A 54,590-nucleotide genomic window follows, 5' to 3' on the forward strand; every position below is an offset into this window, starting at 1 on the left:
ATCGAAGACAGCGGCGTGCGCATTGTGGCCAGCCAGGGCCAGTTGCTGGACACACAAGTCAGTGACATCTACGTCAATATTCCCCACGCATCCGCCGGGCAAAACCCACACCTGCTGCTTGATGGCGCTTTCGCCGGCGGGTTGGGCGATGGCCTGAAAATTCTCCAGGAAGCGCCGATCGGCACCGCTGCCACCTTCGCCGGATGGGAAGGCGAGGGCGATCTGAAGGGCAAGGTGAAGCTGGATATTCCGCTGGCCAAAGGCGAGCAGCCCACTATCCTCGTCGACTTCAAGACCGCCAAGGCGCGCTTGAAACTCGCCGAACCGGCCCTTGAGCTGACTCAATTGAAGGGCGATTTCCGCTTCGACAGCACCAAGGGGTTGAGCGGGCAGAACATCACCGCTCGCGCCTTTGACAAACCGGTCACTGCGCAGATTTTCGCCGACGGCAGCCCGGGCAACATCAAGACCCGTGTCAACGCCTCGGGCCAGGTCGAGGTGAAGAAGCTCACCGATTGGTTGAGCGTTACCCAGCCGTTGCCGGTGTCCGGCCTGATCCCTTATCAGTTGCAACTGAACCTGGATGGCCCCGACAGCCAGTTGCTGGTCAATTCGAACCTCAAAGGCGTGGCGGTGGATTTGCCGGCGCCGTTCGGCATGGCGGCCGACGTCGGACGCGACACGATGTTCCGCATGACCCTGCAAGGCCAGGAGCGACGTTACTGGGTCAAGTACGGCGAGCTGGCGAGTTTCACGTTCGCGGCCCCCCCCGGCAACTTTGCCGACGGTCGCGGCGAATTGTTCCTCGGTGGCGGCGAAGCCGTGTTGCCCGGAGCCAAAGGCCTGCGGGTGCGCGGCGTGTTGTCGGAACTGGATGTCGGCCCTTGGAAAGACCTGGTGGACAAGTATGCCGGTCAGGACCCGGGCGGCAGCGCCAAGCAACTGCTCAGCAGCGCGGACTTCAAGGTCGGCAAACTCAGCGGTATCGGTACCACCCTCGACCAGGCTTCGGTGCAGTTGAACCGTAAACCGGCGGCGTGGGCCTTGCAGCTCGACAGTAAACAGGTCAAGGGCACCGCTGCTATCCCTGACGCGAAAGGCGCGCCGATTGCAATCAATCTGCAATACGTGCGTTTGCCGGCACCGGACCCGACGGTCCTGGCCGATGAAAACTCGCCGGATCCACTGGCCAGCGTTGATCCGACAAAAATCCCGGCGCTGGATATCACCATCAATCAGCTGTTCCAGGGGCAGGATCTGGTGGGGGGCTGGTCGCTGAAAGTGCGTCCGACCGCCAAGGGCATCGCACTTAATGCGCTGGACCTGGGCCTCAAGGGCATTCTGTTGCAGGGCAGCGGTGGCTGGGAAGGTGCGCCCGGTGCATCCAGCAGCTGGTACAAGGGCCGGGTCAGTGGCAAGAACCTTGCGGATGTGCTGAAAGGCTGGGGCTTTGCGCCCAGTGTCACAAGTGAAGAATTTCATATGGATGTCGACGGTCGCTGGCCCGGTTCGCCGGCCTGGCTGGCTACCAAGCGTTTTTCCGGGACGCTTGATGCGTCGCTGAACAAAGGCCAGTTCGTTGAAGTCGAGGGCGGCGCTCAGGCGTTGCGGGTGTTTGGCCTGCTCAACTTCAACTCCATCGGCCGGCGCTTGCGGCTGGACTTCTCCGATCTGTTTGGCAAAGGCTTGAGTTACGACCGGGTCAAAGGCCTGCTGGTCGGGACCAACGGCGTTTACGTGACGCGTGAGCCGATTCTGTTGACCGGCCCGTCGAGCAATATCGAGCTCAATGGCACGCTGGATCTGGTGGGTGATCAGGTCGATGCGAAACTGCTGGTGACCTTGCCGGTGACCAACAACCTGCCGATTGCCGCGCTGATCGTCGGCGCACCGGCCATCGGCGGCGCGTTGTTCCTGATCGACAAGCTGATCGGTGACCGCGTGGCGCGCTTCGCCAGTGTGAAATACACCGTCAAAGGCCCGTGGAAAGAGCCGAAAATCACCTTCGACAAACCTTTTTGAAAAGCCATCCTTCGGACCGATGGAGTAGCATGGCCGTTAGCCCCCTGCAGGCGCAGCCTTCGGCAGCGCCTGCGGGTATGTGTTGATTCCGGATAAGGGTAAGGCCATGTCGTTAGCGGTGATTCAAATGGTCAGCCAGAGCGATGTGCTGGCCAATCTGGCCCAGGCTCGTCGGCTGCTCGAACAAGCGGCAGCCGGTGGCGCGAAGCTGGCTGTGCTGCCGGAAAATTTCGCCGCCATGGGCCGCCGTGACATCGCTGACATCGGTCGCGCCGAGGCGTCGGGCGAAGGTCCGATCCTGCCCTGGTTGAAACAGACCGCTCGCGACCTCAAGTTATGGATAGTGGCCGGCACCTTGCCGTTGCCGCCGGTGGATCAACCGACGGCGAAAGTGCATGCCTGCTCGCTACTGGTCAATGATCAGGGCGAGACGGTGGCGCGCTACGACAAATTGCACCTGTTTGACGTGGACGTGGCGGACAACCGCGGGCGTTATCGGGAATCCGATGACTATGCTTATGGCAGTGGCGTGGTGGTCGCCGACACGCCCGTCGGTCGGGTCGGCCTGACGGTGTGTTACGACCTGCGCTTCCCGGAGCTGTACAGCGAATTGCGCGCTGCCGGGGCGGAATTGATTACCGCGCCGTCAGCCTTTACCGCCGTGACCGGCGCGGCGCATTGGGATGTGCTGATTCGAGCGCGGGCCATCGAGACCCAGTGTTATGTGCTCGCGGCGGCCCAGGGTGGAACGCATCCGGGACCGCGAGAGACCTTCGGGCATGCTGCGATCATCGACCCGTGGGGGCGAGTGCTCGCGCAACAGGACCAAGGCGAGGCCGTGCTGCTGGCCGAACGCGATAGCAGCGAACAGGCGTCCATCCGGGCGCGGATGCCGGTGTCCAGTCACCGGCGCTTTTTCTCGCAGGGCGCGCAGCGACCTGCCTCAGAACGATGAATTTAAGGCGTAAAGCATATGAGCGAGTTGTTGTCCTCAGTCAGTGAACACCTCCTGGCGCCCGGCGGCGTAACGATCGAGAGCCTGCAAGGTGTGCTCGGCGATCTGGCCGGCCCGGGTATCGATGCCGCCGACCTGTATTTCCAGGGGCAGATTTCCGAGTCGTGGGCGCTGGAAGACGGGATCGTCAAGGAAGGCAGCTTCAACCTTGATCAAGGTGTCGGCGTGCGCGCGCAATCGGGTGAGAAAACCGGTTTTGCCTACAGCAATGCAATCACCCTCGAAGCCCTGGGCGCGGCGGCGCGTGCCGCTCGTTCGATCTCCCGCGCCGGGCAGAATGGCACGGTGCAGGCGTTCACCACTCAGGATGTCGCCCAGCTGTACGGACCGGATAACCCGTTGGAAGTACTGACCCGCGCCGAGAAAGTCGAGCTGCTCAAGCGTATCGACGTCGCCACGCGCGCCCTCGATCCGCGTATCCAGCAAGTGACCGTGAGCATGGCCGGTGTCTGGGAGCGCATTCTTGTCGCTTCGACCGACGGTAGCCTGGCGGCGGATGTGCGGCCGTTGGTGCGTTTCAACGTCAGCGTGATCGTTGAGCAGAACGGTCGCCGCGAGCGTGGCGGTCATGGTGGCGGCGGTCGTACCGATTACCGGTACTTCCTCGCCGAAGACCGTGCCATGAGCTACGCCCGTGAGGCGCTGCGTCAGGCGCTGGTCAACCTTGAAGCCATTCCGGCGCCGGCCGGTACGTTGCCGGTGGTGTTGGGGTCGGGCTGGTCCGGGGTGCTGCTGCACGAAGCGGTCGGCCACGGTCTGGAAGGTGATTTCAACCGCAAGGGCAGTTCCGCCTACAGCGGGCGTATGGGTGAGATGGTTGCGTCAAAACTCTGCACCATCGTCGATGACGGCACGCTGGCCGGTCGCCGTGGCTCGCTGAGTGTCGACGACGAAGGCACGCCGACCGAGTGCACCACGCTGATCGAAAACGGCGTGCTCAAAGGCTACATGCAGGACAAGCTCAATGCGCGCCTGATGGGCGTGGCCCGCACAGGCAACGGCCGTCGCGAATCCTACGCGCACCTGCCGATGCCGCGCATGACCAACACTTACATGCTGGCGGGCGAAAGCGATCCGGCGGAAATCATTGCCTCGGTGAAACGCGGCATCTACTGCGCCAACCTCGGCGGCGGTCAGGTGGACATCACCAGCGGCAAATTCGTGTTCTCCACCAGCGAGGCGTACCTGATCGAAGACGGCAAGATTACCGCCCCGGTCAAAGGCGCGACGTTGATCGGCAACGGCCCGGAGGCGATGAGCAAGGTGTCGATGGTCGGTAATGATCTGTCGCTGGACAGCGGTGTGGGCACGTGCGGCAAGGACGGGCAGTCGGTGCCGGTGGGTGTCGGCCAGCCAACGCTGAAAATCGATGCGATCACTGTGGGTGGCACAGGATCGTAAGGGATGGAGCGTCGGGTGAGTCGCGTAACGACTCACCCGAGACGGGACTTAACGCAGGCCGCGTTGAGTCTCGTCGAGCTCACGGATGTACTTGAAGATTTTACGGCTCGACGCTGGTGGCTTGTTGGTCGCCAGTTCGTGCTGGGCCTGACGGATCAGGGAGCGCAACTGCTGACGATCAGCCTCAGGGTAGTCGAGCACGAACTTCTCCAGGACTGCATCGTCGCCCGCGATCAAGCGATCGCGCCAGCGTTCCAGTCCGTGGAAACGTTCGTTGTACTGCCGGGTGGAGGCATCGAGTTGATCGAGCAAAGTCAGAATGGCGTCAGTGTCCTGATCGCGCATCAGTTTGCCGATGAACATAAGGTGCCGTTTACGCGCGATATTCGCGGTGTGCTTGGGCGCATCGGCCAGGGCCCGGCGCATAGCGTCGGTCAAGGGCAGTTTTGCCAGCAAGTCAGGCTTGAGCGTTGTAAGGCGCTCGCCGAGGTCAACCAGAGCATGCAGCTCGCGTTTAACCTGGGATTTGCTTTTTTCTCCCGTATCGAGGGAGTCGTCGTAAGAATCAACCATGGTGGCCGTCCGCAAAGAAACGCCGCCATGATAACCAGTCGGGGGCCGCTTGTCCGGCCCGGTCGCTCGAAGGCCTTTACCGAAAGCAGAATTTGAGTGGAGAACAGCATGAGTGCAGTTGAAAGCGTCGGCCCACAAGCGTTGCCGGCACTGCAGGAACAAGTCGAGCAGATCATTGCTGAAGCCAAGCGCCAGGGCGCCAGTGCCTGTGAAGTGGCGGTGTCCCTGGAGCAGGGCCTGTCGACCTCTGTACGCCAGCGCGAAGTCGAAACCGTCGAATTCAACCGGGATCAGGGCTTTGGCATCACCTTGTATGTTGGCCAGCGCAAGGGCTCGGCCAGCACCTCGGCCAGTGGCCCGGACGCGATTCGCGAAACCGTCGCTGCGGCGCTGGCCATCGCCAAACACACCTCCGAAGACGAAGCCGCCGGCCTGGCGGACGCTGCACTGATGGCCAAGGATCTGCAGGATTTCGACCTGTTCCACCAATGGGACATCACACCGGAGCAAGCCATCGAGATGGCCTTGAGCTGTGAGGCGGCAGCATTCGCCACCGACAGCCGGATAAAGAACGCCGACGGCACCACCCTCAGCACTCACCAGGGCTGCCGTGTTTACGGCAACAGCCACGGTTTTATTGGCGGTTACGCCTCGACTCGCCATAGCTTGAGCTGCGTGATGATCGCCGAGGCCGATGGCCAGATGCAGCGCGATTACTGGTATGACGTGAACCGCCAGGGCAACTTGCTGATGGATCCTGCGAGCATCGGCCAGCGTGCCGCGCAACGTGCAGCGAGCCGTCTGGGCGCGCGTCCGGTGCCTACCTGTGAAGTGCCGGTGCTGTTCTCCGCTGAGCTGGCGGGTGGTTTGTTCGGCAGTTTCCTCTCGGCGATTTCCGGCGGCAGTCTGTATCGTAAATCGTCGTTCCTTGAAGGGACGCTGGGTCAGAAGCTGTTCCCGGAATGGCTGACCATCGATGAACGTCCACATTTGATGCGCGCCATGGGCAGTTCGGCGTTTGACGGCGATGGCTTGGCAACCTACGCCAAACCGTTCGTCGAAAAAGGCGAGTTGGTGTCCTACATTCTCGGCACCTATTCCGGTCGCAAACTCGGCATGCCGAGCACCGCCAACGCCGGCGGCGTGCACAACCTGTTCGTCACTCACGGCGATGAAGATCAAGCGGCCTTGCTGCGCCGCATGGGCCGTGGCTTGCTGGTCACCGAGCTCATGGGCCAGGGCCTGAACATGGTCACGGGCGATTATTCCCGTGGCGCGGCGGGTTACTGGGTCGAAAACGGCGAAATCCAGTTTGCGGTCCAGGAAGTCACCATCGCCGGCAACATGCGCGACATGTTCAAGCAAATAGTCGCCGTCGGTAATGACCTGGAATTGCGCAGCAACATTCGCACGGGGTCGGTATTGATCGAGCGGATGACCGTCGCCGGTAGCTAACGCTTACCGCCAGGCAAAAAGGCGCGCCACCCATTGGGTGGCGCGCCTTTTTTTATTGGGTTCACGCAGATGGTCACATCGCGGGCAAGCCCACCATGAACTCGGTGTGCGGTCGACCTTGTTTTGGTTCTCATTATCATCTAATAATAAATCTCATTACCGAATGAGCCCGGATCATGAGTTCTGCCTTGCACGAACAGCCCTACCTCGAAAACTGGCGCTGGATGAGTCGCCAGATCCGTTGCGCGATGGATCCCGACGAGCCTCGCCTGATCGAACATTACCTGGCCGAAGGCCGGTATCTGGCGTGCTGCACGGCGACCTCTCCCTGGACCATCGCCGAAACGTCTTTCCGTGTGCTGCTCGATACCGCCGCCGATGTTGCGCTGCCCTGGCACTGGCGGACCTATTGCCTGGATCAGGCATGGCGCCCGCTGCGCGAACTCGAACGCCTCTCCCTCTGCAAGTGCCGCCTCAAGCGCTGGCAAAGCTACACCTGGCAACTGGCGACCTGCGAGTTGCAGCCCTCGATTCCTCTCATAGAACTGGTACAAGGATTTTCTGATGAACAAGACTCGTATTGAGCGCGACAGCATGGGCGAGCTTCAGGTCCCGGTGGATGCGCTTTACGGCGCACAGACCCAGCGTGCGGTGGAGAACTTCCCGATCAGCGGTAAACCGATGCCGGTGCAGTTCATCCGCGCACTGATCCTGGCCAAGGCCGCCGCTGCCCAAGCCAACGTCGAACTCAAGCAGATCAGCGAATCCCAGGGCAAAGCCATCGTCGACGCGGCACTGGGTTTGTTGCAGGGCGACTTCATGCAGCACTTCCCGGTGGATATTTTCCAGACCGGTTCCGGCACCAGTTCCAACATGAACGCCAACGAAGTGATCGCGACCTTGGCCAGCCGTCTGCTCGGCGAGCCGGTGAACCCCAACGATCACGTCAATTGCGGCCAGAGCAGCAACGACATCATCCCGACCACCATCCACGTCAGCGCTACGCTGGCGTTGCATGAACAACTGCTGCCGGCGCTGGTGCGCCTGGTGCAGGTGATCGAGCACAAGGCTGAAGAGGTTCACCACTACGTCAAAACCGGTCGCACTCACTTGATGGATGCAATGCCGGTGCGCATGAGCCAGGTGCTCAACGGTTGGGCGCAACAGCTGAAGGCCAACATCGGTCATCTGCAGGATCTGCTGCCGAGTCTGCAATCCCTGGCTCAGGGCGGCACGGCGGTGGGCACCGGCATTAATGCGCATCCCGAGTTCGCCGGTCTTTTCAGCCAGCAGTTGACCCAACTGACTCAGGTGCGATTCACGCCGGGCCCCGATTTGTTCGCACTGATCGGCTCCCAGGACACTGCCGTTGCGCTCTCCGGGCAACTGAAAACCACCGCTGTTTCGCTGATGAAAATCGCCAACGACCTGCGCTGGATGAACTCCGGCCCGCTGGCCGGTCTTGGTGAAATCGAGCTCGAAGCCTTGCAGCCGGGCTCGTCGATCATGCCCGGAAAGGTCAATCCGGTGATCCCGGAAGCCACCGCCATGGTCGCTGCCCAAGTGATCGGCAATGACACGGTCATCACCATCGCTGGCCAGTCGGGCAACTTCGAGCTGAACGTGATGCTGCCGATCATTGCCCAGAACCTGCTGAGCAGCATCGAGTTGCTGGCCAACGCCAGCCACCTGCTGGGTGAGAAGGCTATCGCCAGCTTCAAGGTCAACGAAGCCCGGCTCAAGGAAGCGCTGTCGCGCAACCCCATTCTGGTCACTGCACTGAACCCGATCATTGGTTACCAGAACGCCGCTGAAATTGCCAAGAAGGCTTATCAGCAAGGCCGGCCGGTGATCGATGTCGCTCTGGAACACACCGACCTGACACGTAGCCAACTGGAAGAGTTGCTCAATCCGGAAAAGCTCACCGCAGGCGGCGTGTAATCACCGCAACCGCTTTGGAGGCTCACCATGGAGCACTGGAAACGCACGATCGAAAGGGCAAACCGCTGTTTCATGCTGGGCGAACTGGTGGATGCCCGCGAAGCTTACCTGCAGGCATTGGCCCTGGCTCAGGTGTTGTTCGAGCGCTGGGCGGACGCCGACGAAGCGGTGGCGGCCTGCGTGATTTCCCACCACAACCTGGCGGACCTGCATTTGCGTCTGAACCAGCCGGAGGAGAGCGCCGAATACCTGTGCGCCATCCACCAGCGGCTATTGAAGACCATGCAGGACCCGCGGCTGGCGCCCGCATTGCGCGAAGCAGCGCTGCGTCAGAGCAGTAAAACCTACGTCGAACTGCTGAATTTCATCAGCGAGCACGGCGAATACCCGCGTACTCATCGTTTGCTGCACACCGATGCTGCGTCGCCCGCTGCGCCTCTACCTCATGGAGTCCATTGAAATGGCTTTTAGCTTGCCTGCCTTGCCGTACGCCTACGATGCCCTGGAACCGCACATCGATGCGCAAACCATGGAAATCCACTACACCAAGCATCACCAGACCTACATCAACAACCTGAACGCCGCCTTAGAAGGCACCGAGTTTGCGGAGTGGCCGGTGGAAAAACTGGTGGCTGCCGTTCAACAGCTGCCGGAAAAACTCCGCGCAGCGGTGATCAATCAGGGTGGTGGTCACGCCAACCATTCGCTGTTCTGGGAAGTCATGGTGCCCAACGGCGGCGGTCAGCCGGACGGTGAACTGGCCAAGGCGATCGACGACCAACTGGGCGGCCTCGACCGTTTCAAGGAAGCGTTCACCAAAGCCGCGCTGACCCGTTTCGGCAGCGGCTGGGCCTGGCTGAGTGTGACCCCGCAAAAGACCCTGGTCGTGGAAAGCAGCGGTAACCAGGACAGTCCGTTGATGAACGGCAATACACCCATCCTCGGCCTGGATGTCTGGGAGCACGCCTATTACCTGCAATATCAAAACCGTCGCCCGGAATACATCAACGCGTTTTATAACGTGATCAATTGGCCTGAAGTCGCTGCGCGCTATCAGGCTGCACTGGTTTAAGTCTTCTATAAAAACAATCCTGGGCTGACTATGGGCACTGAAACACTGGCGATCGGAAGTGGGCGGATGTTTCGTTACGCATTGGGGTCGCTGTTACTGCTGGCGGGTATGAGCTTGTTGGTCGCCCAGGGCCTGGCGTGGCTGAATCTTGAACCGAAACTGCTACGGGCCTTACAGGGCGGTGCGATCTGCGCATTGGGTACGGCCCTGGGCGCGGTACCGGTGCTGGTGATTCGGCGCATGCCCCAGGCGGTCAGCGATACACTGCTCGGCTTCGGTGCCGGGGTGATGCTCGCGGCGACAGCTTTTTCGCTGATCGTTCCGGGCATTGCTGCGGCTGAAAGCCTGGGGCTGACGCCTTGGGCGGCGAGCGGCCTGATCAGCTTCGGCATCATGCTGGGTGCGTTCGGGTTGTTTCTGGTGGATCGAAAGGTGTCTGGCGCATCGCCGGAAATGCTCGTTGGCACGCTGGAACGACCGGTCATTCCGCCACGGATCTGGTTGTTCGTGTTTGCCATCATTGCCCACAACATTCCTGAAGGCATGGCGGTCGGTGTCTCGGCGGGTGGCGGCATGCCCGACGCCGACAGCCTGGCCATGGGCATCGCGTTGCAGGATGTACCGGAAGGGTTGGTGATTGCGTTGGTGTTGGCCGGGGCAGGGATGTCGCGGGTCAAAGCGTTCCTGATCGGTGCGGCGTCAGGATTGGTCGAACCGGTCTTTGCGCTGTTGTGCGCCTGGCTGGTGACCCTGGCCGAGTTGCTCTTGCCGTTGGGCCTGGCACTGGCGGCCGGGGCGATGTTGTTGGTGGTGACGCATGAAGTCATTCCCGAGTCGCGCCGCCATGGTCATGACAAGCTGGCCAGCCTTGGGTTGCTGATCGGGTTTTGTTTGATGATGGTGATGGATACCGCGCTCGCCTGAAAAAAGATCGCAGCCTTCGGCAGCTCCTGCATGAGATTGCATTCACATGTAGGAGCTGCCGAAGGCTGCGATCTTTTTATTCGCCTTCGTCGAAGAAGTTGTTGATCAACGCGACCAGTGCATCCAGTGCTTCCTGTTCTTGCTCGCCTTCCGTGCTCAGATGGATCTTGGTGCCCTTGCCAGCGGCGAGCATCATCATGGCCATGATGCTTTTGCCATCGACCGTGGATTCCGGCGTGCGTCCGACCCGGATCGTGCAATCCTTGAACTGACCGGCCACGCCGACGAATTTGGCAGAAGCACGGGCATGCAGGCCCAGCTTGTTGATGATTTCGATTTCCAGAGCAGGCATCGCGATGTGAATCCTTTAGCTGAGGTCGCGGTGGCGGACCTGGACGTTCTTCAGGGATTTTTGCAGGACCTGGCCCAGACGTTCGGTCAGGTACACGGAGCGGTGATGCCCGCCGGTACAGCCAATGGCAATGGTGACATAAGCACGGTTGCTGGCGGCAAAGCGGGGCAGCCATTTGAGCAGGTAAGTGGAAATGTCCTGGAACATCTCCTCGACGTCCGGCTGGGCCGCCAGGTACTCGGCAACCGGCTGGTCAAGCCCGGACTGATCGCGTAGCTCCGGCTTCCAATAAGGGTTCGGCAGGCAGCGCACGTCGAACACCAGATCGGCGTCCACCGGCATGCCGCGCTTGAATCCGAACGATTCCACCAGGAACGCAGTGCCGGGTTCCGGTTGGTTCAGCAGGCGCAATTTGATGGTATCGCGCAGCTGATAAAGGTTCAGGTTGGTGGTATTGACCTTGAGATCGGCGAGGTCGGCAATCGGCCCGAGCAGGTTGGTTTCATCGTTGATCGCCTCGGCCAGCGAGCGATTGGCGCTGCTCAGCGGGTGACGGCGGCGGGTTTCCGAAAAACGCTTGAGCAAGGTTTCTTCGTCGGCATCCAGGTACAGGACGTCGCACTGGATATGCCGGCTGCGAACTTCTGCGAGCAGTTCCGGAAAACGGGTCAGGTGGCTCGGCAAGTTGCGCGCATCGATGGAGACGGCAACCAGCGGCTGCGCCAGCTCTGTGTGAATCAACGCACGCTCGGCCAGTTCCGGCAGCAACCCGGCGGGCAGGTTGTCGATGCAGTAATAGCCGTTGTCCTCGAGAACATCGAGCGCGGTGCTTTTACCTGAGCCGGAACGGCCACTGACGATGATCAAGCGCATGATTAGTGCCTGTTTTGCTCGTCCAGGACAACCTTATACAAGGCTTCATTGCTCGGTGCGCTGCGCAGGCGATCACGGACTTCCTTGCGATCAAGCATGCTGGCGATCTGCCGGAGCAATTCAAGGTGCGCATCGGTAGCCGCTTCCGGGACCAGCAGAACGAACAGCAGGTCAACCGGGGCGCCGTCGATGGCGTCGAAATCGATGGGGGCATCCAGGTGCATCAAGGCACTGATGGGCGAGGTGCAGCCTTTCAGGCGGCAGTGGGGGATAGCGATGCCGTTACCAAAACCGGTCGAGCCAAGTTTTTCACGGGCAATCAAAGCCTCGAAGACATCTTGCATCTCCAGATCCAGCACTTCTTTATGGATAAGGTTGGCAATTTGCTCGAGGGCTTTCTTTTTGCTGCCGCCCGGCACGTTCACGAGGGAACGGCCGGGGGTCAGGATGCTTTCAAGTAGGATCATGGGTTGGGAGTGTTAACGACCGGTCGCGCCCTGGAGGAGGCTTTGGGTCTTTTCCTTATGCTTTTTGAGTTGTTTATCCAGCTTGTCGGTCAGCGCGTCGATCGCCGCGTACATGTCGGTATGTTCCGCGTTTGCGACCACTTCATTGCCGGGAATATGCAGCGTGGCTTCGATTTTCTGCTTCAGCTTCTCGACCGTCATCGTGACTTGCACGTTGGTGATCTTGTCGAAATGCCGCTCTAATCGTTCGAGTTTTTCGCCGATGTAGGTGCGAAGAGGTTCGGTCACTTCCAGTTGGTGTCCACTGATGTTGACTTGCATACAGCTTCTCCTTCGTTGCCAGTGCATAAAGCGGTAGATCAGATGATCTACCACTGGAACGCTGTGGCGTGGCTCTACATCAACCGCTTGCGTTCGCTCGAAGGCGCGATCCCGAGGGATTCGCGGTACTTGGCGACGGTGCGGCGAGCCACCTGAATGCCTTGTGCCTCCAGTAAACCAGCGATCTTGCTGTCACTCAACGGCTTTTTCTGATTTTCCGCAGCAACCAGTTTTTTGATGATCGCGCGGATCGCCGTGGACGAGCATTCGCCGCCTTCGGAGGTGCTGACGTGGCTGGAGAAAAAGTATTTCAGCTCATATATGCCCCGAGGGGTATGCATGAATTTTTGCGTGGTCACCCGTGAAATCGTCGATTCGTGCATGCCCACCGCTTCGGCGATGTCATGCAGGACCAGCGGTTTCATCGCTTCGTCGCCGTATTCCAGAAAGCCGCGTTGATGCTCGACGATCTGGGTGGCAACTTTCATCAGGGTTTCGTTACGGCTTTGCAGGCTCTTGATGAACCAGCGGGCCTCTTGCAACTGATTGCGCATGAAGGTGTTGTCGGCGCTGGTGTCGGCGCGACGCACGAAACCGGCGTATTGAGCGTTGACCCGCAGTCGCGGTACCGATTCCTGATTCAGTTCTACCAGCCAGCGCTCGTTGTCCTTGCGCACGATCACATCGGGGACCACGTATTCGGCTTCACTGGACTCGATCTGCGAGCCAGGGCGTGGGTTGAGGCTCTGTACCAGTTCGATGACCTGGCGCAGTTCGTCTTCCTTCAGCTTCATGCGGCGCATCAGCTGGCTGTAGTCGCGGCTGCCGAGCAAGTCGATATAGTCGGTGACCAGGCGCTTGGCCTCGGCCAGCCAAGGCGTCTTGGCGGGCAGCTGGCGCAATTGCAGCAGCAGGCATTCACCAAGGTTGCGGGCGCCGATGCCGGCCGGCTCGAATTGCTGGATGCGATGCAGGACGGCTTCGATTTCGTCCAGTTCGATGTCGAGTTCCGGATCGAAAGCTTCGAGGATTTCCTCGAGGGTTTCGTCCAGGTAGCCCTGGTTGTTGATGCAATCGATCAGGGTCACGGCGATCAGACGATCGGTGTCGGACATCGGCGCCAGGTTCAATTGCCACAAGAGATGGCTTTGCAGGCTTTCACCGGCCGATGTGCGGGTGGTGAAATCCCACTCGTCGTCATCGTTGCTCGGCAGGCTGCTGGCGCTGGTCTGGTAGACGTCTTCCCATGCGGTGTCGACGGGCAGTTCGTTGGGAATGCGCTCGTTCCAGTCGCCCTCATCGAGGTTGTCCACCGTCGGGGCGGTTTCCTGGTAGGAGGGCTCTGAAACATCGGCGTTGGGTTGCTGTTCGGCTTTGTCGGCCAAGGGGTCGGCGTTATCGAAGTCGTCGCCTTCTTCCTGGCGTTCGAGCATCGGATTGGACTCCAGGGCTTCCTGGATTTCCTGTTGCAGGTCCAGGGTCGACAATTGGAGCAGGCGGATGGCCTGTTGCAGCTGCGGTGTCATCGTCAGCTGCTGGCCCATTCTCAAGACTAGCGATGGTTTCATGGCAGGGGCTTAACACCTTATTCGCCGGCGCACATGCGCCATCCACTACAGGGCGCCGGAGCGCCAAACATAAGCAAATTATATGCCTGAAACTGCAACGTTTGCCTAGAGCGCTGTAACAATAAAAAATTGTTGATTTTTTATCGAGACAAGCGCTCGGCGACTAGCCAGAGACGCCTTGGTGCTTACAGGCGGAACTCATGGCCCAGATAGACTTCTTTCACGAGGTCGTTGGCCAGGATGGTGGCAGAATCACCTTCGGCGATCAGCTGGCCATCGTTGACGATGTAGGCGGTTTCGCAGATATCCAGGGTCTCACGGACGTTGTGGTCGGTGATCAGCACGCCAATGCCCTTGGCCTTGAGGTGGTAGATGATCTGCTTGATGTCGCCCACCGAAATCGGGTCCACACCGGCGAAGGGTTCGTCGAGGAGGATGAATTTCGGGTTGGTTGCCAGTGCACGGGCGATTTCCACGCGGCGGCGTTCACCACCGGACAGGCTCATGCCGAGGTTGTCCCGGATGTGGCTGATGTGGAATTCCTGCAGCAGGCTTTCCAGCTCTTTGCGGCGATCGGCCTTGTCGAGTTCCTTGCGGGTCTCGAGGATTGCCATGATGTTGTCGGCAACCGAGAGTTTGCGGAAGATCGACGCTTCTTGTGGAAGATAGCCGATACCGGCCTTCGCACGACCGTGCATCGGCTGGTGGCTGACGTCCAGATCGTCGATCAGCACGCGGCCCTGATCGGCCTGGACCAGGCCGACGATCATGTAGAAGCAGGTGGTCTTGCCGGCGCCGTTAGGACCAAGCAGGCCGACGATCTGACCGCTGTCGATGGACAGGCTGACGTCGCGCACGACCTGGCGGCTCTTGTAGCTCTTGGCCAGATGCTGAGCTTTCAGAGTTGCCATTACGGGGCCTTTTGCTCTTCGGTTTTCTTTTTCGGCTGGATCACCATGTCGATCCGCGGGCGCGATTCGGTCACGTTGGTGCCTGTGGCACGGCCGGCGCTGGCGAGCTTTTTATTGGTGTCGTAGACGATTTTCTCGCCTTGGGTAACGTTGCCGTCCTTGTCGATGACTTTCGCCTTATCGATCAGCACGACGCGGTCTTGGGAGGCGTGGTACTGGATAGTCACGCCGTAACCCTGAACTGGTTTGGTGTCGCCAGCGGTCTGCAACTGCTCGAAGTAGGCCAGGTTGCCCACCGAAGTCACGACGTCAATGTCGCCGGCTGCGGTGCGGGTGATGGTGACCTTGTTGCCGGTAACCTTCATCGAGCCCTGGGTAATGATCACATCGCCGGTGTAGGTGGCAACGCCATTCTTGTCGTCCAGTTGGGCGTCGTCGGCCTGAATGCGGATAGGCTGCTGTTGATCGTTCGGCAGAGCCCAGGCGCTCACGCTTCCCAGTGCTGCGCCCAGACCGAGCAAAATAGGGAGAGTTTTAACGAGCCTCATACTGTCCTCTTACGTTCGATAGCAGGTGTATCCTGCTTTCTTTCAAATACGCTTTCATTCCCTTGCCAGTCGAGACACCACCAGCGCCGTCGATTCTAACGGGTTGATCGGTCTGCGCATATTGCTGCTGCGGGAACACTGTCATGCGGGTGGTGGTAATCAGGGTCTTGCGGTTTTTCTCGTCGAAACGGGTGATGCGCACCGAGTCGATCAGCTCGACCTGGGTGCCATCCGGATTGACTTCACCGTGTTCGCTCTGGACGTGCCAGGGGAATTGGGTGCCGCGGAACAGGTTCAGGTCCGGATTGGTCAACAGCGTCACTTCGGTCGCCTTCAGGTGTTCAACCTTGTCCGACGTCATTTCGTACTGCAGTTTGCCGTCCGGCAGGTACTGCACGCTGTGGGCGTTGAGTGCGTAATAGTCGATCGCGCTTTCATCGACCTTTGCCACCGGCTGGTCGAGGAAGCGTTCCGGGCTGATGTTCCAGTAGCCGACCGCCGCAAAAATTGCTGCGATGCAACCGAACACCAGGATGTTGCGAAATTTCTTGCTCAGCATAGTTGGCTCACAGGTACGCGGCGTTGGCCGCATCGAGGCGGCCCTGGGCGCGCAGGATCAATTCGCAGAATTCGCGGGCGGCACCCTCGCCACCACGGGCCTGGGTGATGCCATGGGCGTGTTCACGCACGAAGCCGGCGGCATTGGCCACCGCCATGCCCAGGCCTACGCGGCGAATCACCGGCAGGTCTGGCAGGTCGTCACCGAGGTAGGCGACTTGCTCATAGCTTAGGTTGAGTTGGGCGAGAAGTTCGTCCAGCACCACCAGTTTATCTTCGCGCCCCTGATACAGGTGGGGAATGCCGAGGTTCTTTGCCCGTCGCTCGACCACCGGTGTCTTGCGGCCGCTGATGATAGCGGTCTGTACGCCGGCTGCCATCAACATCTTGATACCCTGGCCGTCGAGCGTGTTGAAGGTCTTGAATTCGCTGCCGTCTTCAAGGAAGTACAAACGCCCGTCGGTCAGGACGCCATCGACGTCGAAGACGGCCAGTTTGATCTGTTTGCCGCGTTGCAGCAGGTCCGTGCTCATTACATTACTCCCGCACGCAGCAAGTCGTGCATGTTCAAGGCGCCGACCGGACGGTCTTCGCTGTCGACCACGACCAGTGCGTTGATTTTATGGTCTTCCATGATTTTCAGGGCCTCGGCGGCGAGCATCTCGGCGCGGGCAGTCTTGCCGTGGGCGGTCATGACCTGGTCGATCGTCGCGCTGTGAATATCGATGCTGCGATCCAGGGTGCGACGCAAATCGCCGTCGGTGAAGATCCCGGCGAGTGTGCCGTCGGCTTCCAGGATGACGGTCATGCCCAGGCCCTTGCGGGTCATTTCCATCAGCGCGTCCTTGAGCAGTGTGCCGCGCTGGACTTGCGGCAGTTCCTGCCCGGCATGCATGACGTTTTCCACTTTCAACAGCAGGCGTCGGCCCAGGGCGCCACCAGGGTGGGAAAAGGCAAAGTCTTCAGCGGTAAAGCCGCGGGCTTCGAGCAGCGCAACGGCCAGGGCGTCGCCCATGACCAGGGCGGCAGTGGTCGACGATGTCGGCGCCAGGTTCAGCGGACAGGCTTCGTGTTCGACATGCACGTTGAGATTGACTTCGGCGGCCTTGGCCAGCGGAGAGTCGGGGTTGCCGGTCACGCTGATCAACTTGATGCCCAGGCGTTTGATCAACGGCAGCAGGGTGACGATTTCATTGGTGGAACCGGAGTTCGACAGGGCCAGGATGATGTCGTCACGGGTGATCATGCCCATGTCGCCGTGGCTGGCTTCGGCCGGGTGCACGAAGAAAGCCGTGGTGCCGGTGCTGGCCAGGGTAGCGGCAATCTTGTTGCCGATATGTCCGGATTTGCCCATGCCGACCACGACTACGCGGCCTTTGCTGGCCAGAATCATCTCGCAAGCGCGTACGAAATCTGCGTCGATATGGGGCAGCAAGCCTTGTACGGCTTCCAGTTCGAGGCGGATGGTGCGTTGTGCTGATTGAATCAGGTCGCTGGATTGGCTCATGTCAGAAATCGTATAGCCTGATGAAAAGGCGGCGATTATAGCGGTAATGATCGAAACCCTCACGCAAGTTCGTCGCGCTTTGACATTCCCTGTTACCGAATCCCTCTAAATAAAGCTTTTTACCGCTCAGGTTGCTGAACAAGGCCAGGCTTGGCCCTTGGGCGCTTGGCCTTTGCAGTGATATAGTTCGCCGCCAGTTCGGCCTGCCCGGGAGGTATGTGCTTTCGCAAGGAAGTCAGGCGTCCGAGTGAGAGGCTGCATCGCAAGGAGTTTAGATGAGTGCCGATAACGCCTACGCGGTCGAGCTGAAGGGACTGACCTTCAAGCGCGGTGCGCGCAGCATTTTCAATAACGTCGATATCCGTATTCCGCGCGGCAAGGTCACCGGCATCATGGGGCCTTCCGGGTGTGGCAAGACCACACTGTTGCGTTTGATGGGCGCCCAATTGCGTCCGACCAAGGGCGAAGTCTGGGTCAACGGTCAGAACCTGCCGAAACTGTCGCGCAGTGATTTGTTCGATGCGCGTAAACACATGGGCGTGCTGTTTCAGAGTGGCGCACTGTTTACCGATCTCGACGTGTTCGAGAACGTTGCCTTTCCCCTGCGCGTTCATACCGAGCTTCCGGAAGAAATGATCCGGGACATCGTCCTGCTCAAATTACAGGCCGTGGGCCTGCGTGGCGCCATCGACCTGATGCCTGACGAGCTGTCCGGCGGCATGAAGCGCCGTGTCGCGCTGGCGCGGGCGATTGCCCTTGATCCGCAGATTCTCATGTATGACGAACCCTTCGTCGGCCAGGACCCTATCGCCATGGGCGTGTTGGTGCGCCTGATCCGTTTGCTCAACGATGCGCTGGGTATCACCAGTATCGTGGTTTCCCACGATCTGGCCGAGACGGCCAGCATTGCCGATTACATTTATGTGGTGGGCGATGGGCAAGTGTTGGGGCAGGGCACTCCCGAGGAGCTGATGAATTCGCAGGAGCCGCGTATTCGTCAATTCATGACCGGCGATCCCGACGGTCCGGTCGCATACCACTTTCCAGCGACGGATTACCGCGCAGATCTTCTGGGGAAGCGTTGATGCGCAAGATTTCACTATTAGAACGCGTACGTCGTTTCGGTCACGGCGGCATCGATGTGATGGCGGTGTTCGGCCGTTCGGCGATCTTCCTGTTCCATGCCTTGCTCGGCCGTGGCGGCATCGGGGGCGGTTTCGGCCTGCTGATCAAGCAGCTGCATTCGGTGGGCGTGATGTCCCTGGTGATCATTGTGGTCTCCGGGGTGTTCATCGGCATGGTGCTGGCGCTGCAAGGGTTCAATATTCTGTCCAGCTACGGTTCGGAGCAGGCGGTCGGGCAGATGGTTGCCCTGACCTTGCTGCGCGAACTGGGCCCCGTGGTCACTGCATTGCTGTTCGCCGGACGCGCCGGTTCGGCCCTGACGGCTGAAATCGGCAACATGAAATCCACCGAGCAGCTGTCCAGTCTGGAAATGATTGGTGTCGACCCGCTCAAGTACATCATTGCCCCGCGCCTGTGGGCCGGCTTCATTTCCCTGCCGGTGCTGGCGATGATTTTCAGCGTGGTGGGTATCTGGGGCGGTTCTTGGGTGGCCGTCGACTGGCTGGGTGTCTATGAAGGTTCCTACTGGTCCAACATGCAGAACAGCGTGACGTTCACTGACGATGTGCTCAACGGCATCATCAAAAGTATCGTCTTCGCCTTTGTCGTGACCTGGATCGCCGTATTCCAAGGCTATGACTGCGAGCCCACCTCCGAGGGGATCAGTCGTGCCACTACCAAGACCGTTGTGTATGCCTCGTTGGCTGTACTCGGCCTGGACTTTATTCTGACCGCCTTGATGTTTGGAGATTTCTGATGCAAAACCGCACCCTGGAAATCGGTGTCGGCCTTTTCTTGCTGGCTGGCATCCTGGCTTTGCTGTTGCTGGCGTTGCGGGTGAGTGGCCTGTCCCCGAGCTCAACCACCGATACGTATAAACTTTATGCCTATTTCGACAATATCGCTGGTTTGACGGTCAGAGCTAAAGTGACCATGGCCGGTGTGACCATCGGCAAGGTCACGGCGATCGATCTGGACCGCGACAGTTTCACCGGTCGGGTGACGATGCAATTGGAAAAGCGCGTGGATAACCTGCCGACTGACTCCACTGCATCTATTCTGACTGCTGGCCTGTTGGGCGAGAAATACATCGGTATCAGCGTGGGCGGCGAAGAAGGCCTGCTCAAGGATGGTGGAACCATCCATGACACCCAGTCGTCGCTGGTGCTCGAGGACCTGATCGGTAAATTCCTGCTCAATACCGTTAGCAAAGACGCCAAATGAGGAGCTTTTGAATGATCTCTACCTTGCGACGTGGCCTGTTGGTATTACTCGCGGCCCTGCCGTTGATGGCTAACGCCGTGGCGGCGCCTTCCGCGCACGATCTGGTACAGGACACCACGACCCGGTTGTTGGCGGATCTTTCAGCCAACAAAGAGAAGTACAAGCAGGATCCGCAGGACTTTTACACGGCGCTCAATACCATCGTCGGCCCTGTCGTGGATGCCGAGGGCATTTCCAAGAGCATCATGACGGTCAAGTATTCGCGCAAGGCCACGCCTGCGCAGATGAAGGCCTTTGAAGAAAACTTCAAGAAGGGCCTGTTCCAGTTCTATGGCAACGCCTTGCTCGAGTACAACAATCAGGGCATCGTCGTCGACCCTGCCAAGGATGAGTCGGGAGACCGCACCAGCGTTGGCATGACGGTCAAGGGCAGCAACGGCGCGATCTATCCTGTGTCCTACACGCTCGAAAAGATCAGTGGCGAGTGGAAGTTGCGCAACGTGATCATCAATGGCATCAACATCGGCAAGCTGTTCCGCGATCAGTTCGCCGATGCGATGCAGCGCAATGGCAACGACCTGGACAAGACCATCAATGGTTGGGCCGGTGAAGTCGCCAAAGCCAAGGAAGCCAGCGAGAAGCAAACGCCTGAGAAGCAAGCCCAATGAGTGTATCGGCCATTCGCATGAGCGAATCCGGCGAGCTGATGCTCAGCGGCATGCTCGACTACCGCACCGGCCCGGGCCTGCGCAAGCAGGGCCAGGCGCTGATCAAGGCCAGCAAGGCCGCCGCCTTGGTGGTGGATTGTTCGGCGGTGTTGAAGTCCAGCAGTGTCGGCTTGTCGCTGCTGCTGTGTTTCATGCGTGATGCTCAGGAGGCCGGCAAGCCGCTGAGCATCCGTGCAATGCCCGAAGACATGCGCGAAATTGCTCAGGTCAGTGAATTGACCGAGCTGTTGGCGCATCCCTAACCGCATCGATAGGAAAGCCCCCCGTCAGAGTCCTGCTTCGCGGGGTTCGCAGGCGCGGGGCTTTTTTGTATGATGTCCGACCCGCGCGCACAGGGCGCCGATTGAGGTTGAGCATGCAGGCCGTAGAAGTGAAGAGCTTCCTTGAAGGAAAGCTGCCAAACACCAAGGTGGAAGTTGAAGGCGAAGGCTGCAATTTCCAGCTGAACGTGATTAGCGATGAACTGGCGGCGTTGAGCCCGGTGAAGCGTCAGCAGCAGGTCTATGCCCATTTGAACCCATGGATCACCGATGGCAGCATCCATGCGGTCACTATGAAATTTTTCAGCAGCGCGGCCTGGGCCGAGCGCACCTGAGCCCAAGGGCGTCGAGATTCTTATGGATAAATTGATTATTACCGGTGGCGCTCGTCTTGATGGCGAGATCCGCATTTCCGGGGCGAAGAACTCTGCCCTGCCGATCCTGGCTGCCACCTTGCTGTGCGATGGCCCGGTTACCGTTGCCAACCTGCCGCACCTGCATGACATCACCACCATGATCGAGCTGTTCGGTCGCATGGGCATCGAGCCGGTGATCGACGAGAAACTGAGCGTCGAAATCGACCCGCGCACCATCAAGACCCTGATCGCCCCGTACGAACTGGTGAAAACCATGCGTGCGTCGATCCTGGTACTGGGCCCGATGGTTGCCCGTTTCGGTGAAGCCGAAGTCGCGCTGCCTGGCGGTTGCGCCATCGGTTCGCGTCCGGTGGACCTGCACATCCGGGGTCTTGAAGCCATGGGCGCGGTCATCGACGTCGAAGGCGGCTACATCAAGGCCAAGGCCCCTGAAGGCGGCCTGCGCGGTGCGCACTTCTTCTTCGACACCGTCAGCGTGACCGGTACCGAAAACATCATGATGGCCGCCGCTCTGGCCAAGGGCCGCAGCGTTCTGGCCAACGCCGCACGCGAGCCTGAAGTCGTCGACCTGGCGAACTTCCTGATCGCCATGGGTGCCAAGATCACTGGCGCCGGCACCGACACCATCACCATCGATGGCGTCGAGCGTCTGCACACCACCACTTACAAAGTGATGCCCGACCGTATCGAAACCGGCACCTACCTGGTGGCTGCCGCCGTGACCGGCGGTCGCGTGAAGGTCAAGGACACGGATCCGACCATCCTCGAAGCCGTCCTGGAAAAACTCCGCGAGTCGGGTGCCGAAATCACCTGCGGCGAAGACTGGATCGAGCTGAACATGCACGGCAAGCGGCCAAAAGCCGTCAACGTGCGTACCGCTCCGTACCCGGCGTTCCCGACTGACATGCAGGCGCAGTTCATCTCGCTCAACGCCATTGCCGAAGGCACTGGTGCCGTGATCGAGACGATCTTCGAAAACCGTTTCATGCATGTGTACGAACTGCACCGCATGGGCGCCAAGATCCAGGTCGAAGGCAACACCGCCATCGTCACCGGCACCGAGAAGCTGAAAGGCGCGCCAGTCATGGCCACCGACCTGCGTGCATCGGCCAGCCTGGTGATCTCGGCGCTGATCGCTGAAGGCGACACCCTGATCGACCGCATCTACCACATCGACCGTGGTTATGAGTGCATCGAAGAGAAACTGCAGATGCTCGGCGCCAAGATCCGTCGCGTACCGGGCTAGTTTTTTGCTGCATGGGCATAAGGATGTGCCCACATGTGGTGTAACAGCAGAGCGCAGTAGCTGTTGCGCCACATGGATGAATTCGTTTCAAGTCGGGGGGCTCCGCCCTCGATGTGTGTCCGGCGCCATTTGTGACCGGGCACGTACCTTGATAAGGACTGACGTTTCCCATGTTGACCATCGCACTGTCCAAGGGCCGCATCCTTGACGACACCCTGCCGCTTCTGGCTGAAGCGGGCATCGTGCCGACCGAGAATCCGGACAAGAGCCGCAAGCTGATCATCCCCACGACCCAGGCTGATGTGCGCCTGCTGATCGTGCGCGCCACCGACGTGCCGACTTACGTCGAGCATGGTGCCGCCGACCTGGGCGTCGCCGGTAAAGATGTGCTGATGGAATACGGTGGCCAGGGCCTGTACGAGCCTTTGGACCTGCGCATTGCTCTTTGCAAGCTGATGACCGCTGGCCGTGTCGGCGATGTCGAGCCCAAGGGCCGTCTGCGCGTGGCAACCAAATTCGTCAACGTTGCCAAGCGCTATTACGCCGAACAGGGTCGTCAGGTCGACATCATCAAGCTTTACGGCTCGATGGAACTGGCGCCGCTGATCGGTCTGGCGGACAAGATCATCGACGTGGTCGACACTGGCAATACGCTGCGCGCCAATGGTCTGGAACCTCAGGACTTCATTGCCGACATCAGCTCCCGGCTGATCGTCAACAAAGCTTCGATGAAAATGCAGCACGCCCGTATCCAGGCGTTGATCGACACCCTGCGCAAGGCAGTGGAGTCTCGACACCGCGGCTGATTCACCTGCGCGACTTTGAGTCGCGCCCGTCTATCCGCCTCATAGCCAGAATCTCAGGTGCCCAAGCGGAAACGACTGCTAAGTTAGGGCGCCTGAGTTTTTGCCATTCCTATGAGGCTCTCGCTATGACCGCACTGACTGCAATTCGCCGACTCAACGCTGCTGATCCGGATTTCGCGCATCATCTGGATCATCTGCTGAGCTGGGAAAGTGTGTCTGACGACTCGGTCAATCAGCGGGTGCTGGACATCATCAAAGCCGTGCGTGAGCGTGGCGATGCGGCGCTGGTGGAGTTCACCCGGCAGTTCGACGGTCTGGACGTCGCCTCGATGGCCGACCTGATCCTGCCGCGCGAACGCCTGGAACTGGCCCTGACCCGAATCACCGTACCTCAGCGCGAAGCCCTGGAAAAAGCCGCGACCCGCGTGCGCAGCTACCACGAGAAGCAAAAACAGGACTCCTGGAGCTACACCGAAGCCGACGGCACCGTGCTGGGCCAAAAGGTCACGCCGCTGGATCGCGCCGGTCTGTACGTGCCGGGCGGCAAGGCGTCTTACCCGTCTTCCGTGCTGATGAACGCGATTCCGGCCAAGGTTGCCGGTGTGACCGAAGTGGTCATGGTCGTACCGACCCCGCGCGGTGAAATCAATGAGCTGGTGCTGGCCGCCGCCTGCATCGCCGGCGTTGACCGCGTCTTCACTATCGGTGGCGCACAAGCCGTCGCCGCTCTGGCTTACGGCACTGAAAGCGTGCCGAAGGTCGACAAGGTGGTCGGCCCGGGCAACATCTATGTCGCCACGGCCAAGCGCCATGTATTTGGCCAGGTCGGCATCGACATGATCGCCGGGCCATCGGAAATCCTTGTGGTGTGTGACGGCAAGACGGATCCGGACTGGATCGCCATGGACCTGTTTTCCCAGGCCGAACACGACGAAGACGCCCAGGCGATTCTGGTCAGCCCGGACGCCGAGTTCCTCGACCAGGTCGCTGCCAGCATCGCCAAACTGCTGCCGACCATGGAGCGTGCCGAGATCATCGAAACTTCGATCAATGGCCGTGGTGCACTGATCAAGGTGCGCGACATGGACCAGGCGATCGAAGTGGCCAACCGCATTGCACCGGAGCACCTGGAGTTGTCGGTGGCAGACCCGCAAGCCTGGTTACCGCAGATCCGTCACGCGGGCGCGATCTTCATGGGCCGTCACACCTCCGAGGCCCTGGGCGACTACTGCGCCGGCCCGAACCACGTGCTGCCGACCTCTGGCACCGCACGCTTCTCGTCGCCGCTGGGCGTGTACGACTTCCAGAAACGCTCGTCGATCATCTTCTGCTCCGAGCAGGGTGCGTCCGAACTGGGCAAGACTGCTTCCGTGCTGGCCCGTGGCGAGTCGCTGACCGCCCACGCCCGCAGCGCCGAATACCGCATCGTTGACGAAGACTTTCCACAAGGGCAGGGGAACTGAGCATGAGTAAATTCTGGAGCCCGTTCGTCAAGAATCTGGTGCCTTACGTGCCGGGCGAGCAGCCGAAGCTGACGAAACTGGTGAAGCTCAACACCAACGAAAACCCGTACGGCCCGTCGCCCAAAGCCTTGGCGGCGATGCAGGCCGAACTGAATGACAACCTGCGTCTGTACCCGGACCCGAATAGTGATGTGCTCAAGCAAGCAGTCGCCCGGTATTACGGCGTGCAGGGCAATCAGGTGTTCCTCGGCAACGGTTCCGATGAAGTCCTGGCGCACATCTTTCACGGTTTGCTGCAACACGATAAACCGTTGCTGTTCCCGGACATCAGCTACAGCTTCTACCCGGTTTACTGCGGCTTGTATGGCATCACGTTCGACGCGGTGCCGCTGGACGCGCAGTTCCGGATCAACCCGGCGGACTATGCCAAGCCAAACGGCGGGATCATTTTCCCGAACCCGAACGCGCCGACCGGTTGCCTGCTGGCGCTGGACGCGGTTGAGCAGATCCTCAAGGCGAGCCCGGATTCGGTGGTCGTGGTGGACGAGGCTTACATCGACTTCGGTGGCGAAACGGCGATCACTCTGGTCGACCGCTATCCGAATCTGCTGGTGACTCAGACCTTGTCCAAGTCCCGTTCACTGGCCGGTCTTCGGGTAGGTCTGGCGGTCGGACATCCGGATTTGATCGAGGCGCTGGAGCGAATCAAGAACAGCTTCAACTCATACCCGCTGGATCGCATGGCGAATGTCGGTGCTGCGGCAGCGTTCGATGATCGTGAGTACTTCGACAAGACGTGTCGCCTGGTGATCGAACACCGTGAATGGGTGATCTCGCAGTTGCAGGGGAAAGGCTTTGAGGTGCTGCCGTCGGCGGCGAACTTCATTTTCGCCCGTCATCCGCAACACGATGCGGCGGGGCTGGCGGCGAAGCTGCGCGAGCAGGGCGTTATCGTTCGGCACTTCAAGCAGGAGCGGATTGCCCAGTTCCTGCGGATTTCCATCGGCACGCCGGAACAGAATCAGGCACTGATTGATGGTTTGGGGAATTTGTAAGACTTCAGTCAGTAATGGGTGCACTGATCGGCCTTGGAAGTCGGAGCCTGATCAGTGCCGTCGCTGTAACGGATCAGCTTTGTACGTCAAACTCGCCGGTAACTGTCCGCGGCGATGAGTCACCTGTGATGAACTCAAATTCACCTTTGGCCTTTTTCATGCCTTCAGTGAACGTCACTGTTATCGAACCGGTTTCAACATGGTGGATGTTCGTACCGTCAAAGAGAACCCACTTATGATCGTTCTTGTTGAAATCAGCTGGATATTTTTTTGTTACTTTTTGATTGTCGACGATTCCAGTCGGAAATCCGATAAAAATTGAAAGCGTGTTTTTTGTCCCGCTGATATATCCGGCAGGTTTTTCCCCCGCAAACTTGTGAAGCTTAACTTCGGCTGCACTAAAGTGAGGGTTCACACTGATTGTTGCATTAAAAGTACCTGAGTCCTTTTGAGATTTTCGTGTGGCCATGAATAAAGTTCCCTTCGGTCAAATTAAGAGCGGAAGACAAAAGTGTCATTCCTTCTGCGGTATTGACGTTAACGACGGGAGCTTTCGAAAGGCACTGTCATAAATGACAGTTTGTTAGCTTTATTTGGAATAAGTTTCTGTTCTTGAATATCAAATACTTCAGGTGTGGCAGGAAGATAGTTCTGGCCGCGAAGAACCCTGACGCGATTTAGCTGTTACGCCACGCCATCGTTCTCCACGGGCAAGTCGGACCGCCGCACCGTTGGCGCCTACAGAGGGTTACTCGTGATGCGGTTCGCCCAGGAACGTCAGCGAACTGAACACCCCGCGCGTCGCGACATCCGGATTGTCCTTCAGCACGATCTCCATCTGCGCCGAAATCACATTCAACCCTTCATTACGTACCACCACCTGCGCACGCCCGTCCTTATCTGTCTCGGTACTCAACGTATTCGGCGCACTTCGATAGTCGCCAATCAACTTCACCCCCGCCGCCGGCTTCCCATCCAATAACACCTGCACGGGCAGCAACTTGCCCGGCCCGACCGTCAAAGGATCAACCTCCGGCAAAATCAGCAGTTTCATCTGATCAAGTGACGGCAATTTCGCCCCCGGTTGGTAGATAGCCAGACTGTATTTGAACGTCTGGGTCGACTCGATTGCGCCCGGTACTTTGCTGCGTCCTTCGTTGATCCATTTTTTATCCGCCGTTTGCGACCACATGCCGTTGTTCAGCGCCACCGCCATCACGGCAGGCGGCTTCAGCGGTTGCAGACGTGCGTGATCGGCCAGGCGTTGCACGGTCACCGGGATCATTTTGCCGCTGGCGTCATACGCCCAGGCGCCGCTGATTTTTTGCGGTTTGAAGGCGTTGTCCTCGGCGCCGTGGCCGTAAACCACTTCGATGTTGCCGCGGCGTTCTTCGGTCCACAGGCCATGGGCCGAGACCTCGGTGGCGAAGAGCAAGCCGAGCAGTGCCATGGGTTTGATAGGGTGCATGGTGACGTCCTTTTAAAGTTCGAGTGTCAGGCTGACGGTGAAGTTGCGGGGTTCGCCGGGATTGACCCAGTAGTTGCTGTAAGAGCGCTCGAAGTATTTCTCGTCGAAAAGGTTGTTCAGGTTCAGGCCCACGGTGACTGTTTCGGTGGCCTTGTAATGGGCCAGCAGGTCAACGGTGTGGTAAGCCGGCAGTTCAAAATCAGTGCCGGCTTCACCCGAGCGATCGCCGACATAAGTGAATGCCGCGCCGAGGTCTGAACCGCGCAAGCGGCCCTCCTGAAATTCATAAACGCCCAGCAGGCTGCCGCTGCGCTTGGCGACGCCAAGGATTCGGCTGCCGGTGGGAATTACCTTGTCGCCCTCGGTGACCTCGGCGTCGATGTAGGCGAAGGCACCGATCACCCGCACGGCGTCGGTCACTTGCCCGGTGACTTGCAGGTCGAATCCCTGGCTACGGGCCTTGCCCATGGCGCGGCTGGTGTCCGTGCCCGGGTCAAGTGCAAGGACGTTTTCCTTTTCAATATGGAAGGCGGCGAGGGTGGTGCTCAAGCGGTCGTCGAACAGCTCGCTCTTGATCCCGACTTCGTAACCGACGCCTTCTTCCGGGTCGAAGGATTGGCCGCCAGCGTCCAGGCCGTTGTTCGGCTTGAACGAGGTGGAGGCGTTGGCGAACAGCCCGACTTCGGGTGTCAGCTGATAAAGCAGGCCGGCCCGTTGGGTCAGTGCGTCGTGGCTCTGGCGGCTGGTGGCACCGCGGCTGTGATCGTCGATGCTTTGCTCGAAATGTTCGAAGCGTGCACCGAGCATGCCGCGCAGTTTGTCGGTAAAGACAATCTGGTCCTGCAGGTTCAGCGCCCGGCTTTCGACGTGTTCAAAGAGGTCGGTGCCGGAGCGCTTGCCGTTAGGTTTCGGCTGACCGTAGACGGGCTGATAAATGTCGATAGCGTAGGGGCCGCCGGCAATGGTCGTGACCCGTTCGTTCTTGCGGAAGTTTTCATACTCGCTGCCAATCAGCAGTTCGTGCTGCCAACTGCCGAGGTCGAACAGACCGCGCAATTCGAGTTGGGTGATGCTGTCGTGCCAGTTTGTGTCGCGCTCGCGATAACGCCGATTCACAGTGTGGCCGTCGGCATTCAGCGGGCGACTTTCGGAAGCGTAGCCCCAGAGTTTGCCTTCCTTGTAATGGCTGGCCAGACGCAGCTTCCAGTTGTCATTGAGGTGGTGTTCGAGGGCTGCTTGCAGCAGATTGTTGTGGTTGTCGATGTTGCCGTCATTGGGTTCGCCAAGGAACGTCGAACGGGACACGCCACTCCATTTGTTATTCGGCGCGACGATGCCGCGATCGAACGTGGAGCTGTGACGGACGAATTCGCTTTCCACCAAGAGGCTGGTGTCCGGGTTCAGTTGCCAACTGAAGGAGGGCGCGACAAACACTCGCTGGCTGTCGACGTGATCGCGGAAGCTGTGGTTGTCCTCAACGGCCAGGTTGATTCGCGACAGCACGTTGGCGTCGTCATCCAGCGGCGTGTTGACGTCGAGGGCGGTGCGATAGCGATCCCAACTGCCAGCGCTGGTTTGCAGGGTGGTGAATGCTTCGGGTTGGGGTTTCTTGGTGACGATGTTGACCGTACCACCCGGATCACCACGGCCATAAAGGCTGGCGGCCGGACCTTTGAGCACTTCGATGCGCTCGATGTTGGCCACGTCCGGTGTGCTCGGGTAACCACGGTTGGCACTGAAGCCGTCCTTGTAGAACTCGGAGGTGGTGAAGCCTCGCACGCTGTATTCGTAAAGCGTCAGGCCGCCGAAATTGTTCTGCTTCGACACGCCGCCGGCAAAGTCCAGTGCGCGCTCGACGCTGCTGCTGCCGAGGTCCTTGAGCACGCTGGCGGGTATCACGCTGATGGATTGCGGGATGTCGCGAAGGGCCGTGTCGGTTTTAGTCGCGCTGGATGAACGGGTGGCGCGGTAGCCTTTGACCGGGCCTGTGGGGGATTCATAGTCGGAGGTGACGCTGATGGCGTCCAGTTCGAGCGGGCTGGAGTCTTCGGCGAAGACCGGATCTGCGAGCAGGCCAAAGGCAAGACCTGCCACAGAAACCATTGTTCGAGACGACATGTTATGTTGTTCCAATAGTAATATTGAAACAATATAACATGTCTAATGAGAATGTATGCTGTTAGCCCGAATCACTCGGGCTAGCGCTTATTCCTCTTCTTTTTCCTTCGCGGGTGCGGGTGGCGGACGCAGGCCGATTTCCGCCGTCAGCTTCAGCTCTTTGCCGTTGCGCATCACCTGAATCGTGACTTTGTCAGTCGGCTTGATGCGTGCGACCTGATTCATCGAGCGACGACCATCGCCCGCCGGTTCGCCATCGATGGCCAGAATCACATCACCCAATTGCAAACCGGCCTTCTGCGCCGGACCGTCACGGAAAATACCCGCGACCACAATGCCCGGACGCCCCGACAGACCAAACGACTCCGCCAGTTCCTGCGACAACGGCTGCACTTCAATACCCAGCCAGCCGCGAATCACCTGGCCGTGTTCGATGATCGACTTCATCACTTCCATCGCCAGCTTCACCGGGATCGCGAAACCGATGCCTTGGGAGCCGCCGGACTTGGAGAAGATCGCGGTATTGATGCCGGTCAGGTTGCCGTTGGCGTCCACCAGTGCGCCGCCGGAGTTGCCGGGGTTGATCGCGGCGTCGGTCTGGATGAAGTCTTCGTAGTTGTTCAGGCCCAGCTGGTTACGGCCGGTGGCGCTGATGATGCCCATGGTTACGGTCTGGCCGACGCCGAACGGGTTGCCGATGGCCAGGGCCACGTCGCCGATGCGGATGTTGTCGGAGCGACCGACGGTGATCGACGGCAGGTTTTTCAGATCGATCTTCAGGACCGCGAGGTCGGTTTCCGGGTCGCTGCCGATGACGCGGGCCAGGGTTTCACGGCCGTCCTTCAATGCGACCACGATCTGGTCAGCACCGCTGGTCACATGGTTGTTGGTCAGCAGATAACCTTCCGGGCTCATGATCACGCCGGAGCCGAGGCTCGATTCCATGCGCTTCTGCTTGGGCGCATTGTCGCCGAAGAAGCGGCGGAACTGCGGGTCTTCAAACAGCGGATGGTTCGGCTTGTTGATGACCTTGGTGGTGTACAGGTTCACCACCGACGGCGCGGCGATGGTGACCGCATCGGCATACGACACCGGACCTTGCTGCATCGTGGTGGTTTGCGGGGCTTGCTGCAGGTTGACGTCGAGGCTCGGAAGCCCGACCCACTGCGGGTAACGCTGGATGATCAACAGAGCGATAAGCACGCCGGCCAACAGCGGCCAGCCGGAAAAACGCAGCGCTTTGAGCATTAAGCACGTCCTGGAAGGTTGCAGGTGGTATGAGACCGCCCATAATGTCGCGCATTATACGAGGCCGCGCGCGCCTCTGAACGGGATATTTAGGAGTCTTTTATGGCCGTCGCCCTGAGCACCCTGGTCGAAGAAGCCGACCGTTATCTGAACAGTGCAAGGATTGCCGATTATTGCCCCAACGGGTTACAGGTTGAGGGGCGGCCGCAGGTGATGCGCATCGTCAGTGGCGTCACCGCCAGTCAGGCGTTGCTGGACGCGGCGGTCGAAGCCCAGGCCGATCTGGTGCTGGTGCACCACGGTTATTTCTGGAAGGGCGAGAATCCGTGCATCACCGGCATGAAGCAGCGTAGGTTGAAAACCCTGCTCAAGCACGATATCAGCCTGTTGTCCTACCATCTGCCACTGGACCTGCATCCGGACGTCGGCAACAACGTGCAGCTCGCGCGTCAGCTGGACATCACCGTCGAAGGTCCGCTCGATCCGGACAACCTTAAAATTGTCGGGCTGGTGGGCTCTCTGAACGAGCCGGTGACACCGCGTGATTTTGCCCGCCGCGTGCAGGAAGTCATGGGCCGCGAGCCGCTGCTGATCGAAGGCAGCGAGATGATTCGCCGGGTTGGCTGGTGCACCGGTGGTGGTCAGGGTTACATCGATCAGGCCGTTTTGGCCGGGGTCGATCTGTACCTCAGCGGTGAAGCGTCCGAGCAAACCTTCCACAGCGCCCGGGAAAACGACATCAGCTTCATCGCCGCCGGGCACCATGCCACTGAGCGCTACGGTGTGCAGGCGCTGGGCGATTACCTGGCGCGACGTTTTGCGCTGGAGCACATTTTCATCGATTGCCCGAATCCGATTTGATTAACACCACAAATCAAATGTGGGGGCGAGCCTGTTCGCGATGACTGCATGACAAGCGACATTGATGTGACAGATACAACACCGCAATCGCGAGCAGGCTCGCTCCCACAGGGGCCTGACCGCCCAAACGAGGGGGTATATTCATATACCCTTTCGATCTAGTTCGCGTCCTGATTAGAAGAGGACGCTGTGCTAGGATTCCTCGCTCGAACACGGCCCGCTGGCCGTCCATAAGATCGTTTTCGTGAGTAGCCATGGTCGACAAACTGACGCATCTGAAACAGCTGGAGGCCGAAAGCATCCACATCATCCGCGAGGTCGCCGCCGAGTTCGATAACCCGGTGATGCTGTACTCCGTCGGTAAAGACTCCGCCGTGATGCTGCACCTTGCGCGCAAGGCATTCTTCCCGGGCAAGCTGCCGTTCCCGGTGATGCATGTCGACACCCGGTGGAAGTTCAAGGAAATGTACGCGTTCCGCGACCGCATGGTCGAAGAGCTTGGCCTTGACCTGCTGGTGCACGTGAACCCCGATGGCGTCGCGCAGGGCATCAACCCGCTGACCCACGGCAGTGCCAAGCACACCGACATCATGAAAACCGAAGGCCTGAAACAGGCTCTCGACAAGTACGGCTTCGACGCCGCGTTCGGTGGCGCTCGCCGCGACGAAGAGAAATCCCGTGCCAAAGAGCGCGTGTATTCCTTCCGCGACACCAAGCACCGCTGGGACCCGAAAAACCAGCGTCCAGAGCTGTGGAACGTCTACAACGGCAACGTCAACAAGGGTGAATCGATCCGCGTTTTCCCATTGTCGAACTGGACCGAACTGGACATCTGGCAGTACATCTACCTCGAAGGCATCCCGATCGTGCCGCTGTATTTCGCCGCCGAGCGCGACGTCATCGAGATGAATGGCACCTGGATCATGATCGACGACGAACGCCTGCTCAATCACCTGAGCGACAAAGACAAGGCGCGCATCGTCAAGAAGAAAGTCCGTTTCCGCACACTGGGTGACTACCCGTTGACCGGTGCGGTCGAGTCCGAGGCCACCAGCCTGACCGACATCATTCAGGAAATGCTCCTGACGCGAACTTCCGAACGCCAGGGCCGGGTCATCGACCACGATGGCGCAGGCTCGATGGAAGAAAAGAAACGTCAGGGTTATTTCTAAGGGGTTGTCATGTCGCACGTATCTGATTTGATCAGCGAGGACATCCTCGCCTACCTGGGCCAGCACGAACGCAAGGAAATGCTGCGCTTTCTGACTTGTGGCAACGTCGACGACGGCAAGAGCACCCTGATCGGGCGCCTGCTGCACGACTCCAAGATGATCTACGAAGATCACCTGGAAGCCATTACCCGCGACTCGAAAAAAGTCGGCACCACCGGCGAAGACATCGATCTGGCGTTGCTGGTCGACGGCCTGCAGGCCGAGCGTGAGCAGGGCATCACCATCGATGTCGCCTACCGCTACTTCTCCACCGCCAAGCGCAAATTCATCATCGCCGATACCCCTGGCCATGAGCAGTACACCCGCAACATGGCCACCGGTGCGTCCACCTGTGACCTGGCGATCATCCTGGTCGACGCCCGCTACGGCGTGCAGACTCAGACCCGTCGCCACAGCTTCATTGCCTCGTTGCTCGGCATCAAACACATCGTGGTCGCCATCAACAAGATGGACCTCAACGGCTTCGACGAAACCGTGTTCGAGTCGATCAAGGCCGATTACCTGAAGTTCGCCGAAGGCATCGCGTTCAAGCCGACCACCATGGCCTTCGTGCCGATGTCGGCGCTGAAGGGCGACAACGTGGTGAACAAGTCCGAGCGCTCGCCGTGGTACACCGGCCAGTCGCTGATGGAAATTCTGGAAACCGTCGAGATCGCCAGCGACCGCAACTACACCGACCTGCGTTTCCCGGTGCAGTACGTCAACCGTCCGAACCTGAACTTCCGTGGTTTCGCCGGCACCCTGGCCAGCGGCATCGTGCACAAGGGCGACGAAGTCGTTGTGCTGCCGTCGGGCAAGAGCAGCCGCGTGAAATCCATCGTCACCTTCGAAGGTGAGCTGGAACACGCCGGTCCAGGCCAGGCTGTCACGCTGACCATGGAAGACGAGATCGACATCTCCCGCGGCGACTTGCTGGTGCACGCCGACAACCTGCCGCAAGTGACCGACGCCTTCGACGCCATGCTGGTGTGGATGGCCGAAGAGCCGATGCTGCCGGGCAAGAAATACGACATCAAGCGCGCCACGAGTTACGTGCCGGGTTCGATCACCAGCATCGTCAACCGTGTGGACGTGAACACCCTGGAAGAAGGTCCGGCCAGTGCGCTGCAACTGAACGAAATCGGTCGGGTCAAGATCAGCCTCGACGCAGCCATCGCGCTGGACGGTTACGCCAGCAATCGCACCACCGGTTCATTCATCGTCATCGATCGTCTGACCAACGGCACCGTCGCGGCTGGCATGATCATCGCTCAGCCGTTGGCGCATGGCAGCAGCACGCACCACGGCAAACTGGCACACGTCGCCACCGAAGAGCGCGCTCAGCGTTTCGGGCAGCAGCCGGCCACCGTGTTGTTCAGCGGTTTGTCGGGCGCAGGTAAAAGCACCTTGGCCTACGCGGTTGAACGCAAGCTGTTCGACATGGGCCGTGCGGTATTTGTGCTCGATGGCCAGAACCTGCGTCATGACCTGAACAAAGGTCTGCCACAGGATCGCGCCGGGCGTACCGAGAACTGGCGCCGTGCCGCGCACGTTGCGCGTCAGTTCAACGAAGCCGGTTTGCTGACGCTGGCCGCTTTCGTTGCACCGAGCGCCGAAGGTCGCGAGCAGGCCAAGGACCTGATCGGCAAGGAGCGTCTGCTGACGGTCTACGTCCAGGCCTCGCCGACAGTCTGTGCCGAGCGTGATCCACAGGGCCTGTACGCGGCGGCCGGGGATAACATCCCGGGCGATTCCTTCCCGTACGACGTGCCACTGGACGCCGACCTCGTGGTCGACACCCAGTCGTTGTCGCTGGAAGAAAGCGTCAAGCAAGTGCTGGATCTGCTGCGTCAGCGTGGCGCGATCTAAGCGTCAGCCGCGCAATAAAAAACCCGCCGATGAGTGATCATCGGCGGGTTTTTTTATTCGGCTCAACTCGGTCAACTGTGGGAGCTGCTAGCGATTGCGGTGATTCAGGCAATAAATCTGCTGAATGTGAACCCGCTATCGCCAGCAGGCTGGCTCCCACAGTAGGTCAGTGTTTATCGGGGTATTTGCGATGCATCTGCTCCAGCAACGCATCCTTGTCTAACCAAAGCTGATTGATCCACCCCTGAAACTGCAAGCGATACTCCCCATCCTGGTCATAGTTCTTGCCGATAAACTGCGGCGGAATCTTCAGCTCCTGAAAATGCACCACTACATCTTTCACGTTGCCACAGAGCAAATCCCAATACCCAGGCCGCCCGCCCGGATAGTGAATGGTCACGTTGACGATCGACTCCAGCTGCTCACCCATCGCATCCAGCACAAACGCAATGCCACCGGCCTTGGGCTTGAGCAGATACTTGAACGGTGATTTCTGCTGGGCATGCTTGCCTTCGGTGAAGCGCGTGCCTTCAACGAAATTGAAAATCCCCACCGGGTTGTTGCGAAACTTCGCGCAGGTCTTGCGGGTGGTTTCCAGGTCTTTGCCTTTCTTTTCAGGGTGCTTTTCCAGGTAAGCCTTGGAGTAGCGTTTCATGAACGGAAAGCCCAGCGTCCACCACGCCAGACCAATCACCGGCACCCAGATCAGCTCTTGCTTGAGAAAAAACTTCAGCGGCTGGATGCGACGGTTGAGCACGTACTGCAGCACCATGATGTCGACCCAGCTCTGATGGTTGCTGGTGATCAGGTACGAGTGCTGATAGTCCAGACCTTCGAGGCCACTAAGGTGCCAGCGCGTACGGCAGACCAGGTTCATCCAGGCTTTGTTGTTACTGATCCAGGCTTCATGGGTATGGCTCATCAACCAGAGCGTGAAACGCTGGGTGAGGGCAAAGGGCAAGATTTTGAAGATCGCCACGCAGAACAGAAACGAGCAGAGCAAAATCGTATTCAACGCCAGCAACAACGATGCAATCACGCCGCGCACGGCGGCAGGCAGGAAATCCAGCATTTAAAGATCCAGAGGTCGGTTGGCAGCTTGAATCGCGGTCAACGCGATGGTGTACACGATGTCATCGACTTGCGCGCCGCGCGGCAGGTCGTTCACCGGTTTGCGCAGGCCTTGCAGCATCGGCCCGAGGCTGACGCAATCGGCGCTGCGCTGCACGGCTTTGTGCGTTGTGTTGCCGGTGTTCAGATCGGGGAACACGAACACCGTGGCACGCCCGGCCACCTGACTGTTCGGCGCCAGTTGCCGGGCGACGGTTTCGTTGGCCGCGGCGTCGTATTGCAACGGGCCGTCGATCAGCAGCGAGTGCTGTTGTTCATGGGCGAGCAATGTCGCTTCACGCACTTTCTCGACTTCCTCACCGCTGGCGGATTCACCGCTGGAGTAACTGATCATTGCCACGCGCGGGGTGATGCCAAACGCGGCAGCCGAGTCGGCGCTTTGCAGGGCAATCTCGGCCAGCTCGCTGGCGCTCGGATGCGGATTCATCACGCAGTCGCCATAGACCAGCACCTCTTCGGGAAACAGCATGAAGAACACCGACGACACCAGGGTGCAGCCCGGCGCGGTCTTGATCAGCTGCAGGGCAGGGCGAATGGTGTTGGCGGTGGAGTGGATGACGCCGGACACCAGGCCGTCGACTTCATCCAGCGCCAGCATCATCGTGCCGATCACCACGGTGTCTTCCAGTTGTTGCTCGGCCATCGGCGCATTGAGGCTTTTGCTTTTGCGCAGGGCAACCATTGGTTCGACGTAGCGTTCGCGAATCAGGTCCGGGTCGAGAATTTCCAGCCCTGGCGGCAGCTCGATATCGTGCGCTCGAGCGACGGCTTCGACATCTTCCGGTTTCGCCAGCAGCACGCAACGGGCAATGCCGCGCGCCTGACAGATCGCGGCCGCTTGCACGGTCAGCGGTTCGCTGCCTTCGGGCAACACGATGCGTTTGTTGGCGGCCTGGGCGCGCTGGATCAACTGGTAGCGGAACACTGCAGGCGACAGGCGCATCTCCCTTGGCGTGCCGCAACGCTGGTGCAGCCAGTTGGCATCCAGGTGGCTGGCGACGAAGTCGGTGATGATCTCCGCACGCTCGCGGTCGTCGATCGGGATTTCCTTGTTCAGACCGTTCAACAGGTTGGCGGTCTCGTAGGAACCGGTGCTCACCGACAACACCGGCAAACCGGCCTGCAACGCGCCACGGCACAGGTCCATGATGCGCGGGTCGGGCAGGGTGTCGCTGGTCAGCAGCAGGCCGGCCAGCGGCACGCCGTTCATGGCCGCGAGGCTGACGGCGAGGATGATGTCGTCGCGATCGCCTGGCGTTACCACGAGTACGCCGGGCTTGAGCAGCTCCACGGTGTTGCGCATGGTGCGGGCGCAGATGATGATCTTGGTCATGCGCCGGGTTTCATAATCGCCGGCATTGAGAATTTGCGCGCCCATCAGGTCGGCGACGTCGCGGGTACGCGGGGCGTTCAGTTCCGGCTGGAACGGGATGCAGCCAAGCAGACGGAAATCACCGCTGCGCAGCAAGGGCGAATGCTCCTTCAGGCGCGAGGCGAAGGCGTCCATGCTTTCGTCGGTCTTGACCTTGTTGAGGATCACGCCGAGGACTTTCGGGTCTTTCGGACCGCCGAACAATTGCGCCTGCAATTCCACGCGGCCGGAGAGTTCGGTCAGCACTTCGTTTTCCGGCGCCGAGACCAGGATCACGTCGGCATCCAGGCTCTTGGCCAAATGCAGATTGACCCGCGCGGCGTAACTGGCGCTGCGGGTCGGGACCATGCCTTCGACGATCAACACGTCTTTGCCGATGGCGGCTTGCTGATAGAGCGTGATGATTTCTTCGAGCAGTTCATCGAGCTGACCGTCGCCGAGCATGCGCTCGACGTGGGCCAGGCCCAATGGCTGAGGCGGTTTCAAACCGTGGGTGCGCGCCACCAGTTCGGTGGAGCGTTCAGGCCCGGTGTCACCCGGATGGGGCTGGGCGATCGGTTTGAAAAAGCCGACTTTGAGGCCGGCGCGCTCAAGCGTACGTACCAGCCCGAGGCTGATGGAGGTCAGACCCACACCAAAATCGGTGGGCGCGATAAAAAAAGTTTGCATGCGGATTCTCTGGAGGAGCATGACAAAGGTGATCATCTATAGCTGACGATCTACCGAATTTCAGTCGCCAAGGTTATCGCTAACCGAGCCCTGTGCGCACCAACCACATTCAAAGGGCTGGCCTATTTTTTCAATACGTTGCGCAGGGTCCAGGACCCATGCGCGCGATTGCCAGGGTGGCTGGTGGCGCAGGTGCTGGGTATGGCCACAAGACAGTTCGACCACCCAATGCCCGTCCTCGTCCTGATGAAAACCGGTGACCGTCGAGCCTTTCGCTGCGATCCGTCTGTCCGGGTTGTGTTCGCTTTCGGACGATTGCTTCGCTAAACTTGGCCTTTCTAAATTCTTATGCAAAAGGTCTCGCCCCATGCTGATCGCCGCCAATAAGGCTGTCTCCATCGACTATACCCTGACCAACGACGCTGGTGAGGTCATCGACAGCTCCGCCGGCGGCGCGCCGCTGGTCTACCTGCAAGGTGCAGGCAACATCATCCCGGGCCTGGAAAAGGCTCTGGAAGGCAAAGCAGTCGGCGACGAGCTGACCGTAGCCGTTGAACCTGAAGATGCTTACGGCGAATACGCTGCCGAACTGGTCAGCACCCTGAGCCGCAGCATGTTCGAAGGCGTCGACGAACTGGAAGTGGGCATGCAGTTCCATGCTTCCGCTCCGGACGGCCAGATGCAGATCGTCACCATTCGTGATCTGGACGGCGACGATGTCACCGTCGACGGCAACCACCCGTTGGCCGGTCAGCGCCTGAATTTCCAGGTCAAGATCATCGACATCCGTGACGCCAGCCAGGAAGAAATCGCTCATGGTCACGTCCATGGCGAAGGTGGCCATCACCACTGATTTTCTGCGCTAAGCTCAGAGAACTGGAGAGGCGCCCGAGGGCGCCTTTTTAGTCCGCGGCTGTCCCTGGTGATATCGCCAAGTGGCTGTTTCGAGTAGAACACGGGAATCTGGAGTTCGTCATGAGTGCTTTTCACGACCTTAAATTGACAGCCCTGGATGGACAGGAGCTACCGCTGGCGCCCTTCAAGGGGAACGTCGTGCTGGTAGTCAACGTCGCCTCCAAATGTGGCTTGACACCACAGTACGCGGCACTGGAAAACCTTTACCAGCAATACAAAGGTAAAGGCTTCAGCGTGCTGGGCCTGCCGTGCAACCAGTTTGCCGGGCAGGAACCGGGCACTGAGCAAGAAATCCAGGAATTCTGCAGCCTCAACTATGGCGTGACCTTTCCGTTGTCCAGCAAGCTGGAAGTCAACGGCCATGATCGTCATCAGCTGTACCGCCTGCTGGCGGGTGAAGGCGCCGAGTTTCCAGGCGACATTACCTGGAACTTCGAAAAATTCCTGCTGGGCAAGGATGGTCGTGTCCTGGCGCGGTTCTCGCCACGTACGGCGCCGGATGATCCTTCTGTCATCCAGGCCATCGAAAAAGCCCTGAGCTGATTTTCGCGAATCAAGATCAAAAGATCGCAACCTTTGGCAGCTCCTACAGGTGTTCGCATTCCTCTGTAGGAACTGCCGTAGGCTGCGATCTTTTTGCTTCTGCCTTTTGACCCTTAATCACCCAGATCAATAGTGCTGTGCATCGCTCGCCACTGCACATATTATCGCCGTCATAAAATACCATCCCGTCGATATCGTTTTTGTGGAGCGCCCCATGCCCGTCAAAGCCCTGTTCAAACCGTTCCACCTCGGCACCCTTGAACTGCCGACCCGCGTTGTCATGGCCCCGATGACCCGCTCGTTCTCGCCGGGCGGCGTGCCCAATTCCAAAGTGATCGAGTACTACCGTCGCCGCGCCGCTGCCGGCGTTGGCTTGATCATCACCGAAGGCACCACGGTCGGCCACAAGGCCTCCAATGGCTACCCGAACGTGCCGCACTTCTACGGTGAGGCCGCGCTGGCCGGCTGGAAGAAAGTCGTCGACGCGGTGCACGCCGAAGGCGGCAAGATCGTTCCGCAGCTGTGGCATGTCGGTAGCGTGCGTCGCATCGGCACCGAGCCGGACGCGAGTGTGCCGGGTTACGGTCCGTCGGAAAAACTGAAGGACGGCCAGGTTGTGGTTCACGGCATGACCAGACAGGACATCCAGGACGTGATCGCCGCGTTCGCCCAAGCCGCCAAGGACGCGCAAAGCATCGGCATGGACGGTGTGGAAATCCACGGTGCACACGGCTACCTGGTGGACCAGTTCTTCTGGGAAGGCAGCAACCAGCGTACTGACGAATACGGCGGCAGCCTGGCCAACCGTTCGCGCTTCGCCATCGAGCTGATTCAAGCCGTGCGTGCTGCGGTCGGCGAAGGTTTCCCGATCATTTTCCGTTTCTCCCAGTGGAAGCAGCAGGATTACACCGCGCGTCTGGTGCAAACCCCGGAAGCGTTGGGTGAGTTTCTCAAGCCGTTGTCCGACGCGGGTGTGGACATTTTCCACTGCTCGACGCGCCGTTTCTGGGAGCCGGAGTTCGACGGTTCTGAACTGAACCTGGCGGGCTGGACGCGCAAACTGACCGGCAAGCCGACCATCACCGTGGGCAGCGTCGGCCTGGATGGCGAGTTCCTGCAGTTCATGGTCAACACCGACAAGATCGCGCAGCCGGCCAGCCTGGAGAAACTGCTGGAGCGTTTGAACAACGATGAGTTTGATCTGGTGGCGGTAGGGCGTGCGCTGCTGGTGGACCCGGATTGGGCGCAGAAAGTGCGTGACGGGCGTGAGGAAGACATTCTGCCGTTCAGCCGTGAGGCGTTGATGACCTTGGTTTAAGCGGCGACAGGCAAGGCCCCATCGCCAGCAGGCTGGCTCCCACATGTTCTGTGTACACCACAGACCCCCTGTGGGAGCCAGCCTGCTGGCGATGACTCCCTAGGCTCAGGGCAAGGTCGGTGCATTCGGCACCACGTGCTCCCCCACACAAGCCCCCCGCAACTGCCCTTCAAACTGCTCGATAATCGCCGCCCAACCCTGGCGACTCGCATGCTGGCGCGCATTGAGCCTTATGCAACGCAAGGTTTCGCGCTCCTCCAGCAACCACGCCGCCGCATCGCTGAACGCCTCTTCATCCCCCGGCATCGCCAGCACGCCGTTGTAGCCGTGGCGGATATGCTGCGCCGCCGCCGCTTGATCGTAAGCCACCACGCCCAGCCCCGAGGCCAACGCCTCAAGCACCACATTGCCGAAGGTTTCGGTCATGCTCGGAAACAGAAAAACATCCCCGGACGCATAGTGGCTGGCCAGGGCTTCGCCGCGTTGTGAGCCGCAGAAAATCGCTTCGGGCAGTTCCTGCTCCAGCGACGCTCGTTGCGGGCCGTCGCCGACGATGATCAGTTTCATGTTTCGCTGTGGATAAGTCGCTGCCAGCGTGTCGAAGCAGCGTTTAAGCAAGCCAAGGTTTTTTTCCGGCGCCAGACGCCCTACGTGAATCAGCGCAATATCCTTCTCGCCCAGACCCCACTGTTCGCGCAGCGATGGCAGGCGTTTGGTCGGGTGAAACAACTGGCTGTCGACTCCGCGAGACAGCAACGCCAGGCGCTCGAAATGCCGGCGCTCCAGTTCCATCCGCTGGCTGATACTTGGCACCAGGGTCAGCGTCGAACGATTGTGAAACCAGCGCAGGTAGTGGGTCAGCAGGCGGGTGAGCAAGCCGAGCCCGTACTGGTTGGAGTATTGCTGGAAATTAGTGTGGAAGCCGCTGACTACCGAAATCCCCAGGCGCCGTGCCGCGCGCAGCGCCGACAGGCCCAGCGGTCCTTCCGTGGCGATGTACAGCACGTCCGGGCGCTGGCGCTTCCAGCGTCGCAGCAGCTTGTGCATCGATGACTGACCCCATTGCAAACCCGGATACCCCGGCAGCGGCCAGCCCCGGCACAGCAGCAACCCATCGTCGCTGCCCAACTGCTGATCGCAACCCTGCCGTGGCCGCACCAGTTCAACCTGATGCCCGCGCGCGCGCAAACCGTCGCACAAGCGGCCAAGGGTATTGGCCACGCCGTTGATTTCGGGAGGGAAGGTTTCGGTGATCAGAGTGATATGCAGAGCTGTCGTCATGACCTCAGTGTCGGCTGAGGCCATGTCGTCGTTGTGGCGTTTTGATGATGGATTTGTGACAGGCTCAGCGTTGGGTCACCAGATTCTCCGCGCCGCGTTCACGCACCCAGAACAACGTCGCCCCCGCCACCGCCGCCGGCATCATCAGAATGTTGACCACCGGAATCAGCAGCACGAGGTAAACACTGCCGCCAAAACTCATGCTCTGCCAGCGCTTCTCGCGCAGCCAGGCGAGCATTTCGTTCCAGCCCAGTTTGTGGTTGTCCGCCGGGTAGTCGATGTACTGGATCGCCATCATCCACACCCCGAACAGCAGCCACAGCGGCGCGGCGATGATGTTCACCACGGGGATGAACGAGAGGATGAACAGCCCGAGCGCCCGCGGCAGGAAGTAGCCGAGTTTGCGCATTTCCCGAGCCAGGGTGCGTGGGATCATGGCGATCAGTTCGCCCCAGCTGAAAGAGGGGAAGTCGTCGGTGCCGCGTACCACCACTTCGACTTTTTCCGCCAGGAAGCCATTGAACGGCGCGGCGATGACGTTGGCCAGCATGGTGAAGGTAAAGAACACCATCAACACCACCAGCACGACAAAGATCGGCCAGAGCACGTAACTGAGAAAACTCAGCCAGTCGGGCAGGGACGGCATCAGCGTATCGACCCACAGGCTGAATTGATGGCCGGCCAGATAGATCAATCCGACGAACAGCACCAGATTGATTGCCAGCGGCAACAACACGAATAAACGCAGGCTGGGACTCAGGACCAGCTTGAGGCCTTCGCGCAGGTATTGCGGGCCGGACAGAACAGGGGCGGGCATATCGTGCTCCGAGCAGAGGGGAAACGCGCCGACCTTACCGGCTTTGCCTGACGGGCGAAAGCGCGGTCGCAGCATCGACATCAACTGTAACAAAGGCGCCTATATATAGACGGCAACCGGATAGAGACCGCCTATGAGCTGGATTGTTAAACCGTATTTCCTTAATCTTCGCCCCCTCGATACGCTGCACCCAATCTTTTTACAGGACTGTCGAGTTCAAGCCTTCCCCAAGTGCTTTCAACAGTCCTTTTTTATTCCCGCCGGCAACCCGGCGTTCCGCGCCAGGTGTTCCGGGCCGGTCAACAGGAGCAGGTCATGTCTGAAGTCCGTCATTCGCGAGTGATTATTCTCGGTTCCGGCCCTGCCGGTTACAGCGCCGCGGTCTATGCCGCCCGTGCCAACCTCAAGCCTCTGCTGATTACCGGCATGCAGGCCGGCGGTCAACTGACCACCACCACCGAAGTCGACAACTGGCCGGGCGACGTCCACGGCCTGACCGGCCCGGCGCTGATGGAACGCATGAAAGAGCACGCCGAGCGCTTTGAAACCGAGATCGTTTTCGATCACATCAATGCCGTGGACTTCGCTGCCAAGCCTTACACCCTGACCGGCGACAGCGCGACGTACACCTGCGATGCGCTGATCATCGCCACCGGCGCCAGCGCTCGCTACCTGGGCCTGCCATCGGAAGAAGCGTTCATGGGCAAAGGCGTTTCGGCCTGCGCGACCTGCGACGGTTTCTTCTATCGCAACAAGCCAGTAGCTGTGGTCGGTGGCGGTAACACCGCTGTCGAAGAAGCGCTGTACCTGGCCAACATCGCCAGCACCGTGACCCTGATCCACCGTCGCGAAACCTTCCGCGCCGAGAAGATCCTGATCGACAAGCTCAATGCCCGCGTTGCCGAAGGCAAGATCATCCTGAAGCTGAACTCGAACCTGGACGAAGTCCTGGGCGACAACATGGGCGTGACCGGTGCTCGCCTGAAAAACAACGACGGCAGCTTCGACGAGCTGAAAGTCGACGGCGTGTTCATCGCCATCGGCCACACCCCGAACACCTCGCTGTTCGAAGGTCAGCTGACGTTGAAAGATGGCTACCTGGTGGTGCACGGCGGTCGTGAAGGCAATGCGACGGCGACCAACGTCGAAGGGATCTTCGCGGCCGGTGACGTGGCTGACCACGTTTACCGTCAGGCGATCACCTCGGCGGGTGCTGGCTGCATGGCGGCACTGGATGCCGAGCGTTATCTGGATGACCTGCAGAACGCCAAGTTCTGAGAGCGTTGAAATGAAAAAAAACCGGCTTTGGCCGGTTTTTTTTGCCCACGAAAAATGCGGTCAACACAAACCCTTGTGGGGCAGCTAGCCTGCTAGCGATGGTGTGTCAGTCACATCGATGTAGCTGACACGCCATCGCTAGCAGGCTAGCTCCCACAAGGGTTAACAGGGTTTGCGGAAATGGCGATCAACCGCGAAAGCGCTCCTGAACATAATCCATGACCTTCAGCGATTGATAGATCGCATTGGCAGCCACCCGCCCGAACGGCCCACCGTTCCAGTCCAGCAGATACGGTTTGAACGACTGATACCGCACACTTTCCCCGCACACCGCTTCGGCGATCACCCGGCCTCCAATTGACCCGGTGTTCAGCCCGTGACCGCCAAACGATGTGCAAGCCCAGACGCCCGGTTCCAGTAGCCCGAGGTTGGGCATTTTGTTGGTCGAGTAACCCATCAGGCCAGACCAGGCCAATTCGATGTTCACTGGCGCCAGCTGCGGATAGACCGACACCATGTCGGCCTTGAGCATGGCCGCCAGGGCCTTTTCATTCTGTTCGTTGCGGGTGGTGATGCGTCCGCCCCAGAGCAGGCGGTCGCCTTCGACGACGCGGTAGTAATCCGAAGCGCGGCGGTCGTCAGAGAATGCGGCGCCTGAATCGAGGACGTTTTTGATCGAGTCGCCCAGGTGTTCGGTCAGCACCACATAGGTGGCGATCGGCAGGTAGGCGCGACTGAGTTTTTGCAGTTCCGGGCCGCCGTAGCCGCCGGCGCAAAATATCAGGTCCTGACAGCGGACACTGCCATGAGCGGTCCTGACGATTTTGTCGGCGCCTTCGCGCTGCCAGGCGAGCATTTTTGACTGCTCGAAAATCCTGCCTCCCGCAGTTTCAATGGCCAGGGCCAGGCCCAGGCAATAGTTAAGCGGGTGGAAGTGCATGGCGTTGGGATCTTCGACACCCTGAAAATAGCGAAGGGTGTGCGCCTGCGCGCGGACCTTGGCGGTGTCGAGGAAGTTGAGTTCATAACCGAAGTCGCGTCGCATGGTTTCGATGTGGTTTTTTACACCGGCGCCATCGTCGTAACGCTTGACCCGAATCGTGCCGGCGGACGGCGCACAACCTGCCAGCGCCAGTTCGGCGATGTTGCGGCGGACAATCTCCACACCTTCGACCGACATCTGAAACAGCGTCCGAGCCTGTTCCAGTCCCACTTTTTTGCGGATCGCGCCAGACCCTTCGGCCCAACCCGGCGACACCACGCCGCCATTGCGGCCCGACGCGCCCCACGCCACCTGATGGGCTTCGAGAAGGATCACGCGTTTGCCGCGTCGGGTCAGTTCCAGAGCGGCGGTGAGCCCGGCGATGCCGGCACCGATGATGCAGACGTCGCAGCTTTCGTCGCTGTTCAATTCGGACCTGGCCGCGCGGGGCAGCGAGGTTTGGGAATACCAGGTGTTGGGAAAGGACATGGTCAATCCTTGGGTAATTGCCTTACCTATGTGGGAGCGAGCCTGTGTGGCGAGGGGATTTATCCCCGTTCGGCTGCGCAGCAGTCGTAGATGCGCTTTAACGTTGAAATGCCGGGGCCGCTCCGCAGCCCAACGGGGATAAATCCCCTCGCCACATGGCTCGCTCCTACAGGGGAGGGGCGGGTGATTACTTGATGGTCGAGTAATCGACGCCGTACCACTTGTCCGACAGCTTGGTCAGCGTGCCGTCCTTGTGCATCGCGGCGATGATTTCACCGAGCCTGGCCTTGAGTTCCGGGTCACCCTTGTCGGTGGCGACGGCCAGCGGTTCATAGAACGCGATGTTGTCGTCGACGGCCCGCAACGGATAGCCCTTCTTGACGGCGGCATCCAGTGTGCTGCGTTGCGTGAGGATGGCGTCCAGACGGGCACCGTCGCCCAGGCGCAGGTCGTCCAGCGGCCCGACGGAACCGGCGTAGGTCTTCATTTTTTCGGTTTTTACGTCATAGACGACGGGCGGCACGTCCGTGGTTTCAATGGCCAGCGCCTGGCTGAAATAGTCCTCGGACGTAGTGCCCCCTTCAACGCCGATGGTTTTGCCATTCAGCGCCTTGTGGTCGGTGACTTTGGATTTGTCATGCACCGCGAACACGTAGGGAACGTAGTAATAGGTCCCGGGGAAGTCGAGAATCCGCGCGCGGCTCTTGGTCGCGGTCATCGAACCCACGGACACGTCCCAGCGGCCGTTCCACTTGCCTGCGGTGATCACATCCCAGTCGGGCGTGATGAACTTGGCCTCGACGCCGAGTCGCTTGGCGATCTCTTTGGATACGTCGATATCGAAGCCGTCGATTTCATTCTTGTCGTTGATGAACCCCTGGGGTGGCCAGGTCGCCGAGGTGGCGACGGTCAACGTCTTGCTGCTCTGGATCTTGTCCAGAACGGCACCGGCATTGGCGGCACCGACGAACAACAGCGACAGTGCGGCGGCGAGGGTGGTTACGCTTTTACTTCTGACCATGTCCATCTCCATGTTTCGTTATTGTTTTATGGGGGCAAAGCGGTCTTCAGTGACCGATGATCTGCGACAGGAATTTCTGCGCGCGCTCGGTCTGTGGGTTATTGAAAAACTCGGCGGGGGTGGCTTGTTCGATAACCTCGCCCTGGTCCATGAACAGCACGCGGTCAGCCACTTTGCTGGCAAACCCCATCTCATGGGTCACGCAGATCATGGTCATGCCGTCGGTGGCCAGTTCGCCCATGACATCCAGCACTTCGTGGACCATTTCCGGGTCCAGCGCCGAGGTCGGTTCGTCGAACAGCATCACTTTGGGATTCATGCACAGCGCCCGGGCAATCGCCACGCGCTGCTGTTGTCCGCCGGACAATTGCGACGGATATTTGTGCGCGTGTTCGGCAATGCGCACCCGCTCCAGGTAAACCTGTGCACGTTTTTTCGCCTCGGTGGCCGACACGCCTTGCACCAGTTGCGGGGCCAGGGTCAGGTTGTCCATGACGCTCAAGTGCGGGAACAGGTTGAAGCTCTGGAACACCATGCCGATTTCACTGCGCACGGCGCTGACGCTTTCCGCTTCGCTGGTGAGGGTGATGCCGTTGACCTGAATGTGGCCTTTCTGAAAATTTTCCAGGTGGTTGATGCAACGAATCATCGTCGATTTGCCCGAGCCCGACGGCCCGCACACCACCAGGATTTCGCCGGTGGCGACGTTCAGGTCGACATCGCGCAAGGCGTGAAAGTTGCCGTACCACTTGTTCAGGCCGGTGATCGAAATCATCGAAGGGCTGGCCGGCGCAGCAGAGGCCAGGTCCAGTCGCTCAGCAGTATTGGTTTGAGTCATCACGCATCAACCCCTTGCCACGGATCGGTTGACCCGTTTTTCGATTCGCGCCTGTACCCGTTCCAGAATGAACGACAGGGCCCAGTAAATCATCGCGGCGGTGATCAGCATTTCCAGGTGGCGGAAGTCCGCGCGACCCTGGGTCTTGGCCAGGTACATCAGTTCCCAGACGCCGATCACCGACACCAGCGAACTGTCTTTGAGCATGGCAATGAACTGGTTGCCGGTGGGCGGAATGATCACCCGCAAGGCCTGGGGCATGATCACCCGGCTCAGGGTCTTGAACGGGCTGATGTTCAGCGCGCGTGACGCTTCCCACTGGCCGACCGGAATGCTCTGGATACCCGCCCGGAAGATCTCGGTCATGTAGGCGCCGTAGCACAGCGACAGCGCGAGGATGCCGGCGGGCACCGCATCGACCACATAGCCCAGTTGCGGTAGACCCAGGTAAATCAGGTAGATCTGGATCAGCAGCGGCACGCCGCGAAAGAACGAGGTGTAGAACGAGGCCAGGGCATTGGCCAGCCCGTTGTTCGACAGCTTGGCCACCGCACCGATCAGCGCCAGCACGAAGGCAATCACGATGGCCACGGCGGAGATGTACAAGGTGGTTGCAGCGCCCTGGATGATCAGGAAGCCGACCTTGTCGAGGATGAAACTGTAGGAGAGGTCGAAGGTGTCAAAGAACGCGAGGAACAGAATCAGCAGCTCGATCCATACCACCGTGGTTTGCACCTTGAACTTCAAGCGCCCGAGGACGTGGAAATTCAGCGTGCCCAGTACCGCAATTCCCAGGCCGATGGCGATGTTGCGCGCGGTCAGGCTGTCCGGGGCATCGCCCAGCAATGGTTGCAGGAAATGGCTGAGGGCGCTGTTGCCCAGGTTCATGAGGTAGGCGCCGAGGAACAGCACCACGGCTACGCCGAGCAGGAATTGAGGATCGTTGGACTTTTTCTTATAAATTATATTGTCGTGATACATGCATGCCTCGGCTTGTAGGTGGTGATGATCTCGCTAGATGAAAGGGGTCTTTGGCCAGTATTGCGACGCAAAATCGGGGACGACAAGCGAACATAATTCGCTATGTCAGTCCCGGATCGCAGTTTGCTGTCAGGTCAGTTTCGCCAGGCACGCTTCGAGGATGTCCAGACCTTCCTCCAGCACGGCAGCCTCGGTGGTCAGTGGCGCCAGCAACCGGATGATGTGGCGCGACTTGCCGCTGGGCATCAGCAGCAACCCGGCCTCTCGCGCCAGGGCCAGCAGTTGCGTCAGCTGCGCCGGGGCCGGTGTGCCGTCGGCATGGGCCAATTCGATGCCACGCATGGCGCCGACGCCGGTCAGTCGCCCGAGAAAGGGCGAAGTCTTGTTGGCGCGCCAGGAGTGGTAACGGCTGACGATTGCTTCTTCCTGCTGCGAGCCCCAGGCATGCAGGTTGGCATCGGTCATTTCGTCGAGTGTCGCCAATGCGGCAGCGCAGGCAATCGGATTGCCTGAGTAAGTGCCGCCCAGTCCGCCCTTGGGCAAGGTGTCGAGCAACGACTTGCGCCCGACCACCGCACCGAGCGGCACACCGCCAGCAATGCTTTTGCCGAGCAGGATCAGGTCCGGCTCGATTCCCAAACGCGAAAACGCAAAACGCTGACCGGTGCGGCCGAACCCGGACTGGATTTCATCGGCGATCAACAGGATGTTTTTTTCATCGCACAAGCGTCGCAGCGCCTGAGCGAACTCGACGTCCATGGCCAGGAAGCCCGCTTCGCCCTGCACCGGTTCAACGATAAAGCATGCCACGTCGTCGACATCGATTTCGACACTGAACAGTCGATCCATCGCCTTCAGCGCTTCGGCGCAGGTCACGCCGTTGTCTTCGCTGGGGAAGGGCAGGTGGTACACCGGACCGGGCAGTACGCCGACTTTCTGTTTGTAGGGCGCGACTTTGCCGTTCAGGTTGAGCGTGGCGAGCGTGCGTCCGTGAAAGGCGCCGTCGAAGGCAATGACCGCCGTGCGACCGGTGGCGCCACGGACGATCTTCAACGCATTTTCCGCCGCTTCCGCGCCGCTGTTGGTGAGCATGCCACTGACCGGGTAATCCACCGGAATAAACGCGGCCAGGCGATCCATGAAGTCGAGATAGGGTACGTGCGGCGCCGCGTTGAACGCGTAGTGGGTCAGCCGGGTGGCTTGTTCGCGAATGGCCTCGACGATGTGCGGGTGGCAATGGCCGAGGTTCAACACGCCGATGCCGCCGACAAAATCGATATAGCGTTTGCCATCGGTGTCCCAGACCTCGGCGTTTTTGCCGTGGCTGAGCGTGACAGGATGAACGATGTTGATCGACCGGCTGATGGATTCGCTGCTCATGGATGACCGACTCTGAAGAAGGGAGGCTTCTTTTTATCTAAGCCGCGAGCAGCAGTGCCCGGCAAACGAAATAAAGTGGGCGGGTCAATCTTAAAAGTCGGGATGTGTGCTGGGCAGGTAAAACGCAACCTGTGGCGAGGGAGCTTGCTCCCGCTGGGTCGCGCAGCGGCCCCAAAAAATAGGGACAGCTACGCAGTCCAGCGGGAGCAAGCTCCTTCGCCACAGGTTTTTTGCGGGATTTGATCAGCGGCGTGTCAGGGGGGGCTGGGTGAACTTCACACCGGCCAGACCGTGGGCAATCAACGCACGAATATTTCCGTGATCGCTGCCTTCAGGCGTCGCCACGACAGAACGGTAATGCTCGCCAAACGCCAACAGCGCTTCTTCATCGCTCAGGCCTTCCAGCAACGCCAGGCCCAGAGTCTTGCACGAACCTTCGTTCTGCCCGGCCGCATTGTCCACACCGCCGTTGTTGAAGGCCTGAGGCTGGTAATCGTAGCCCGCGGCGATGAACGCGAGGGTGTCGGCAAAAACGTGTTCGCCGCTCTTGAGGCTGGCGCGCAGGGTGTTCAAATCACTCATTGGGTTTTCCTTTGGCGAACGCCGCTTGTTGTTCGGCGCTGGCTTCTTGCTGGTACTGGGCTTTCCACTCGGCGTACGGCATGCCGTAGACCACTTCGCGGGCGTCATCGAGGCTGACCTCGATCTGGCGCTCATCTGCCGCGGCCTTGTACCACTTGGACAGGCAGTTGCGGCAGAAACCCGAGAGGTTCATCAGGTCGATGTTCTGCACATCCTTGCGGCTGTCCAGGTGCGCGACCAGCCGGCGGAAAGCGGCGGCTTCAAGTTCGAGGCGTTGTTGATCGTTCATGGCGGGCTCTGTGCAATCGAATCGTGGCGCGGATGATAAAAGCCTGGCGCACGATGCGCCAGACGCGGTCAGCGGCTTGCGGCGAGGGTGATCGACACCGACTCGGCGAAACGCAAGGCGTGGGGCTTGTCGACTTCGACTTCGGCGTACAGCACCGATTCATTCGCCATGACCAGGTCGAGAATTTCCTGGGTCAGTCGCTCAAGCAGGGCGAAGCGATTGCCTTCGACGTGGGCGATGATCGCTTTGGTGATGGTCCGGTAATTGAGCGCGTGATCGATGTCGTTGTCACGCACGGCTTCCTGAGCGGCATACAGGATGGTCAGGTTGATCAGCACATCCTGCTTGTTGAGGATTTCATCCTCGTTGATCCCGATGAATGTCCGCAGGCACAGGTCCTTGACCCGGATGCGTGCCATTCCTGGTTGAAGTTGTGGCATTGCTACTTGCTCCGTCCAATCAATTGCAGGAACTCCTGACGGGTGTTGCTCGACTCGCGGAAGGCGCCGAGCATCACCGAGGTGTTCATGGTCGAATTCTGTTTCTCGACGCCGCGCATCATCATGCACATGTGCTGTGCTTCGATGACCACCGCGACACCCGCGGCACCGGTCACCTGTTGCACCGCGTCGGCGATTTGCCGGGTGAGGTTTTCCTGGATTTGCAGACGACGGGCGAACATGTCCACCAACCGTGCAATCTTCGACAGACCCAGCACTTTACCCGTTGGAATATAAGCCACATGCGCCTTGCCGATGAAGGGCAACAGGTGATGTTCACACAGCGAATACAGCTCGATGTTGTCGACAATGATCATTTCATCGTTGTCGGAGGCGAACAACGCGCCATTGACGATTTCTTCGACACACTGTTCATAACCGTGACACAGGTACTGCATGGCTTTGGCCGCACGCAGCGGTGTATCGAGCAAGCCTTCGCGGTCGGGATTTTCGCCGAGGCCGATGAGGATCTCGCGATAGTTCTGGGACAGGGATAACGTCATGGAACATCCTCGCGGGGCGATCTATTTGAGGTGCCGTCCGCCGTTGACGGTCAGGGTCGTGCCGGTGACATAAGGGTTGTCGAGCAAATAACGCAGGCTCTGGTAGATCACTTCGCTGCCGGGTTCGATGCCCAGCGCGGACTTGGCCAGGACCTTGGTGCGATAGGCTTCATCGTCGTCGGGGTTAAACAGTAGCAGGGCTGGTGCGATGCCGTTGACCTTGATGTCCGGTGCGTACTTCGCGGCGAAGGACAACGTGAGACTGTCGAGCCCGGCTTTACTCGCGCAGTAGCCGATGTGTTTACTGCTGCCCTTGCGGGTGACGTCATCGCTGATGTGCACGATGTCGGCGGGGCTCGAGCGTAGCAGCAAGTCGGCGCAGTGCAGGTTGATCAGGTAGGGCGCCAGCATGTGCACGCTGAACAGGCGGGTGAAGGCAGCGGCGTCGGTTTCCGGCGTTTCGGCCAACCATTCGGAGGCGTTATGGATGATCGCGCGCAGGTGGTCAGTGTGGTTTTTCAGTTCGCTGATGAACGCGAAGATCCCGGCTTCGGTGGAAAAGTCCCCGAATACCGCCGTCGCCCCCAAGTCGCGCAACGCCTGTACGCCGGGGCGTTCAGTGCGATAGCTGAAGATCACGGCATGGCCGTCTTCGAGCAAACGCTGCGCACAGTGCAGGCCGACACGCTGGCCGGCACCGGTAATGAGGATCGGGGCGGATGAATAAGTCATGAACGGCTCGCGTCGCGGTAAGAGCAAAACTATACCAGCGACGGGAGTGGTGTACCTATCGTGGAGCCTGCTTTGTGCGAGCGAGCTTTTGTGGCGAGGGAGCTTGCTCGCGCTGGGCTGCGTAGCGGCCCCCTGTCGTGAGCGCTGCGCACTCAAGCGGGAGCAAGCTCCCTCGCCACAAAAAGCTCGCGCCCACAGGAGGATTGTTAGTGGTTTAGAGTCGAGGCATCGGCGGGCACCGGACGCGCGGGAGTGCTGTTCAGCCAGCCTGCAAGGATCCGGGTCGACAGCGGAATGAAGAAGTAGACCATCAACGGCGTCAGGCACAGCGTGCTGATCAACACCCGAGGCAGCAGGCTCATTTCGCCGAGCAGCGGCCCCAGTACAACGTTGAACATCAGCGACACCGGGAAGAACGCCAGCCAGATCGCCACGGCCTGTTTCCAGCGAGGGGGACGTTGGCCGGCAGCGCCGAACCAGCCTTCGATGCCGCTCACCCGGTGTTCTGTCTTGAGCGCAAACAGGTCGCTGCCGCGTGCAAGCCAAGCGGTACGCGAGGCGGAATGCTCCCAGGCGTGCATCGTCTGCTCGTTGGCGAAGCGGAAAATAATCTGAAATTCGTCATCCTCGGGCGGCGGGGCGAGCACGCCTGAGCCGAGATAACCCTGGAAGTCGGTGGCCAGTTGTTCGCCTTCGCGCAACCAGGCCATCAGGTCCTGATAACGCCCATCGGCGACGCGGCGCGCAACCATCAGCGTGACGGGTGGGGTAGACATTGTGTATCTCCGTATGGACTAACGCGTCACTCCGGGTAGGAGTTTCGCCAGGCGCAGCGCCGGGGTGGTGGGCTGCGTCTCGGAACAAGCAAGGATTATTCCGATTCTACAGGTTGTGCCCCTGATAATCGTTGTTCATCTATGTGTTGAATGATCATGGGGCAACCGAGTTAGAATGGGATCCAATCCTTGCAAGGACGTTGACCTGCCTTATGCCTGTTCTGACTGACGATGTCGCTGGTACTCAGACCTCTGTTCCGCTTGAACAGGAAGAGCTGTTTCCGATTCGCGAGGTGTCTCGGCTGACAGGCGTCAACCCGGTCACGTTGCGGGCATGGGAGCGCCGTTATGGTCTGATCCAGCCCAAGCGCACCGAAAGCGGGCATCGCTTGTACGCGATGGCCGATATCGAGCGGGTCCACAGTATCCTTGGCTGGATCGACCGCGGCGTTGCCGTCAGCAAGGTCGCCAAGATCCTGGCCAGGACCGCGCCGCTTCAGGCGCTGGCGCACCTCATCCCCAATGAACTGGTGCAAGCGGATTACGCGCAGTGGCAGGAACAGGTCAAAGTCGCCGTCAGTGCGTTTGATGAGGTGCAACTGGAGCAGGTTTATGGGCAGATTTTTTCCAGTTATCCCCTGACGGTGGCGTTCCAGGACATTCTGATTCCGCTCTGGCAGCAATTGCTGCAACGCCATGAAGGGTTCGGTCAGACAAGCGAGTGGCTATTCCTGGATGGCTTTCTGCGTTCGCGCGTGTTGCAGCGTCTGCTGTTGGTACGTGTCATGCAGCCGCGCCGCGTGATTGTCGCTGCCCTTAACGATCAATGTCGCGAGCTGGAAGTGCTGCTCACGGCGCTGTTTCTGAGCAGTGTCGATTCGGCGATTCAAGTGCTGGCGCTCGGACAGCCCTTCGACGAATTGACCCTGATCTGCGAAAGAGTCAAGCCACAGGCGTTGGTGCTGGTGTCCAGTCATGCTCCTGCCCCTGAGCTGCCGCGGCGTTTGAATCGGCTGGCCATGAGCCTGGATTGCCAGTTGATGCTCGCCGGCGATGCGTCGGATCTGGCGCAAGAGAGCCTGAACGGCTCGTCCATTGGTTGTCTGGGGAGCGAGGGAATGGTGATGCGCCAGCGTCTGAAACAGTTCCTGGCAGGCAACCTGGATACCTGAATCAGAGGTGCAGGGCAGGATGCGTCAGCCGATGCTGCTGAAGGATGTACTGGCGCAGGCGCTCGGTTTCGTCGGTGTCGCTCTGGCTCAACTGATACGCGTAGAAACCGTTATCGGTTTCCTTCTCGAAGGTGCCGCGCATCGCGATCCGCTCATAGCCTGAAGGGCTGAACCACAACGCGAAATGTTTGGGTGGTTTGGTCTTGTTGCGGACTTCCAGCAGGACGCCCTTGAACGACACCTCGTGCACCCACATCGTACCCGGCTGGCCACTGGCATTTTCCAGCGCGACCGGCTCGTCGAGTACCAGGCGCCATGGCCGGACCATCGGCCCGTCTTCATAGATGCTGGGGACGCCGAGGCGCAAATGCAGCGCATGAAACTCGTCTTCCACCAGATGCAGCGGGAAGGTCATTTGCTGATTTTCGAAATTGGCCTGGATGGTGACTTGCTC

The 54,590-nt window shown here is 59.7% G+C and carries 59 protein-coding genes (2 of these 59 running past the window's edge); 27 read left to right on the forward strand and 32 right to left on the reverse strand.

The annotated features are described in order from the left end of the window. The 3 genes from ACM6IQ_RS16885 to tldD form a co-directional block, all read left to right on the forward strand. Positions 1–2,022 carry the 3' portion of a YhdP family protein gene (locus ACM6IQ_RS16885; RefSeq protein WP_414879361.1) on the forward strand. It extends 1,782 nt beyond the left edge of the window, so only the last 2,022 of its 3,804 coding nucleotides appear in the window; the start codon falls outside the window, past its left edge; the stop codon is at positions 2,020–2,022. Between the two features lie 106 nt (positions 2,023–2,128). Continuing rightward, the gene (locus tag ACM6IQ_RS16890) at positions 2,129–2,977 is read left to right on the forward strand and encodes a carbon-nitrogen hydrolase family protein (RefSeq protein WP_414879362.1); all 849 of its coding nucleotides are present in this window, start codon (positions 2,129–2,131) and stop codon (positions 2,975–2,977) included. Positions 2,978–2,995: 18 nt separating this feature from the next. Further along, positions 2,996–4,438: a metalloprotease TldD gene (gene tldD, locus ACM6IQ_RS16895; RefSeq protein WP_017336530.1), complete on the forward strand. Its 1,443-nt coding sequence runs from the start codon at positions 2,996–2,998 to the stop codon at positions 4,436–4,438. A gap of 48 nt (positions 4,439–4,486) precedes the next feature. On the opposite strand, the gene yjgA is transcribed toward tldD, so the two are convergent. Continuing rightward, positions 4,487–5,011, reverse strand: coding sequence for a ribosome biogenesis factor YjgA (yjgA, locus tag ACM6IQ_RS16900; protein WP_007901505.1), 525 nt, complete (start codon positions 5,009–5,011; stop codon positions 4,487–4,489). A 108-nt stretch (positions 5,012–5,119) separates the two neighbouring features. Here yjgA and pmbA point away from each other — a divergent pair, with 108 nt between their 5' ends. The 6 genes from pmbA to ACM6IQ_RS16930 all read left to right on the forward strand — a co-directional run bounded on the left by pmbA (position 5,120) and on the right by ACM6IQ_RS16930 (position 10,403). Continuing rightward, positions 5,120–6,466: a metalloprotease PmbA gene (gene pmbA, locus ACM6IQ_RS16905; RefSeq protein ID WP_414879363.1), complete on the forward strand. Its 1,347-nt coding sequence runs from the start codon at positions 5,120–5,122 to the stop codon at positions 6,464–6,466. A gap of 176 nt (positions 6,467–6,642) precedes the next feature. After that, on the forward strand, positions 6,643–7,050 hold the full coding sequence (locus tag ACM6IQ_RS16910) for a FagA protein (RefSeq protein WP_414879364.1): 408 nt from the start codon (positions 6,643–6,645) through the stop codon (positions 7,048–7,050). After that, complete coding sequence (locus ACM6IQ_RS16915; RefSeq protein WP_414879365.1) at positions 7,031–8,407, forward strand: class II fumarate hydratase; 1,377 nt, start codon at positions 7,031–7,033, stop codon at positions 8,405–8,407. The genes ACM6IQ_RS16910 and ACM6IQ_RS16915 overlap by 20 nt, the downstream gene beginning before the upstream one ends. Before the next feature lie 27 nt (positions 8,408–8,434). Next, positions 8,435–8,866, forward strand: coding sequence for a hypothetical protein (locus ACM6IQ_RS16920; protein ID WP_017336534.1), 432 nt, complete (start codon positions 8,435–8,437; stop codon positions 8,864–8,866). Between the two features lies 1 nt (position 8,867). Beyond that, entirely contained in the window at positions 8,868–9,479 is a 612-nt protein-coding gene (locus tag ACM6IQ_RS16925; protein ID WP_414879366.1) for a superoxide dismutase, read from the forward strand. A gap of 30 nt (positions 9,480–9,509) precedes the next feature. Next, positions 9,510–10,403: a ZIP family metal transporter gene (locus tag ACM6IQ_RS16930; protein ID WP_414879367.1), complete on the forward strand. Its 894-nt coding sequence runs from the start codon at positions 9,510–9,512 to the stop codon at positions 10,401–10,403. A gap of 76 nt (positions 10,404–10,479) precedes the next feature. Here ACM6IQ_RS16930 and ACM6IQ_RS16935 read toward each other — a convergent pair whose 3' ends face one another. The 10 genes from ACM6IQ_RS16935 to ACM6IQ_RS16980 all read right to left on the reverse strand — a co-directional run bounded on the left by ACM6IQ_RS16935 (position 10,480) and on the right by ACM6IQ_RS16980 (position 17,508). After that, positions 10,480–10,755, reverse strand: a complete 276-nt coding sequence (locus ACM6IQ_RS16935) for an HPr family phosphocarrier protein (protein ID WP_017336537.1) — start codon at positions 10,753–10,755, stop codon at positions 10,480–10,482. A gap of 15 nt (positions 10,756–10,770) precedes the next feature. Continuing rightward, complete coding sequence (gene rapZ, locus ACM6IQ_RS16940) at positions 10,771–11,628, reverse strand: RNase adapter RapZ (RefSeq protein ID WP_017336538.1); 858 nt, start codon at positions 11,626–11,628, stop codon at positions 10,771–10,773. 2 nt (positions 11,629–11,630) lie between these two features. Then, positions 11,631–12,095, reverse strand: a complete 465-nt coding sequence (ptsN, locus tag ACM6IQ_RS16945) for a PTS IIA-like nitrogen regulatory protein PtsN (RefSeq protein ID WP_414879368.1) — start codon at positions 12,093–12,095, stop codon at positions 11,631–11,633. A 12-nt stretch (positions 12,096–12,107) separates the two neighbouring features. Beyond that, entirely contained in the window at positions 12,108–12,416 is a 309-nt protein-coding gene (gene hpf / locus ACM6IQ_RS16950; protein ID WP_007941242.1) for a ribosome hibernation-promoting factor, HPF/YfiA family, read from the reverse strand. 74 nt (positions 12,417–12,490) lie between these two features. Beyond that, on the reverse strand, positions 12,491–13,984 hold the full coding sequence (locus ACM6IQ_RS16955; RefSeq protein ID WP_017336540.1) for an RNA polymerase factor sigma-54: 1,494 nt from the start codon (positions 13,982–13,984) through the stop codon (positions 12,491–12,493). A gap of 185 nt (positions 13,985–14,169) precedes the next feature. Beyond that, complete coding sequence (lptB, locus tag ACM6IQ_RS16960; RefSeq protein ID WP_017336541.1) at positions 14,170–14,895, reverse strand: LPS export ABC transporter ATP-binding protein; 726 nt, start codon at positions 14,893–14,895, stop codon at positions 14,170–14,172. Then, positions 14,895–15,443 carry a lipopolysaccharide transport periplasmic protein LptA gene (gene lptA, locus ACM6IQ_RS16965; protein WP_017336542.1) on the reverse strand — a complete coding sequence of 183 codons (549 nt, stop codon included), beginning with the start codon at positions 15,441–15,443 and terminating at the stop codon, positions 14,895–14,897. Before lptA ends, lptB begins: the two co-directional genes overlap by 1 nt. Further along, positions 15,430–16,002, reverse strand: a complete 573-nt coding sequence (gene lptC / locus ACM6IQ_RS16970; protein ID WP_017336543.1) for an LPS export ABC transporter periplasmic protein LptC — start codon at positions 16,000–16,002, stop codon at positions 15,430–15,432. Before lptC ends, lptA begins: the two co-directional genes overlap by 14 nt. Before the next feature lie 7 nt (positions 16,003–16,009). Next, on the reverse strand, positions 16,010–16,534 hold the full coding sequence (locus tag ACM6IQ_RS16975) for a KdsC family phosphatase (RefSeq protein WP_017336544.1): 525 nt from the start codon (positions 16,532–16,534) through the stop codon (positions 16,010–16,012). Further along, complete coding sequence (locus ACM6IQ_RS16980) at positions 16,534–17,508, reverse strand: KpsF/GutQ family sugar-phosphate isomerase (RefSeq protein WP_017336545.1); 975 nt, start codon at positions 17,506–17,508, stop codon at positions 16,534–16,536. Before ACM6IQ_RS16980 ends, ACM6IQ_RS16975 begins: the two co-directional genes overlap by 1 nt. Before the next feature lie 275 nt (positions 17,509–17,783). On the opposite strand from ACM6IQ_RS16980, the gene ACM6IQ_RS16985 reads away from it, so the two are divergent. From ACM6IQ_RS16985 to hisC, 10 genes are all read left to right on the forward strand, one after another. After that, positions 17,784–18,593, forward strand: a complete 810-nt coding sequence (locus ACM6IQ_RS16985; protein WP_017336546.1) for an ATP-binding cassette domain-containing protein — start codon at positions 17,784–17,786, stop codon at positions 18,591–18,593. Beyond that, positions 18,593–19,390, forward strand: coding sequence for a lipid asymmetry maintenance ABC transporter permease subunit MlaE (gene mlaE, locus ACM6IQ_RS16990; RefSeq protein WP_017336547.1), 798 nt, complete (start codon positions 18,593–18,595; stop codon positions 19,388–19,390). Before ACM6IQ_RS16985 ends, mlaE begins: the two co-directional genes overlap by 1 nt. Further along, positions 19,390–19,857, forward strand: coding sequence for an outer membrane lipid asymmetry maintenance protein MlaD (mlaD, locus tag ACM6IQ_RS16995; protein ID WP_017336548.1), 468 nt, complete (start codon positions 19,390–19,392; stop codon positions 19,855–19,857). The genes mlaE and mlaD overlap by 1 nt, the downstream gene beginning before the upstream one ends. Positions 19,858–19,868: 11 nt before the next feature. Further along, on the forward strand, positions 19,869–20,525 hold the full coding sequence (locus ACM6IQ_RS17000) for a phospholipid-binding protein MlaC (RefSeq protein ID WP_017336549.1): 657 nt from the start codon (positions 19,869–19,871) through the stop codon (positions 20,523–20,525). Beyond that, complete coding sequence (locus ACM6IQ_RS17005; RefSeq protein WP_017336550.1) at positions 20,522–20,827, forward strand: lipid asymmetry maintenance protein MlaB; 306 nt, start codon at positions 20,522–20,524, stop codon at positions 20,825–20,827. The genes ACM6IQ_RS17000 and ACM6IQ_RS17005 overlap by 4 nt, the downstream gene beginning before the upstream one ends. 113 nt (positions 20,828–20,940) lie before the next feature. Beyond that, positions 20,941–21,180 carry a BolA family protein gene (locus ACM6IQ_RS17010; RefSeq protein WP_007901566.1) on the forward strand — a complete coding sequence of 80 codons (240 nt, stop codon included), beginning with the start codon at positions 20,941–20,943 and terminating at the stop codon, positions 21,178–21,180. Between the two features lie 22 nt (positions 21,181–21,202). Further along, complete coding sequence (murA, locus tag ACM6IQ_RS17015; RefSeq protein ID WP_017336551.1) at positions 21,203–22,468, forward strand: UDP-N-acetylglucosamine 1-carboxyvinyltransferase; 1,266 nt, start codon at positions 21,203–21,205, stop codon at positions 22,466–22,468. A gap of 170 nt (positions 22,469–22,638) precedes the next feature. Beyond that, positions 22,639–23,274: an ATP phosphoribosyltransferase gene (hisG, locus tag ACM6IQ_RS17020; protein ID WP_007901570.1), complete on the forward strand. Its 636-nt coding sequence runs from the start codon at positions 22,639–22,641 to the stop codon at positions 23,272–23,274. A 125-nt stretch (positions 23,275–23,399) separates the two neighbouring features. Continuing rightward, on the forward strand, positions 23,400–24,737 hold the full coding sequence (hisD, locus tag ACM6IQ_RS17025; RefSeq protein ID WP_414879369.1) for a histidinol dehydrogenase: 1,338 nt from the start codon (positions 23,400–23,402) through the stop codon (positions 24,735–24,737). A 2-nt stretch (positions 24,738–24,739) separates the two neighbouring features. Next, positions 24,740–25,792, forward strand: a complete 1,053-nt coding sequence (gene hisC, locus ACM6IQ_RS17030) for a histidinol-phosphate transaminase (protein WP_414879370.1) — start codon at positions 24,740–24,742, stop codon at positions 25,790–25,792. A 73-nt stretch (positions 25,793–25,865) separates the two neighbouring features. On the opposite strand, the gene ACM6IQ_RS17035 is transcribed toward hisC, so the two are convergent. From ACM6IQ_RS17035 to algW, 4 genes are all read right to left on the reverse strand, one after another. Further along, positions 25,866–26,261: a hypothetical protein gene (locus ACM6IQ_RS17035; protein ID WP_414879371.1), complete on the reverse strand. Its 396-nt coding sequence runs from the start codon at positions 26,259–26,261 to the stop codon at positions 25,866–25,868. A 279-nt stretch (positions 26,262–26,540) separates the two neighbouring features. Continuing rightward, positions 26,541–27,260 carry a DUF4198 domain-containing protein gene (locus ACM6IQ_RS17040; protein WP_414879372.1) on the reverse strand — a complete coding sequence of 240 codons (720 nt, stop codon included), beginning with the start codon at positions 27,258–27,260 and terminating at the stop codon, positions 26,541–26,543. A 12-nt stretch (positions 27,261–27,272) separates the two neighbouring features. Next, a complete protein-coding gene (locus ACM6IQ_RS17045; protein ID WP_414879373.1) occupies positions 27,273–29,378 on the reverse strand; it encodes a TonB-dependent siderophore receptor in 2,106 nt (701 codons plus the stop codon). Positions 29,379–29,465: 87 nt separating this feature from the next. Next, a complete protein-coding gene (gene algW / locus ACM6IQ_RS17050) occupies positions 29,466–30,626 on the reverse strand; it encodes a Do family serine endopeptidase AlgW (protein ID WP_017336556.1) in 1,161 nt (386 codons plus the stop codon). 102 nt (positions 30,627–30,728) lie between these two features. Between algW and ACM6IQ_RS17055 the strand changes: the two genes are divergently transcribed. From ACM6IQ_RS17055 to cysN, 3 genes are all read left to right on the forward strand, one after another. Then, complete coding sequence (locus ACM6IQ_RS17055; RefSeq protein WP_017336557.1) at positions 30,729–31,487, forward strand: Nif3-like dinuclear metal center hexameric protein; 759 nt, start codon at positions 30,729–30,731, stop codon at positions 31,485–31,487. Positions 31,488–31,741: 254 nt separating this feature from the next. Next, positions 31,742–32,659 carry a sulfate adenylyltransferase subunit CysD gene (gene cysD, locus ACM6IQ_RS17060; protein ID WP_414879374.1) on the forward strand — a complete coding sequence of 306 codons (918 nt, stop codon included), beginning with the start codon at positions 31,742–31,744 and terminating at the stop codon, positions 32,657–32,659. Between the two features lie 9 nt (positions 32,660–32,668). Continuing rightward, complete coding sequence (gene cysN / locus ACM6IQ_RS17065; RefSeq protein WP_017336558.1) at positions 32,669–34,567, forward strand: sulfate adenylyltransferase subunit CysN; 1,899 nt, start codon at positions 32,669–32,671, stop codon at positions 34,565–34,567. Between the two features lie 166 nt (positions 34,568–34,733). On the opposite strand, the gene ACM6IQ_RS17070 is transcribed toward cysN, so the two are convergent. From ACM6IQ_RS17070 to ACM6IQ_RS17080, 3 genes are read right to left on the reverse strand one after another with little or no spacing between them, the layout of a single operon-like run. Continuing rightward, positions 34,734–35,639, reverse strand: a complete 906-nt coding sequence (locus ACM6IQ_RS17070; RefSeq protein WP_017336559.1) for an acyltransferase — start codon at positions 35,637–35,639, stop codon at positions 34,734–34,736. Continuing rightward, entirely contained in the window at positions 35,640–37,739 is a 2,100-nt protein-coding gene (pta, locus tag ACM6IQ_RS17075; RefSeq protein WP_017336560.1) for a phosphate acetyltransferase, read from the reverse strand. A gap of 60 nt (positions 37,740–37,799) precedes the next feature. Further along, entirely contained in the window at positions 37,800–38,138 is a 339-nt protein-coding gene (locus tag ACM6IQ_RS17080; protein ID WP_414879375.1) for a DUF3565 domain-containing protein, read from the reverse strand. Here ACM6IQ_RS17080 and ACM6IQ_RS17085 point away from each other — a divergent pair. The 3 genes from ACM6IQ_RS17085 (at position 38,107) to ACM6IQ_RS17095 (ending at position 40,515) form a co-directional block, all read left to right on the forward strand. Further along, positions 38,107–38,592: an FKBP-type peptidyl-prolyl cis-trans isomerase gene (locus tag ACM6IQ_RS17085; RefSeq protein WP_007901600.1), complete on the forward strand. Its 486-nt coding sequence runs from the start codon at positions 38,107–38,109 to the stop codon at positions 38,590–38,592. The two genes, ACM6IQ_RS17080 and ACM6IQ_RS17085, sit on opposite strands and share 32 nt — an antisense overlap. 122 nt (positions 38,593–38,714) lie before the next feature. After that, positions 38,715–39,197, forward strand: a complete 483-nt coding sequence (locus tag ACM6IQ_RS17090) for a glutathione peroxidase (RefSeq protein WP_017336562.1) — start codon at positions 38,715–38,717, stop codon at positions 39,195–39,197. A 214-nt stretch (positions 39,198–39,411) separates the two neighbouring features. Then, positions 39,412–40,515: an NADH:flavin oxidoreductase gene (locus ACM6IQ_RS17095; protein ID WP_017336563.1), complete on the forward strand. Its 1,104-nt coding sequence runs from the start codon at positions 39,412–39,414 to the stop codon at positions 40,513–40,515. Between the two features lie 105 nt (positions 40,516–40,620). Here ACM6IQ_RS17095 and ACM6IQ_RS17100 read toward each other — a convergent pair whose 3' ends face one another. Together ACM6IQ_RS17100 and cysZ are read right to left on the reverse strand one after the other, a co-directional pair. Then, a complete protein-coding gene (locus tag ACM6IQ_RS17100; protein ID WP_414879376.1) occupies positions 40,621–41,820 on the reverse strand; it encodes a glycosyltransferase family 4 protein in 1,200 nt (399 codons plus the stop codon). Between the two features lie 40 nt (positions 41,821–41,860). Next, entirely contained in the window at positions 41,861–42,613 is a 753-nt protein-coding gene (cysZ, locus tag ACM6IQ_RS17105) for a sulfate transporter CysZ (RefSeq protein WP_017336565.1), read from the reverse strand. Between the two features lie 315 nt (positions 42,614–42,928). Between cysZ and trxB the strand changes: the two genes are divergently transcribed. Further along, positions 42,929–43,891, forward strand: coding sequence for a thioredoxin-disulfide reductase (trxB, locus tag ACM6IQ_RS17110; RefSeq protein ID WP_017336566.1), 963 nt, complete (start codon positions 42,929–42,931; stop codon positions 43,889–43,891). Positions 43,892–44,078: 187 nt separating this feature from the next. Here the strand turns inward: trxB and ACM6IQ_RS17115 are convergent, their stop codons facing one another. From ACM6IQ_RS17115 to ACM6IQ_RS17165, 11 genes are all read right to left on the reverse strand, one after another. Further along, positions 44,079–45,362 carry an NAD(P)/FAD-dependent oxidoreductase gene (locus ACM6IQ_RS17115; RefSeq protein ID WP_414879377.1) on the reverse strand — a complete coding sequence of 428 codons (1,284 nt, stop codon included), beginning with the start codon at positions 45,360–45,362 and terminating at the stop codon, positions 44,079–44,081. Between the two features lie 187 nt (positions 45,363–45,549). Further along, entirely contained in the window at positions 45,550–46,383 is an 834-nt protein-coding gene (locus tag ACM6IQ_RS17120) for a transporter substrate-binding domain-containing protein (protein WP_017336568.1), read from the reverse strand. Between the two features lie 46 nt (positions 46,384–46,429). Continuing rightward, positions 46,430–47,158, reverse strand: coding sequence for an amino acid ABC transporter ATP-binding protein (locus tag ACM6IQ_RS17125; protein ID WP_414879636.1), 729 nt, complete (start codon positions 47,156–47,158; stop codon positions 46,430–46,432). A gap of 69 nt (positions 47,159–47,227) precedes the next feature. After that, positions 47,228–48,202: an amino acid ABC transporter permease gene (locus tag ACM6IQ_RS17130; RefSeq protein WP_017336570.1), complete on the reverse strand. Its 975-nt coding sequence runs from the start codon at positions 48,200–48,202 to the stop codon at positions 47,228–47,230. Positions 48,203–48,331: 129 nt separating this feature from the next. Beyond that, positions 48,332–49,582: an aspartate aminotransferase family protein gene (locus ACM6IQ_RS17135; RefSeq protein ID WP_414879378.1), complete on the reverse strand. Its 1,251-nt coding sequence runs from the start codon at positions 49,580–49,582 to the stop codon at positions 48,332–48,334. A 243-nt stretch (positions 49,583–49,825) separates the two neighbouring features. Beyond that, on the reverse strand, positions 49,826–50,164 hold the full coding sequence (locus ACM6IQ_RS17140; protein ID WP_017336572.1) for a HopJ type III effector protein: 339 nt from the start codon (positions 50,162–50,164) through the stop codon (positions 49,826–49,828). Then, positions 50,157–50,453 carry a DUF1244 domain-containing protein gene (locus ACM6IQ_RS17145; RefSeq protein WP_017336573.1) on the reverse strand — a complete coding sequence of 99 codons (297 nt, stop codon included), beginning with the start codon at positions 50,451–50,453 and terminating at the stop codon, positions 50,157–50,159. The genes ACM6IQ_RS17140 and ACM6IQ_RS17145 overlap by 8 nt, the downstream gene beginning before the upstream one ends. A 68-nt stretch (positions 50,454–50,521) precedes the next feature. After that, positions 50,522–50,893, reverse strand: coding sequence for a dihydroneopterin triphosphate 2'-epimerase (gene folX / locus ACM6IQ_RS17150; RefSeq protein WP_008026970.1), 372 nt, complete (start codon positions 50,891–50,893; stop codon positions 50,522–50,524). A 2-nt stretch (positions 50,894–50,895) separates the two neighbouring features. Continuing rightward, positions 50,896–51,456 carry a GTP cyclohydrolase I FolE gene (gene folE, locus ACM6IQ_RS17155; RefSeq protein ID WP_017336574.1) on the reverse strand — a complete coding sequence of 187 codons (561 nt, stop codon included), beginning with the start codon at positions 51,454–51,456 and terminating at the stop codon, positions 50,896–50,898. A 21-nt stretch (positions 51,457–51,477) separates the two neighbouring features. Next, a complete protein-coding gene (gene folM, locus ACM6IQ_RS17160; RefSeq protein WP_414879379.1) occupies positions 51,478–52,188 on the reverse strand; it encodes a dihydromonapterin reductase in 711 nt (236 codons plus the stop codon). 206 nt (positions 52,189–52,394) lie between these two features. Then, positions 52,395–52,964: an antibiotic biosynthesis monooxygenase gene (locus ACM6IQ_RS17165; RefSeq protein ID WP_414879380.1), complete on the reverse strand. Its 570-nt coding sequence runs from the start codon at positions 52,962–52,964 to the stop codon at positions 52,395–52,397. A 212-nt stretch (positions 52,965–53,176) separates the two neighbouring features. Between ACM6IQ_RS17165 and ACM6IQ_RS17170 the strand changes: the two genes are divergently transcribed. Beyond that, a complete protein-coding gene (locus tag ACM6IQ_RS17170; protein ID WP_414879381.1) occupies positions 53,177–54,136 on the forward strand; it encodes a MerR family transcriptional regulator in 960 nt (319 codons plus the stop codon). 1 nt (position 54,137) lies between these two features. Here the strand turns inward: ACM6IQ_RS17170 and ACM6IQ_RS17175 are convergent, their stop codons facing one another. Next, positions 54,138–54,590 carry the 3' portion of a hypothetical protein gene (locus tag ACM6IQ_RS17175; RefSeq protein WP_017336578.1) on the reverse strand. 153 nt of this gene lie beyond the right edge of the window, so only the last 453 of its 606 coding nucleotides appear in the window; its start codon lies off the right edge, out of view; the stop codon is at positions 54,138–54,140.

This window comes from Pseudomonas sp. IT-P100, assembly GCF_949767185.1.
Taxonomy (GTDB): domain Bacteria; phylum Pseudomonadota; class Gammaproteobacteria; order Pseudomonadales; family Pseudomonadaceae; genus Aquipseudomonas; species Aquipseudomonas fluorescens_B.

Bases quoted from the DNA above. Each gene is read 5' to 3' on its own strand.
- ACM6IQ_RS16890 (WP_414879362.1), top strand. From the start codon at position 2,129: ATGTCGTTAGCGGTGATTCAAATGGTCAGCCAGAGCGATGTGCTGGCC.
- tldD (WP_017336530.1), top strand. From the start codon at position 2,996: ATGAGCGAGTTGTTGTCCTCAGTCAGTGAACACCTCCTGGCGCCCGGC.
- yjgA (WP_007901505.1), bottom strand. From the start codon at position 5,011: ATGGTTGATTCTTACGACGACTCCCTCGATACGGGAGAAAAAAGCAAA.
- pmbA (WP_414879363.1), top strand. From the start codon at position 5,120: ATGAGTGCAGTTGAAAGCGTCGGCCCACAAGCGTTGCCGGCACTGCAG.
- ACM6IQ_RS16910 (WP_414879364.1), top strand. From the start codon at position 6,643: ATGAGTTCTGCCTTGCACGAACAGCCCTACCTCGAAAACTGGCGCTGG.
- ACM6IQ_RS16915 (WP_414879365.1), top strand. From the start codon at position 7,031: ATGAACAAGACTCGTATTGAGCGCGACAGCATGGGCGAGCTTCAGGTC.
- ACM6IQ_RS16920 (WP_017336534.1), top strand. From the start codon at position 8,435: ATGGAGCACTGGAAACGCACGATCGAAAGGGCAAACCGCTGTTTCATG.
- ACM6IQ_RS16925 (WP_414879366.1), top strand. From the start codon at position 8,868: ATGGCTTTTAGCTTGCCTGCCTTGCCGTACGCCTACGATGCCCTGGAA.
- ACM6IQ_RS16930 (WP_414879367.1), top strand. From the start codon at position 9,510: ATGGGCACTGAAACACTGGCGATCGGAAGTGGGCGGATGTTTCGTTAC.
- ACM6IQ_RS16935 (WP_017336537.1), bottom strand. From the start codon at position 10,755: ATGCCTGCTCTGGAAATCGAAATCATCAACAAGCTGGGCCTGCATGCC.
- rapZ (WP_017336538.1), bottom strand. From the start codon at position 11,628: ATGCGCTTGATCATCGTCAGTGGCCGTTCCGGCTCAGGTAAAAGCACC.
- ptsN (WP_414879368.1), bottom strand. From the start codon at position 12,095: ATGATCCTACTTGAAAGCATCCTGACCCCCGGCCGTTCCCTCGTGAAC.
- hpf (WP_007941242.1), bottom strand. From the start codon at position 12,416: ATGCAAGTCAACATCAGTGGACACCAACTGGAAGTGACCGAACCTCTT.
- ACM6IQ_RS16955 (WP_017336540.1), bottom strand. From the start codon at position 13,984: ATGAAACCATCGCTAGTCTTGAGAATGGGCCAGCAGCTGACGATGACA.
- lptB (WP_017336541.1), bottom strand. From the start codon at position 14,895: ATGGCAACTCTGAAAGCTCAGCATCTGGCCAAGAGCTACAAGAGCCGC.
- lptA (WP_017336542.1), bottom strand. From the start codon at position 15,443: ATGAGGCTCGTTAAAACTCTCCCTATTTTGCTCGGTCTGGGCGCAGCA.
- lptC (WP_017336543.1), bottom strand. From the start codon at position 16,002: ATGCTGAGCAAGAAATTTCGCAACATCCTGGTGTTCGGTTGCATCGCA.
- ACM6IQ_RS16975 (WP_017336544.1), bottom strand. From the start codon at position 16,534: ATGAGCACGGACCTGCTGCAACGCGGCAAACAGATCAAACTGGCCGTC.
- ACM6IQ_RS16980 (WP_017336545.1), bottom strand. From the start codon at position 17,508: ATGAGCCAATCCAGCGACCTGATTCAATCAGCACAACGCACCATCCGC.
- ACM6IQ_RS16985 (WP_017336546.1), top strand. From the start codon at position 17,784: ATGAGTGCCGATAACGCCTACGCGGTCGAGCTGAAGGGACTGACCTTC.
- mlaE (WP_017336547.1), top strand. From the start codon at position 18,593: ATGCGCAAGATTTCACTATTAGAACGCGTACGTCGTTTCGGTCACGGC.
- mlaD (WP_017336548.1), top strand. From the start codon at position 19,390: ATGCAAAACCGCACCCTGGAAATCGGTGTCGGCCTTTTCTTGCTGGCT.
- ACM6IQ_RS17000 (WP_017336549.1), top strand. From the start codon at position 19,869: ATGATCTCTACCTTGCGACGTGGCCTGTTGGTATTACTCGCGGCCCTG.
- ACM6IQ_RS17005 (WP_017336550.1), top strand. From the start codon at position 20,522: ATGAGTGTATCGGCCATTCGCATGAGCGAATCCGGCGAGCTGATGCTC.
- ACM6IQ_RS17010 (WP_007901566.1), top strand. From the start codon at position 20,941: ATGCAGGCCGTAGAAGTGAAGAGCTTCCTTGAAGGAAAGCTGCCAAAC.
- murA (WP_017336551.1), top strand. From the start codon at position 21,203: ATGGATAAATTGATTATTACCGGTGGCGCTCGTCTTGATGGCGAGATC.
- hisG (WP_007901570.1), top strand. From the start codon at position 22,639: ATGTTGACCATCGCACTGTCCAAGGGCCGCATCCTTGACGACACCCTG.
- hisD (WP_414879369.1), top strand. From the start codon at position 23,400: ATGACCGCACTGACTGCAATTCGCCGACTCAACGCTGCTGATCCGGAT.
- hisC (WP_414879370.1), top strand. From the start codon at position 24,740: ATGAGTAAATTCTGGAGCCCGTTCGTCAAGAATCTGGTGCCTTACGTG.
- ACM6IQ_RS17035 (WP_414879371.1), bottom strand. From the start codon at position 26,261: ATGGCCACACGAAAATCTCAAAAGGACTCAGGTACTTTTAATGCAACA.
- ACM6IQ_RS17040 (WP_414879372.1), bottom strand. From the start codon at position 27,260: ATGCACCCTATCAAACCCATGGCACTGCTCGGCTTGCTCTTCGCCACC.
- ACM6IQ_RS17045 (WP_414879373.1), bottom strand. From the start codon at position 29,378: ATGTCGTCTCGAACAATGGTTTCTGTGGCAGGTCTTGCCTTTGGCCTG.
- algW (WP_017336556.1), bottom strand. From the start codon at position 30,626: ATGCTCAAAGCGCTGCGTTTTTCCGGCTGGCCGCTGTTGGCCGGCGTG.
- ACM6IQ_RS17055 (WP_017336557.1), top strand. From the start codon at position 30,729: ATGGCCGTCGCCCTGAGCACCCTGGTCGAAGAAGCCGACCGTTATCTG.
- cysD (WP_414879374.1), top strand. From the start codon at position 31,742: ATGGTCGACAAACTGACGCATCTGAAACAGCTGGAGGCCGAAAGCATC.
- cysN (WP_017336558.1), top strand. From the start codon at position 32,669: ATGTCGCACGTATCTGATTTGATCAGCGAGGACATCCTCGCCTACCTG.
- ACM6IQ_RS17070 (WP_017336559.1), bottom strand. From the start codon at position 35,639: ATGCTGGATTTCCTGCCTGCCGCCGTGCGCGGCGTGATTGCATCGTTG.
- pta (WP_017336560.1), bottom strand. From the start codon at position 37,739: ATGCAAACTTTTTTTATCGCGCCCACCGATTTTGGTGTGGGTCTGACC.
- ACM6IQ_RS17085 (WP_007901600.1), top strand. From the start codon at position 38,107: ATGCTGATCGCCGCCAATAAGGCTGTCTCCATCGACTATACCCTGACC.
- ACM6IQ_RS17080 (WP_414879375.1), bottom strand. From the start codon at position 38,138: ATGGAGACAGCCTTATTGGCGGCGATCAGCATGGGGCGAGACCTTTTG.
- ACM6IQ_RS17090 (WP_017336562.1), top strand. From the start codon at position 38,715: ATGAGTGCTTTTCACGACCTTAAATTGACAGCCCTGGATGGACAGGAG.
- ACM6IQ_RS17095 (WP_017336563.1), top strand. From the start codon at position 39,412: ATGCCCGTCAAAGCCCTGTTCAAACCGTTCCACCTCGGCACCCTTGAA.
- ACM6IQ_RS17100 (WP_414879376.1), bottom strand. From the start codon at position 41,820: ATGGCCTCAGCCGACACTGAGGTCATGACGACAGCTCTGCATATCACT.
- cysZ (WP_017336565.1), bottom strand. From the start codon at position 42,613: ATGCCCGCCCCTGTTCTGTCCGGCCCGCAATACCTGCGCGAAGGCCTC.
- trxB (WP_017336566.1), top strand. From the start codon at position 42,929: ATGTCTGAAGTCCGTCATTCGCGAGTGATTATTCTCGGTTCCGGCCCT.
- ACM6IQ_RS17115 (WP_414879377.1), bottom strand. From the start codon at position 45,362: ATGTCCTTTCCCAACACCTGGTATTCCCAAACCTCGCTGCCCCGCGCG.
- ACM6IQ_RS17120 (WP_017336568.1), bottom strand. From the start codon at position 46,383: ATGGTCAGAAGTAAAAGCGTAACCACCCTCGCCGCCGCACTGTCGCTG.
- ACM6IQ_RS17125 (WP_414879636.1), bottom strand. From the start codon at position 47,158: ATGATTTCGATCACCGGCCTGAACAAGTGGTACGGCAACTTTCACGCC.
- ACM6IQ_RS17130 (WP_017336570.1), bottom strand. From the start codon at position 48,202: ATGTATCACGACAATATAATTTATAAGAAAAAGTCCAACGATCCTCAA.
- ACM6IQ_RS17135 (WP_414879378.1), bottom strand. From the start codon at position 49,582: ATGAGCAGCGAATCCATCAGCCGGTCGATCAACATCGTTCATCCTGTC.
- ACM6IQ_RS17140 (WP_017336572.1), bottom strand. From the start codon at position 50,164: ATGAGTGATTTGAACACCCTGCGCGCCAGCCTCAAGAGCGGCGAACAC.
- ACM6IQ_RS17145 (WP_017336573.1), bottom strand. From the start codon at position 50,453: ATGAACGATCAACAACGCCTCGAACTTGAAGCCGCCGCTTTCCGCCGG.
- folX (WP_008026970.1), bottom strand. From the start codon at position 50,893: ATGCCACAACTTCAACCAGGAATGGCACGCATCCGGGTCAAGGACCTG.
- folE (WP_017336574.1), bottom strand. From the start codon at position 51,456: ATGACGTTATCCCTGTCCCAGAACTATCGCGAGATCCTCATCGGCCTC.
- folM (WP_414879379.1), bottom strand. From the start codon at position 52,188: ATGACTTATTCATCCGCCCCGATCCTCATTACCGGTGCCGGCCAGCGT.
- ACM6IQ_RS17165 (WP_414879380.1), bottom strand. From the start codon at position 52,964: ATGTCTACCCCACCCGTCACGCTGATGGTTGCGCGCCGCGTCGCCGAT.
- ACM6IQ_RS17170 (WP_414879381.1), top strand. From the start codon at position 53,177: ATGCCTGTTCTGACTGACGATGTCGCTGGTACTCAGACCTCTGTTCCG.